Genomic DNA, 57671 nt, shown 5'->3' with positions numbered 1-57671 from the left:
ACCGACGGCTTTAGGCATACGCTTAAATCGGTACAGGTAGAAGTTTTCCACTTTCTCCCGCGCCCACTCAGTCTTTTTGAGGAAAATGACACTGGCCTCAATCGTCGGGTTAGTGTTAAAGCAGCCTAGCTTTAATGCCGCGAATAAAATTTTCCAACCGTAAAAATCGACTAACTCAGTGATCATTGTCTCGAGTTTGAGGCCGTGTAATGGGTTGTTCTGTTGCTCTTCTATCATGGGAATTCCAAATTCAGCCCAATTGGCTGATTTTACTGTATTAGTTTACGGTATTGAGTTATCAAATTAGTTACTGAATTCGCGACTAAACGGGCTATAACAGCTATAACATTAGTTAATTAAGCCATTAAAATCACTTAAGTCATTTAAGCCATCTAGGCGAATGATGGCACTCGCTAAGCTATTTGCTAAGTGACGGCACTAGCATGCAGCGTTATATAGTTGAATCGTTAATCTTATAGACCCAAAACTTGCATATAGAGCTGTTAACTATGTAGCCGCAGAATTAGCCGCAAAATCTGCTTTTTCAGCAAAACTGCGGGAATAATAACGGTAAATAAGCTAAACGCCTCCTTTTATTTGCTCTGGCGGGGTTTAGCATTGGCTTTAGAGCAAAGAATACGCCGCAACTCAAGTCGTCATGAAGGCTTGAATCTACCATCGGCACCTCATAGATAGGCATTTTATATAGAGACTTCATAGGTAGACGCTTAGATAAGGGTTACTTAACAGACCTTCACTCAGTAGCAAGCTCAAACCTGTCCCATTTTTTGCCGATAAACCGCTAATGCCTTCGCTCATCCTCAAAATAAACGCAACTGAAACGGCTCGATTTATAGCTGCGCATCACATACTTGCTCGCATCTTTAGCCCTTAGTCTGTATACTCCGCGACCTTATTATCCCAACTTTAATGTTTTGGCTTAGAGTGGGTGAAGCGCATGTTTCATTTTGAGGCTTGTTTGTCACAATCCCCGTTAGCAAATACCTAGGAAAGCTCCTTTGATCTCTACCGCGAACATCACGATGCAGTTTGGCCCTGAGCCATTGTTTGAAAACATTTCAGCGAAATTTGGCAATGGTCACCGCTATGGTTTGATCGGCGCGAATGGCTGTGGCAAATCGACCTTTATGAAGATCCTCAGCGGAGCGTTAGCGCCAACCTCTGGCAATGTGTCCATCACGCCCGGCTTAAAAGTCGGTACCCTAAGCCAAGATCAGTTCGCGTTTGAACAATACAGTGTGATCGATGCGGTGATCATGGGGGATGTTGCCCTGTGGAAAGTTAAACAGGAACGCGATGCAATTTACGCTAATCCAAATATGACCGAAGAAGATGGTATGCGTGTTGGCGATCTTGAAAGTGAATTTGCCGAAATGGATGGCTACAGCGCCGAAAGCCGCGCCGGTGAAATCCTGCTCGAAGCGGGTATTGAAGAATCTTTCCATTACGGCCTAATGCAGCAAGTGGCACCGGGCTGGAAACTACGAGTCCTGTTGGCACAAGCGCTATTTGCCAATCCAGATATTCTGCTGCTCGACGAACCAACCAACAACTTGGACATCCATACCATTAGCTGGTTAGAAGCCGAGTTGAACAAACGTAAATGCACCATGATCATTATTTCCCATGATAGGCATTTCTTGAATGCCGTCTGTACCCACATGGCCGATATCGATTATGGCGAACTGCGCATTTACCCAGGTAACTACGAATACTTCCTCGCCCAATCCTCTTTGATCCGCGAGCAATTATTGTCGGGCAACGCCAAGAAAAGTGCTGAAATTGAAGAACTGCAAGACTTCGTCAACCGCTTTGGTGCCAACGCTTCTAAAGCGAAGCAAGCTAGCTCGCGTGCTAAGAAGATGGACAAGATTAAACTCGATGATGTGAAATCATCTAGCCGTATCCACCCTTCTATTCGTTTCGATGCCGGCAAGAAAATGCATCGCCAAGCGCTGATCCTCGAAGATCTCGCCCACGGGTTTGATGGCGAACAGTTATTCCAAGGCGGCGACTTGATCCTCGAAGCCGGTGCAAAATTAGCGATTATCGGCGAGAACGGCGTGGGTAAAACTACTTTCCTGCGCTGCTTAGTCAATGATTTAGAACACAATAAAGGCGTGATCAAGTGGTCAGAAAACGCATCAATCGGCTACTGCCCGCAAGACAGCAGTGACGAATTTGATAATGACTACACGCTAATGGATTGGATGTCACAGTGGCGCCAACCCAAGCATAACGATCTGATGGTACGCGCCATGTTAGGCCGTCTGCTGTTCACCGAAGACGATGCCAACAAGAAAGCCCGTAACTGTTCAGGCGGAGAGAAAAACCGCTTGTTATTCGGCAAGTTAATGATGCAAGACATCAACGTGCTGATCATGGACGAACCGACCAACCACATGGACATGGAAGCCATCGAAGCGCTAAACAATGCGTTGAAAGATTTTGAAGGCACCTTGATATTTGTCAGCCATGACCGTGAGTTTGTATCGTCACTCGCTACACGTATCATTGATATTAAAGATAAAAAAATAATTAACTTCCAAGGTACCTTCGATGAGTACCTTTCAAGCCAAGCTGAAATGGAAGCGAGAAAAAGCGCATAGTATTATTCGGCTAACTTACGCCGATTAACCCAGCGTTATCGTATTAGAAAGTCGTCATTGGTTATCCAGTGACGACTTTTTTATTGGGCTAAATAATGATTTAAAAATCTGAAGAGAGTTATGGCTTGCCCTGCAAACAACGTTGCATAATTTGATAAGCAATGGCATTCACTTGCTCTTGAGTGAATATAGCGGCATTCATCTTAGGAAGTGTAATAGCGACTTGCTTATGATTAATGATAGGAAACGGTGGTTTAGTTTGTGACTTCACCATCCACCCGGGAAATACGAGTACAGGCATTACCGGAATAGATTGGCCTACAGCCTTTGTGAGCCATTCACTCACCCACTTAGCTTGACGTTGAGCTTGTTCAATCGGTGCCGTTTCTGTCCAAGATGGAAACACCAATTTCCCATCACGGTAAAACAACTCATGTGCCTTATGTTGCCCACCATTTGACTCATTCTTCTTATCACTGTACCACTTATGCCGCCCCTTAGTTTCAATGGCAAACACACCATTAATCCCCACGACTAAGTGATCAATGTTAAAACCATCGGCTTGAATATCATGGAAAACTTGATAACCCAATCCCTGCAAACGCATTAGTTCGGCTGCGGTCGCTAATTCGGCCGTATGCCCCAAACGTAACTTAGTCAATCGAGTCATACTACGATAGGTTTTGACCACAAAATAAATTGGGCCGAGTACAATGAATCCAATAAATGCCAAAGGAAATGTACCTTTGTCGAGGTATCCCCTTAATCCTTCAAATGCAAACGGAATGGTGACAACGATGACCGACATGAGCATTGCGCTCAAAATATCAAATTGCAGCTCTTGGATCTGTTTTTGAATGCCAAAACCAGGCAATCTGTTCAACTTTTCCCTATCAATAGGAAGCTTTACCGTTCTGTCTCTATGTCGTATAACAAAAAACATAGGGACTAAAATCGCTCCCATACCCAACAAAATAAGTGAAACTGAAAAAATCCCTTTTAGTAACTCTGTCATACCTTTCCTTTAAAAATTAGATAATTAAGATTCTGAGACTGAATAAACGCTACTTACTTCTTTGTTTCTAAATTGCTGTGCTCGATAAATCATTATCTATCGCGTTAAAAGGCACTAAGGTTTTTTTATCGAGCCAGAGTGGTGAGCGATTTTGCCCTGCAAGCTGATAGGCCCAAGTGGTGATGGCTTCGGAACGATCACTTTCACAGACGAAATATCGGCTGAGTTCAGAATGTAACGCTTGGCCATGCTGGATAATGTTTTGCTCATACCAGTTATCTTTGTGACGCTGTGCGGCAAGATGATCGCGTTTATTGTTATTGCAACTGCTATGAGCGAGGACAAAATTATGCCCTAAATCATTAGGATATCGTGCCCAAGGAATAAAGTGATCCACTTCGCCAGTTTCTTTTAATGACTTATGGCAATAAAAGCATTGGCCCTTTTGGATATCAAGCAGCACAGGTCTAGCGTGAGTGATCGTCTGTCGGTCACTGCCAAATAGAAACTCGCTTAAATTGCCTTTATTGCCAATAACGACCTGATTTGCGGGAAACTCGGCGACTTTCTGCACCCATTGTGTGCGAGCTAATGACACCACTAAATCATGAAATCGCCTGAAGCAGAATGCGATACCCGGATTCAACTCGATATAATTTTTAGTTTTATCATGGGGATAAAGAAAACAATCTGCGTTTCGAGACAAAATTTGTAAGCGCCATAACGGGCCCTCTTCAACGGTGCCGCGCGTTTTACTCAATAGAGCAGGATAACTAAGATGCGCTTTTAACTGGGATAAACTGTTAACGCCTTGATTACGTAGCTCAATCAAACTGTTGATTAAGGCTGATTGCTTTCCATTATTTTGGAGTAGAACAAAATGCGCATTAACAGCACCAAAAGGTAAAGAGTGTTGCCAATAGAGTTCAATAAACTTTTCAACCAGTTCATCAATACTGATCGCGGTTTTCTGTTCAGGATCGGCATTGAGTATTAATGGCCGTTCGATGCAAACATCTGCGATCGCATGCAGTAAGGCAAATTTGTATGTTGCAACAAAATCCCCTTCAACCAACAGACGTTGTAAATAGCTAATAAATTCAACTTGTCTTCTCGCATCAATCGGCATGATGACGCCCCTGAATAATGGCGTTTGCTTCGGGAACAGTAGCGTTTGGGACGACTTTGGGGGTAAATACGAGGGTCTGCCAATGCACTTGTGTGCGACCGAGTTTGTCAGTCTCATCTTGGCTCGAATCTTTGAGTGCTAGCTGGCAATCTGCAGCCAGTGCGAGCAATTCATCTGCACTGACTGGGTGCATAACGCGGGCATCGGGGCTTGGACCATGGCGCAAACTGATGACTAAAAGGCCCGTTGAATTGAGTAAACCTGAGAGTGATGCTAGTGCTAGTGGGCGCTCAGAGGGAGATAAATGCATCCACACAGCGCTGAGTAAAATCAGATCGAACTGTTGTGCTAGGCTAACCACTTTTTGTAGCTGAGGTAAAACATCCTCAATCCAACGAACGGGTAGATCCCGCGTTAACACCTGCCCCATTTTCGCTAAAGCAATAGCAGGTTCGATTGCAAAAATTTGCGTCTCTTTGCTCTGTGCTTTTTTGGCTAAATAATGCACATCCCGCCCTGAGCCCGCTCCCACATCCAATATCGATAGTTTGTCTCTCGCAAGGATCGGCAAAAGATGATGTAACCAACTTGAATGCACTTCTTCAAAGGTTTTAGACAAATACTGCGCCGAGAGTGTTACGGCATGGCCATTATAAAACGCTATGCTCACTGACAAAAATCCTTTTGCAACAAGTGATTGTTTTTAATGACGCTAACTTATCACAATCACTTTTGATACAAAATACACATCATCATTATCCTGCTGTTTTGCATAAAATATTTTGCGTTTTGCTGTTTTATATCACAACCCGAGTATTGGCGATTGAAAAAGGAAGTCTATTTAGGCGGGTGGCATCTGTGCATTTCCCCGTCGTTTTTTTCGCAGTGGTTTACACTCTATTAGTCAGTCAAAAGATACATGCAATTGATTGAATCTGTTACATCCTTCTGTTGAGAACAGTGTCAATTTAAGTATCGGTATAAACGGGTTTTATCGTCCCGAGGTAGCGACCACACGGAGAAACCTAGGGCTCAATCATTTAGGATATCTATTGCCTATGAGTTTTGAAGATTCGTTAGAGCAACTTAAACGACAGTTTTTACATGCACTGCCGGATAAAAAGAAACAAATCATTACCCTGTGGATTTCATTGCGTAAAAATTGGAATGCACACATGTTGTCGGCTGTGTATCGTGAGGTGCATAACTTAAAAGGATCGAGCGAGACCTTTGGGTTGTCGGATACCAAACACATAGTCGATAAACTTGAGCTGCAGCTTAAAGGGTTGCTCAATGCGCCAGCTCCCGAACTTCCTACTATCAAAGGCTTAGATACCCTCTTCCACCAGTTGTTGCAAAACAATATGCGCGGTCAACCGTCGCCGCCTGTGGTGGAGGCGCAAATGCAGCAAAGTCCCTATAAACCTGCTAAGGCGCGGCATGATCACCATATTGCCATCATAGAAGACGATGGTAATGTCGGCTCGATGATCACAAAGCAACTGCGAGAGTTCGGTTTTAGTGTGCAGCATTTTTTGAATTTCACGAGTTTTCTGGTAGTGCAAAATGAAACGCCCTTCGATCTGATTTTATTGGATTTAATTCTGCCCGATTGGACTGAAGAGGCCTTGTTCGAAGCCGCCACTGAGTTTGAGAAGAACAATACCCGAGTATTTGTTTTATCCTCGCGCGGGGATTTTGACATGCGGTTGTTGGCCATTCGCGCCAACGTCAGCGAATATTTCGTTAAACCTGCGGAAACCACCTTATTGGTGCGTAAAATCCATCAATCTCTCAAGATGTCAGAGAAGCAGCCCTTGAAGGTGTTACTAGTGGATGATCAACAGTCTATGGTGGATTACTTTTCAAGCCTGTTACGCAGTCACGGTTTAATGGTGAAAGGGTTATCGAGCGCCGAGCAAGTCTTGCCTGCCCTTGAGCAGTTTGAACCCGATTTGTTTATCTTCGATTTATACATGCCTGAGGTAAACGGGCTTGAACTGGCAAAGATGATACGCCAATTGGATAAATACACCTCTAGCCCAATTCTCGTGTTGAGCTCTGACGATACCATGCAGAATAAAGTCAGCATCATACAAGCGGGATCAGATGACTTAATTTCAAAGCAAACCGCGCCGAGCTTATTTGTTGCGCAGGTGATATCTCGCGCCCAACGTGGCCATGATATTCGCAGTTCGGCAAGCCGCGACAGCTTAACGGGATTGTTAAACCATACCCAGATTCTGGTTGCCGCGAGGCGCTGCTATAACGTGGCGAGGCGAATTAACTCTCAGGTTTGTATCGCCATGTTCGATTTAGATCACTTCAAAAAAGTGAACGATACCTATGGCCATGCCGGTGGTGACAAGGTATTGCTGGCCTTTGCCCATCTATTACAACAGTCCTTACGGCAAACTGACTTTACTGGTCGCTACGGCGGCGAGGAATTTATGTTAGTGCTGCCAGATATGCAAAAACCATTGGCAATAGCTAAGTTAAATGCGATCCGCGAGAGCTTTAGCCATATTGTCTTTGTCGAAGATGGCGTCGAGTTTAAGGTGACGCTCAGCGGCGGTTTAGTGTTCTCGGACGAATGTGAGGAGTTTCAAGATTGTCTGTTACTGGCGGATAAGCACTTATACGAGGCGAAACGTTTAGGCCGAAATCAATTAGTGTTTTCACCAAGTGAGCAGGATTGAACGCCATTCACTCATCCTGCGCATGGGTCTGGCCGTAATGTCTTATGGTTTGGCTCACCACCATATTGATGGTTACTTTTTAAGCACGTTAAAAGCAGCAATCACAGTGAGCTTAAGTGATTGATAAGTTTGCTCGGCATCTGCGACAACTCCACCACATAATCCACCGCGCGGCACTTTATCGCTTCCCTTGGCATACCAAATACCACACAACTTTGTTCATCTTGGGCAAAAGTGGTGACGCCTTTTTGATGCAGCGCCACCATACCTTCGGCGCCATCTTTACCCATGCCGGTTAATATCATAGCGCTGATATTAGGCGCGGCGCATTGGGCCAAGGCATTAAACATCACATCAACCGATGGCCTATGGCCGCTGACCTTTTCATCTTGGGTTAGTTTTACTTTGAAACTGCCACCCACTTTAATGATCTCAAGGTGATGATCGCCAGGGGCAACATAGGCATAACTGGGTAAAAGTCGCTCACCGTGCTCGGCTTCTTTGACTGTGATCCGCGACAGTCGATTTAAGCGTTCGGCAAAAGTGCGGGTAAAACCCGCTGGCATGTGTTGGGTGATCACTATCGGTGGCATAGCCGCAGGTAAATGCTGTAATACATACAAAATGGCTTCGGTGCCGCCTGTAGAGGCGCCTATTGCAACTAGATGTTGTGTCAGGGTTGCATTGGCCAATACCGGCCGCTTACTCGACACTGGGCGTACTGGCTCAACAAATTTCTGCGGCTTGATGATTTTGGCTTTCGCGGCGGATTTGATTTTATCTAAAATCAAATCCTGATAATCATGGATACCTTGGGGCGAATCTAATTTCGGTTTAGGGATAAAATCTACCGCGCCTAAGGCCAAGGCATTAAAGGTCGCATCAGCGCCCTGCTCGGTTAATGAGGAAATCATCACTACCGCAGTGGGTCTGGCTTTCATCAAGCGGTCCAGAAAGGTTAAGCCATCCACTTTAGGCATTTCGATGTCTAAGGTGATCACATCGGGGCGAAATTGATTCACCAGATCCTTGGCCTCAAAGGCATCGGCAGCTTGCCCAACCAGAGACAGTTCAGGGTCAGCCTCAATCATTTTACCGAGCAAGCTGCGTATCAGCGCGGAATCGTCAACAACTAGCACTTTGATCGTCATAACTTAGTCACCAAATAGTTCAACGTCGCCGCCCGTGGGGAGATTACGAACCCGTAAGCGATACTCGCTTTCTCGGTCAAGGATCGTGCTGTTGTGCAAACTTTTAATTTTGCGAACTTTCACTTTGCCCGTATGGGGGAAAAAATACACTTTGCGCGGATACACATCGAGTAAATCGGCGGCAATAATCGGGATATTTTCCGTATTAAGATATTCAATTACAAACTCAGCATTACGCTCACCAATGTTATGCAGTGTAAAACCTTGCAACATGTTGCCGCCACCAAATACCTTTGCCTCAATTGCGCTTCGACGTGCACCGAGTTTTAGTAAGTCATTTAATAACAGTTCCATTGCATACACACCGTAGCGTGCAGAGTCGGCGAGCACCCCAGTGCTATTACTGTTATCGCTTGGTAATAGAAAGTGATTCATCCCGCCGATTTTGAGCTTAGGATCATACAAGCACACTGACACGCAGGAGCCAAGCACTGTCACTATCATAGTATTTTCACGGGTGGCAAAATATTCGCCGGGTAAGATCTTCACCGCATCGCAACCAAAGTGACTATCATGGTAGCGATTCGGCTCTGTAACGGCATATTCGATATTAGGTTTTAGCACTCGAACTCCCTTTCGCTGCTCGATAAGTGGTCTGTCCAACCGCCGTTATAATCTGCGGAAACATATTAAAATTTTCCGAATGTCCCGCAATATAAAGTCCATCCTCACTCAGGGAGTTCATCATGTGCTTTAAAATGACTTCCTGAGTTTCTTTATCAAAATAAATCATCACATTTCGGCAAAAAATCACATCGATTGGCGTTTTTAACGGCCAAAATGAGTCGAGTAAATTGATGCGGGTGAACTGGATCATCTGCCTTAGCTCTGGCACAACTCTGGCATTACCAAACTGAGCTCCTTTTCCTCGATGGAAGAATCGTTTTTTACGTATCTCACTGATCGCTTCAATTCTTTCTAGGGGATAAATACCTTGTTCGGCTTTATGCAGTACGCCACTATCGATATCGGAGGCAATGATCTCAATGGGGGGATTAAAGTTACCAAAATGTTCTGCCACTACCATAGCTATCGAATAAGGCTCTTCACCTGTACTACTGGCTGCGCACCAAATTCTTTTCGTACCAGGATGTTCCAATAAGTACTTCCTGAGTATCTCGAAATGATGTGGCTCCCTAAAAAATGCCGTCTGATTGGTGGTTAATGCGTTAATAAATTCTTGGTGTTCACTTTCCTGTGCGAGCAGATAGTCAAAATACGCTGAAAAACCGGACAATTTCAGTGTCCGGATCCGCCGCACTAAACGGCTGTACACCATAGCATCCTTGCTATCGGCAAGTTTAATACCTGAAAACCGATACAGCGTCGTTCGCGCGGTATTAAAATGCGCCGTGGTATAGGCAAACTCCCTCTCCAACGATTTAAGCTCACTCAATTAAAATTCTTCCCATTCATCTTGATCCACTTTTTTCAATTTTGACATGGGCATTTTTGCTTTAACGGGCATACGTGTAACCGTCAGCGAGGTGGTGTTTGCCGTAAGCTTTTTTTTCTTTGTGGGCTGAACAACATGCGGCTGTTCATCGTCATCTACGCGGAAGCTGGCAACACTGTCTGATAATTGTTGCGCTTGAGATTGCATGCTTTCAGCAGCAGCGGCAGCTTCTTCAACCAAGGCAGCATTTTGCTGGGTCATTTCATCCATTTGCACCACAGCTTTGCTGATCTCATCAATGCCAAGTGCTTGTTCATTGGACGCTGAGGCAATCTCCGCCATGATGTCGTTCACCCGTTTAATGGCGATGACGATTTCTTTCATGGTATCGCCCGACTTACCGACAAGGCTGTTGCCGCTTTCGATCTTAGTGACAGAATCCGAGATCAATGCCTTGATATCTTTAGCGGCATTGGCCGAGCGTTGGGCTAAGCTGCGTACTTCTGATGCGACTACTGCAAAGCCGCGTCCTTGCTCACCCGCCCGCGCGGCTTCAACGGCGGCATTAAGCGCTAAGATATTAGTTTGGAATGCAATACCATCAATAACACCAATGATGTCGGCAATCTTACGCGCCGATTCATTAATCGATGCCATGGTCTGTACGACTTGCTGGATAAGCTCACCACCGTCCACCGCCACTTCAGCGGCTTTAGATGCTAAGGCATTGGCTTGACTGGCGTTATCCGCATTGAGTTTCACTGTACCTGTGAGTTCCTCCATGCTGGCGGAGGTTTGCTCTAGGCTCGAAGCTTGCTCTTCGGTGCGGCTGGATAAATCGGCGTTGCCTTGGGCAATTTCTGCTGAAGCGGTATTAATGGTATCCGCCGCACGTTGGATATCTTGGATCATGAAGGATAGCTTTTCAGCGGTTTGATTTGAGTAGTTTTTCAAATCATTGAAGGTGCCTTCATAGTCGTTATAAATGCGGGTAGTCAGATCGCCATCCGCCAGCGCCATCAGCACGCGGGCCACATCTTGCAGTCCACGGTCAGAGGTTTCAATTAACGAATTTAAGTTGTTCGCCAGCATCAGGAAGAAACCTTGCTTGCCTTCGGTGTCCGCCCTTTGGGAGAAATCACCCGCAGCTGCGGCTGTGACAATGCGGGAAATCTCTTGCTCGGTTTGCACTTCAATGGTGCGGTCAAGCCATTCAACCACAGTCCCTAAACGCTCGCCTTCTTTAGACACTATTGGGCTGGCCGTTAAACGGAAATGGCAGCTGGCCACCTTAATCAGCGATTCATATTTGCGGTCTAATTTATCGAGTAGAATCGCTTGGTGGGCAGGATTGCGGTGGAAAATGTCCATCGAGCTGCCGAGGATTTTATCCACGGAAAAATGCGGTAAAGCCTGCCGAATTTCATGCTCAGACTGACGTAACATGGCTTCGACCGAGCGATTCATATAAATAATGGTACGGTTAGCATCGGCGATCATAACGTTGGTACTGGTATTATTGAGCGCTTCCATAATGCGCTGGGTTGCTCGCTCGGCTTCAATACTTTCGGTGCGATCTATCCACTCGACACCTGTGCCTAAATGTTTATTTTCAGCCGTGATAATTGGCGTCAAAATCAACCTAAAGGTACGTTTGCCAATGGTGATTTGTGCAGTATGGGACTGAGTCAAGCGCTCTAACAGATTGCGTTGATGCGCTGGATTTTTATGGAAAATATCGATATTACTGCCGATCAGCTTAGCGACCGAGAATTGAGGTAATTCTTTACGAATATCGTCCTCGGCCTCTTGCAGCAAACAGACGACGGCTTTATTGGCATAGATGATATTGCGCTGGCTGTCAGCAATCATGAAACTGTTGCCGCTGTTATCTAGCAACTGAAAATAGCGCTGACGTTCTTCATCCTTTTCTAGGCTTGCTTCAGTATTTCCAAATATATTAAAGATACCCATTATTATTGCTCCTGATCAGTCAGACTATTTGCATCAATTAGACCCAGCTCATCACTGCTGATCAGAGCCTGAATATTTACCAGAATTACCATCTTATCTTCAACCGTGGCTAAGCCTTTGAGGTAGCGACTATCGAATGCCACCCCAAATTCTGGTGCGGGTAAGATTTCCTCAGTCGACAGCTTAATTACATCGGATACGGCATCGACCACTATGCCAACAATGCGCTCGAACACGTTGAGCATAATAACGATAGTGAACTCGTTATAAGTGGCTGCTCCAACAGCAAACTTCATCCGTAAATCGACTATGGGCACTATGTCACCGCGCAGATTTAACACACCTTTAATAAAGCTGGGGGCGTTGGCGATTTTAGTGACAGGCTCATAACCGCGAATTTCTTTCACGGACATAATATCGAGGGCATAGTGCTCATCACCCAATACAAAGCTCAAAAACTCGACTTCATCTTGGGAACTGTATTCCACTTTGGCGGCCATGGTTGAGCGACTCTCCATTTGCTGTTCCTTAATTTTTGATGTGCAATGCAAGCGATTCGACATCGAGGATCAAAGCAACGCTACCATCACCCATGATGGTGGCGCCGGAAACTCCGGGGATCCTGCGGTAATGTTTTTCAAGACTCTTGATCACGACTTGCTGCTGGCCAACTAAGGCATCAACGCACAGGCCAAAGCGCTTGTGGTTGCTTTCGAGCAATACCACTATGCCCTCTTCTGGCGTGCTAGCCTTGGGCTCAATCTCCATCAGTTGATGAAGATTAAGTAGAGGTAAGTACTCTTCACGCACTTTTAGGAGTCTTTCTTTGGCTAGAAATTTGAGTTGTTCGGTTTGCGGCTGAATGGATTCTATGATGTGTACTAAGGGTAAAATGTAGATCTGATTGCCAACAGACACACTCATACCATCGACAATCGCAAGGGTGAGCGGCAATTGGATCTCAAAGGTCGCGCCTTTGCCCTGCACTGAGTCGATATCGATTCTCCCTCCTAGGGCTTCAATATTTCGGCGCACCACGTCCATACCGACACCTCGACCAGACACGTCTGTCACTTCCTGCGCGGTTGAAAACCCTGCGGCAAAAATCAATTGCCAGACTTGCTTGTCGCTTGCATTCTCCGCGATAGCAATACCATTCTCTTTCGCCTTTTGGAGAATACGCTCACGACATAAACCTGCGCCATCATCGTACACTGCAATGACTATGCTGCCGCCACGTTGACTCGCTCTGAGAGAAAGTTGCCCAATTTCTGCTTTACCTGCTGCCAAACGAATGTCGGGTTTTTCGATGCCATGATCTAAGCTATTGCGCACTAAGTGGGTCAGCGGATCGACAAGCTTTTCAATCATGCCCTTATCAATTTCTGTGTTGCCGCCTTCAATCACGAGATTGACGTTTTTACCCAGCTGCTCAGAAAGATCCCTCACCAATCGATTGAAACGGTTAAACACAAAAGATACCGGCAGCATACGCACCGACATCACGGCCTCTTGCATCTCACGGGTATTACGTTCCAATTCATTGAGTGCAGTCTTAAGGCGCTCGCCTATCTCGCCAGTCAACTCATTCCCAATCAGAGTCAACATAGACTGAGTTATGACCAATTCGCCCGCCAGATTGACCAGAGTATCGATTTTGGAGGTTTCGACCCTTAAAGTGGCATCCGGAGCTGACGCGGCGGTTTTTTTAGTCGCCGTTTTCACCTCAGCTTGAGTATTTTTTGGCGTAACGGCTGGATTGAGTGCTGCAGTTGAGCTTGGAGTTACCTTTGTACTTGCTGACACGCTGGTAGCAAGCGGAGCTTTGGGCTCTGTTTCCTTCTCTTTAAATATGCTACGTTTTGCTTGAGTATTAGCGGTCACCTTAACTTGATTCGCCCGATTAGTGGCAGGTTTAGCTGCCGCAGGTTCCACAGGTTTTGAGCTCAGTAATTCGATTTCATTGGCGAAAGATTCAGGGGTTAATGCCTCAAAAAAACCAAAACCCAATTCATCATCAGAGGCTGTAGCTAACTGCTCTGCGGTACTATTAACACTGACACTAACCTCAGATGTTAAACTCTCAACGCTAATATCCTCAGCTTGATAAGCTTCTTCAAAAAATCCAAAGTCTTCACCTTCGATAACAATATCGCGCTCCATTTCATCTTCGAAAAATCCAAAACCCAGCTCATCCTCGGTTTCCACTAGTGCAGAAGGCTCTGCATTGAGAGTTGGTGTCACAGGGGGGTTAGCGACATCAGTGCCATTTCGTACTGCAACCGATGAGCTAAAGGATTCGCCATTTAACGCTGCGACCAATTGGCTTTTACTGTACTCAACCTCCTGCCAATCAATTTGTTCTTCTTCGCGGTACAGGCTCAATATATGGGATAGCGTATCAACGGTACTCAGCAGTAAATCGATAATCGATGAGGTGAGTTGGAAGTTGCCCTTGCGGGTCATGTCCAGAAGGTTTTCCATCACATGGGTGACACTGGTCAGTGCGGTAAAACCAAAAATACCACTGCCACCTTTAATCGAGTGGGCAGCACGGAAAATCGTGTTCAGTTCTTCAGGATCGGGAGAAGCAAGGTCCAATGCCAATAGCAATTGTTCCATATTTTCAAGATGTTCATGACTTTCTTCAAAAAAGACCTGATGGAACTCGGCCATATTGATGGACATAGCGCACCCCGTTGCAGTTAACCCAGCACTTTAGCCGTAATCGCTAACAGCTTTTGAGGATCAAAGGGTTTTACCATCCATCCCGTCGCACCTGCCGCTTTTCCTTGCGCCTTCATGTCATCGCCCGCTTCGGTCGTAAGCATAATGATCGGAGTGCGCATAAATGCCGACATAGCACGTAAGGATTTAATTAAGGTCAGTCCATCCATTCGCGGCATATTCTGATCCGTCAGGATAAAATCAAATCTTTGCCCATTACAAAGATCGAGGGCTTCTCGACCATCTTTGGCCAGTACCACTTGGTAACTAGCCGATTTAAGGGTCGCTTCGACCATTTGTCGAATCGCAGCGGAATCATCAACCACTAATATTTTTTTACTCATGCGCTATTCCATTATGACTTTCGTTATATTTCCTGGTGATACTAATTCGTAGGTCTTAGATAATGTTTTCACCAGTGAGAGCCCTCGTCCAGAAAGCTGAGGGATATCTACAACAGTATTTTTATATCCCTTAAATCCTTGACCACTATCTGCTACACATATATGCAACTCATTCGTTATGGAACACCAAACCAAGCTCACTTTCACCCAATCATTCATTGTGAGTCGTGCTGAAGAACTGTCCCTAATACTATGGTACAATTCGAAACCATCCGGATCACTTTTTAGCCGAGAATCTAATTTTAGTACACCATGATCGATAGCATTGCTAAATAGTTCGGCAACCACAGTGAAAACCCTTTGGCAAAAACTTGTCGCGAATCCAAACATACCTAAGAATTGATTTAAAGAATTTAAATATTCAGCACTTAACAACATTGGCCCAGCGAGTTTGACCTCCCAATCAAATTCGCCATCCATATTTGACCGAACAAGGCAGATATCATACTGTTGATGCCACTCACTCAATCGTTCAAAGTCTAATGTGCATACTGTAATATCATCCGTTATAGGCTTACCATCGAAAACGTTTTTAAAGTTTTCTGTTAAGTATGGGATAAGCTCACTCGCGTGTTGAATAAATAATGAGTTTAAAGTTTCAATGCCGAATGGTTTGTTTTCATTAGTGTATTGTTCAATTAATCCATCACTAAATAAACAGGCATGACCGACAACGGGTAAATCAACCGTAGCAATATCCGCCACGAAGGTTTGGGGAGGCAAAATGCCAAGTGCCATGTTTGTTGATTTGAATTTTATGACATTTTTTACAGGATAATGGTCTGAGACTGTTTCAGTTTCAAGATGGTTTTTGATATATACGGGTGGCATGCCGCCGTTCCAAATATGTATTTTTTTTCGAAAAAAATCGACTTCTAAAACAATACAAGCAACAAAGCGATCATCAGGGTTTTCTCTATGTACTTTTGAGTTCAGTTCATATATTAGCGTTGCTAATGAAAACCCCTTTGAAACCATGGCTCTAAATGTACTAGCAACACGCATAATTGGCATTGCTGCACTTAATCCGTGACCCGTTGAATCTGCAAGCATAAGGAAAAAATTGCCATTAGGAGCTAACCCTTTAAGGATTATGTCACCACTAAAATTGGCACTTGCCTGGCAGAAAGTACGAACAAACTCGAATTGGGTATTATCAATATTGACTAAGTGCTCGAATAAGTTCCTAGCCATTTTTTCTTCTCTGGCTTTCTCATACAGCATTTTTTCAAGTTCAATTCTTTGTAACTTAACTTCATGCTGTAACTTAACCCGAGTTAATAAGCACTCGACTTTATACCAAAATATCTCAAGGTTAATCGGCTTAACAACAAAATCTAATACGCCCATTCGAAAACATTCTAATACGGACTGATGTTCCTTAGTATTGCTGATCACTATGACTGGAGTCGTTATTTTTTCTTCATTTAAATGTTCAAGTAAAATTAGAGCTGTGCCATCTGGCTGCCAAAAATTAATCAGCACAAGGTCAATTTTATATTGTGACAGCTCTGAGAAAGCTTCCTCAAGATTATTACATACAATGACGTGGTAACCTTTCTCATGAATAAAGTCACTAATTGTCTGGCTCATCATGACATCGTCATCGATGACTAATATATAGTTCTTCTTTGCTATTAATGATTTCATGACTAGCAATTCTCTATAATGTAGAGTTTCTGCATGTTAGCAATGTTGAGTATTTCCTCGGCTTGACCATGTGCACCTTTAATAGAGGTCGAAATATGTAGCTCCTGTGCCTTACGATGTAGTAATACCATCATACCTAAAGCGGAACTATCCAAATAAAGCACTCGGCTAAAATCGAGAATAATATGATTAATCCCTTCCAGTTTAATGATGCTTTGATAGCTGTACGTAAATGTTTTGTGATAATAGAAATCAAAGCGTTCTGGCAATGGAATCGTTTGAATATTTGACATTGTGATATCCCTATTTAAAAGAGTTCAATTTCACCACAGGTAATTTGATCCCTTGATACGGGATTGTGTGTCTCCTGACGCCGGCGACTCATTTGTGTCGTGATATCATCGCCGTCAATACCAAACTCCTGTTGCGACATTTTGGCGACGCGATTGAGTGACTCTTTTAAATGACTTAAGGATTGGTTGGTGTAAATCAGACTTTGGGAAGTGATATCACTGAACTGCAAGCCTCGAATCGTATCTGAAATGGCTTGTTCGAGTTCATGTGCCGATGAATCTATGCGTGCTATCACATGAGAATCCTTCTCTGCTTTGACAATAATATGTTTAAGCGCAGTATCAATATCTTTCTTTGCATCAATGATATAAGTCATATCTTGAGCGGCAACTTTACTCACGTGTACGGTTAATTGTTCAATCTGAGTTTGAATCGATCTAAGCTGTTTTTGTATACCTTCACTAAAGCCTGAGCTCCGAGTAGATAAAGCCCGCACCTCATCGGCCACAACCGCAAATCCCCTGCCTGCATCGCCCGCTCGCGCCGCTTCAATTGCCGCATTTAAGGCGAGTAAATTGGTCTGGGAAGAGATTTGGTCTATATCCTGTAAGGCTTTCATTGCTTGGGGCATGGCCTCGTAGATGAGATTGACTTTTTCCAACAACTCCATGGTCGATGCTGACATATCTACTGTGGTTTGAATAAAGCGCTCTAACGTCATCGAGGTATTATTGGCAAATTGCTTCATTTGATCTGAATGGAATAACTCATCATCGTCAGCACTTTTTACGAGATCTGAAATAAACCCAGTTTGCTCGGTCATCAACCGTCCTAAGCCATCGAACGATTCGCTTAGCAAATTGACCGCATCGCCCTGCACTGTCAGCACGCTATCAATGTTAGATTCACAACTGTTGAGTGTGGTGATCGTTTCTTGATACAGATTGACGTGGGCTTGCCAATCGGCGGCAAGATGGGTGTTTGAGGACTTATCATCATGCTGTTGAACTGATTGCATTTGCTTGTGCTGAAAAGATTGCCACAGCAACATAATCAACACGGAAATAATCGGCCCCATAGCCCAGAATGTCATTAAGCTAAGCAGATATCCAATGCCTGCCGCACTCACTGCAACGACCCCATCCTTGTATGTCATATCTATTTCACAATAATTGTACAGTGATTAAAAAGTAGTTTGGTACTGAGCAATTTTCAAACATGAAAGTGAAATTTTTCACATTGTTACGTGTGGCAATGCGGAAAATGCAGTTATCCCGTTAGAAATCCTCAGTATTGGGCGCAAATCTTCAGTAAATCGCTGTAAATTCATGATTTGCTAATAAACTTACCTTTATAGAACCCTAAACTTAACTGTGCAGTACTCATACCCTAGGTTACACTGGAAGCGTCATTGATTGGGATGGAATCGCTTATGAGTCAACGTACATTACACTCCTTATTTAAACCGACTTCCGTTGCCATTATCGGCGCTTCGAATACTGAGAAACGCGCAGGTAATGTGCTGATGAAAAACCTGCTCTCCAGCGGTTTTTCGGGGCCTATCATGCCAGTCACCCCTAAATATCGGGCTGTGATGGGGGTGCTCGCCTATCCCAATATTGAAGCGTTACCCATCAAACCCGATTTAGCCGTCATCTGTACCCGCGCTTGCCGTGTGCCCGCCATCGTTGAAACCCTGGCGCAATTTGGTTGTAAAGTGGCGATAATTATGGCGTCGGGCATGGCGCAGGAATTTAACGAAGATGGCGTGAGTCTGCTCGACCAGACCATGCAAAATGCCAAGCGTTACGGGATGCGTATTCTGGGGCCAAATAGCTTAGGTATGTTGTTGCCGCCATTGGGATTAAACGCCAGTTTAGCCCATGCCAGCGCCCTACCGGGTAAAATTGCCTTCGTGTCTCAATCGGCCGCCATTTGTACAACGGTACTCGATTGGGCTAATAACAAAGGTATTGGCTTTTCGTCCTTTATCTCTCTGGGCGATGCCACCGACATTAACTTTGACGAATTGCTCGATTACCTTGGCCGCGACAGTCGCACCAGTGCCATCATGCTTTATATCGATTCTGTGAATGAGAAACGCCATTTTCTCTCCGCTGCCCGAGCCGCCTCACGCAATAAACCGATTCTGGTGATTAAATCTGGTCGCAGCGCCGAAGGGGCCCGCGCCGCAAAATTACATACGGGCGGCGTTGGCGGTAACGATGCCGTATATGAAGCCGCATTTCGCCGTGCGGGTATGCTACGGGTTAACGACTTGATTGAACTGTTTGCCGCGGTTGAAAGCCTTGCGCATTCCAATCCGCTGCAAGGTGAACGCTTAGGGATTATCAGTAATGGTGGCGGCCCCGCGGTGTTAGCGGTGGATGAACTTATTATGCGCGGCGGTAAACTGGCAGAATTGTCAGATGACACCATAGCCAAATTAGAGGCCGTGTTACCTAATACTTGGTCAAGGCAAAATCCCATCGATATTATTGGTGATGCGAACGCGTCACGATATGCTAAAGCCTTGACTATCTTGATGGATTCCAATGAGCTGGATGCCATTTTGGTATTACACTCACCTTCGGCGCTCGGTGAAAGCGTTGAAATCGCCGATGCCTTGATTAGCGTGATCCACGCGCACCCGAAAAAGAATCGCCTTAATATTTTGACCAACTGGAGCGGCGAAGACTCAGCCTATCAGGCGCGAAAACGCTTCACTAAGGGCGGCATATCCACCTATCGTACGCCCGAAGGCGCCGTGGGTGCTTTTATGCATATGGTTGAATACCGCCGTAACCAAAAACTGCTGCAAGAAGTACCGCAATCGATCCCCGACAATATTCCTACCGATAGCCACACGGCGCGCAAATTACTGCAAGCGGCTCAAGCGAAAGGTAAATCTGTACTCGAAACCCACGAGGCAAGTCCTATTTTGCGTGCCTATGGGCTTAACACGATAGACACTTGGTTTGTGAAAGATGCCGATGAAGCGGTCGCCATCGCTAATGAAGCGGGCTATCCCTTAGCGTTAAAAGTGCAGTCTCCGAATATCTTGCATAAGTCCGATGTGCACGGAGTGATGCTCAATCTAACCTCGGCCGAAGATATCCGCCACGCCGCGAGTGCCATTACTCAAAGGGTGCATCAAGCCAATCCAGAAGCCATTATCGAAGGCATGATAGTGCAAAAGATGGCGTTGACCGCTGGCGCACAGGAAATCCGTGTTGCAGTAATCAGCGATCCTGTCTTTGGTCCAGCAATTTGTTTGGGTGAAGGCGGTTCTGAATGGGATCCCACCAATGACGCCGCCGTTGCCCTGCCGCCACTGAATATGGCACTGGCGCGTTACATGGTGATCCAAGCGTTAAAGACCCATAAGTTGAAGGACAGGCATTTACCGCTCGGTTTAGACATGAATGCCCTGTGTGTGATGCTAACGCAAATATCCCACATCATTATCGATTGCCCCGAAATCGCCACTTTGGATTTAAACCCAGTATTAGCCGCGGGTGAAAACATCACTCTGCTCGATGTGAATATCCGTTTGCACGATGCCAATGCCGACAGTTCATCGCGCATGGCCATCATGCCGTATCCGAAGGAATTAGAAGAAGTTGCAGAGCTTAAAAACGGTCTTAAGGTGATGCTAAGACCGATTCTTCCCGAAGATGAGCCCAAGCATTTGGCCTTTGATAATTCGTTATCCGATGAAGACAGATACAAACGCTATTTTGGGGTGCGCTCGAAAATGACCCATGAGGAAATGGCAGTATTAACCCAAATCGATTACGCCCGTGAGATGGCTTTTATCGCCACCGCCAAAGGCCCCGATGGTGATGACATCACTTTAGGTGCGGTGCGTGCGTCCATCGACCCCGACAATACCGAGGCCGAGTTTGCCATGGCAGTTCGCGGCGATCATCAAGGTATAGGTTTAGGTAAGTTGTTGCTCGAAAAACTGATTAAGTATTATCAAGCTAACGATACGCCCGTGCTCACCGGCTTTACTATGTTCGAGAATCGCAATATGGCCAGCCTTGCCAAGAGTCTCGGTTTTAAAGTGAGCTTCGACATGGAGGAGCATTTGATCAAAATGCATATGGATTTAAAACCGCCCAGTGACAAATAGCGCCTATCCAAACTTAAAAAAACGCCGCAATGATTTGCGGCGTTTTGTTATCACATCTGCTGAAATCCATAGTACAACCACAAAGTTTAATTTTTATGCAACTTACTCTTATCTATTAATCACTTAAAATGTCAGGATGCTTGAGAAGAGTATCGGTAATAAGCCTAGGCCGTGCACCATTGGCTGAATAAATGCAGCAAAATTAACCTGTTTATGGTAACTGAACCAGCAAAAACTCAATCACGATTCAACCTATCTGATTAACCTCTCACGCAGTTACGGCCTTCGGCCTTAGCTTGATACAGCGCTTTGTCGGCGCGACTGAATAGGGTTTCTGCATCGTCGCCTTGCTGTAATGAAGCGAGACCAATCGAAACAGTAATTGCGCCAAGGGAAAGCTTTTTGTCTTTTCCTATGGTTAAGCGGCGCTCAGAGATACGTTCCCGAAGATTTTCAGCCACTTGTAATGCATCGTGAAAATGAGTGTTCGGTAACACCACCACAAATTCTTCGCCGCCATAGCGCGCCACAAAGTCATCCCCTCGCACACATTGTTTTAAGGCTAATGCGACATAGGCCAACACTTTATCGCCGGTCAAATGGCCATAGGTGTCGTTAAAGGCTTTAAAATTATCAATATCGATCAGTAAAAGACTGCAACGGGTTTGGTGATCTTGGGAGAGGTAGATTTGATCTTGAATACTTAACTCGTAGGCACGGCGATTGTGCAGCGAGGTTAATTGGTCAGTCATCGCTGCTAGGCTCAGGTTTTCCATTTCCGATTTAAGATTTTGCACTTCTTGGCCCATGGTGCACAGGCTTTGCTCCATCTCACGGTTGTTGATTAGCAGCATCTGCATTTCATCGACTACACCATCAACCAGCTCGTTTAAGGTATTAATGTCGGGATTTGTCTGTAGACGTAGACCAAACTCGGCTAATGAACCTGAAAACGCCGCGGTGCCTTGACTCAACTGGCTGATTTTACTTAACAAACTATTGATCAGGATTTGCGTTTCAATCTGCACATTTTCAATCACTTCGGGTGACTGTTCTTGAATGAAGTTCTTATACAGGCTGGTGTTGACCTCTTTAGTAAAAGAGACCGAATTAGCCAGAAAGCCATCAATCGCACGATTTAAATCGAGATTTGTCCCTGCAAAATATTCATACCAAACAGTGTAGTTTTCAGGTGTAACGGGGATATCGAGGGCAGACATTTGCGGTACGGCCAAACGCAAAATTTGCGCGGCAGAATCAAGCTCTTTATTTTCTGCAGTAGAAGACATAAATCGCGAACCATAGACTTGTTATGTTTTTGTATGCATTAAGTTAACTCAAGTGCTTCAGTTTGGATATGGGAGAAATCAATTATTATGATAGGGAGCAAAAGAAAAGAGGATGTTGCCATCCTCTTTGAAGTTCATACTTGGATCGACTAAGACAAACTAACGAGGTATCACTCAATAACTTTTGGTCAGTAGATCGCTCTTAGTCACAAGATAACATTGAGTCACAAGATAACATTGAGTCGCACGATAATGTTAGCGACTCAATATTGATGAGTTAATGGGTTGATTAACCTCGACAACTGGCAAAGATATCTAACTTAGGCTGATATACCTCGGTCTTGACATTCATTAGGCCTAAAAGACTGTCGAATAAATTGTCATGGGAGAAACCGCCCTTCGCCGCGTGCTCTGCTAAACAAGCCATATCTAAGTGGTTATCTTTACTGAAATCTTCAGATACCCAAGCAAGCATAGGAATACTCGTCTGTTCAATTGGCGCAATGCTGTAAGGTGCGCCATGTAAATACATGCCCTTCTCACCTAAAGACTCGCCGTGGTCGCTGAGATACAACATGGCGGGATCAAATTTATCTTGCTGATTTTGTAACTTTTTCACTACTTCGCTGATGATGTAGTCAGTATACAAAATGGTGTTGTCGTAGGTGTTCATCAGCTCATCTGGGCTACAGTTTTGGATATCGCTGCGCTGACAATCCGGTGTAAACTTACGGTGCTCCGGTGGATAACGTAAGAAATACGTCGGTCCATGGCTACCAATCACATGCAACACAATCACAGTATCTTTGCGTTCTGCAGTGGCCAAGGTTTCATCTAATTTGTTGAGTAACACTTGGTCGAAACAATATTGGCCAGTACACAACTCAGGATCGCTGTTCAAATCAATCGAAATGTTTTCAACTTGATCGCACACCCCTTTACAGCCAGAGTCGTTATCAAACCATTGCACTTTAATCCCGCCATGGTTCAACACATCTACCGCAGTATCTTGGGCATAGGCACGGCGAGAATCGTAATCTTCCCGTCCCATGCGCGAGAACATGCAAGGAAGAGAAACAGCCGTTGCCGTGCCACATGAACTGGTATCTTTAAAGACAATTAAGCCTTGATCTTGGGTATGGGCGTTGGTTGGCTTGTCGTAACCATAATACTGATAACTCATCGAACGCGCGGTTTCACCGACCACAAGCACTAATAAGTTAGGTTTACCATTAAGGTTGGCACTGACATTTTTAGCATCGAGACCCAGCGGCTGATATTCAATCGGCGTTTGTAAGTAGTGCACATTAATGTACTTAGACGCAGCGCCAATAAAATACGTCGGTACGATATAACGTTTTAGCTCGTCGTTGTTGCGGCCAAAGGCGGCGTAATCTTGGAAATAAAAGAAAGCAATAATGCCGAGCCCCGCCAACATCGCCAGCATAAACAGCACTTTATGCAGTAACTCTTTGAAGAAAGGCTGGTACTGAATATCGGCCTTATAGATAAGGTACGCAGGTAAAATCCCTGTCAGTAACATATTCATTATCGAAGCATAATTCACATACATCAGCGCTTCGGCATGATTGGTTTGAAAGGTGTTTTCTATCATGCCGTAATCAAACACGACATTGTATTGATAGGCGGCGAAGAACACACTCGATGACAACAAGGTGAGTATGATGAAAAACGGCTTAACGAGGTACTTCACCGTAAATAAGGAAAACACAAAACTGAGGGCAAAGGCTAAAAACAACGGCATAGTGGCGATGAAAATAGGATCGACATCCGGTTGTTTTTCGATGCCTTTTTTAATGATGCCGAATAGTGGGATATTGAAAATACAAACGTAAAATAACGCTGTGATAAAAGTGAATCGATTCACCGATAGAGTCTTAAATCTTGCTAGCACTGATAGCTCTCACTCAAATTAGTTGTTTGTCGAGACTAACTTAATATTCTTAAGGTAATCTTAGGCTGTAACAGTCAAATTTTTTGCCATAGTAGCAAGCTCTTGGTAATGGCTCAAATTATCTGTGGTTAATGCTTACATTTTAAAAACAAACTTAAAAAAACGGCCGAACCTCAATGAGTTCGACCGTTTTTTGCTCCCCAACCTATTAGGGCCTTGCTCGGTTTTTATCACCAACGAATTAACAATTCATGTTAACCCTGCGGTGATTATCGTAACTGCTGTAATAAGTAGGCAAACGCCATTGAATTAAGTTCCGCAGCTTGATTATTATCTGCAGCGCCGGCGTGGCCACCTTCGATATTTTCGTAGTACAACACATCAATCCCCATGTCTTTCATCTTAGCGACCATCTTACGGGCGTGACCTGGGTGAACCCTGTCGTCACGGGTAGATGTGGTGAAAAAGACCTTTGGATAATGCACGTCTTTATGCAGGTTATGATAAGGCGAGTAGGTTTTAATGTACGCCCATTCTTCTGGAATATCAGGGTTACCGTATTCGCCCATCCAGCTGGCACCCGCTAGCAACTTATTGAATCTAAACATATCAAGTAAAGGTACTTGGCACACGACAGCATTATAAAGATCTGGTCTGCGGGTAAATGCCGCGCCCATTAACAGGCCGCCATTGCTGCCGCCTTGGATGCCTAAATGTTTGCTTGAGGTGATTTTACGGGCAATCAAATCCTCAGCGATTGCCTCAAAATCCTCATAGGCTTTATGTCGATTTTGCTTTAACGCCGCTTGATGCCAAGCAGGACCGTACTCGCCACCGCCACGAATGTTGGATAACACATAAACGCCGCCCTGCTCTAACCAATTCTTACCAATGGTGGCCGAATAAGAAGGACGCAGCGACACTTCAAACCCGCCGTAACCGTAAAGTAGCGTGGGATGAGTGCCATCTAACTTAAGATCCTTAGCCATCACCACAAAGTACGGTACTTTAGTGCCATCTTTAGACGTCGCAAAATATTGCTCAGTTTTAAACTTGTCCGCAGCAAACTGTTGCGGCATACCTTTAATTTTCTTTGGATTTAAGGTTTTGGCATTCACAGTGTAGAGACTTGAAGGCTCAAGAAAACTAGTGTAATTCACGAAGAAATCATCACTGTCTTGCTCAACGTCCATTACAGTCAAGGCGCCATTCGCTTCAAACGGTACGTGAGTGCTCTGCCAAGCGCCCTTTTCGTCTTGCTCATAACGCACTAATTTACTTTTCACGTTATCGAGCCAATTAACAAAAATTGCACTCTTGCTAAAACTGAGCTGCGCAATCGATGCGGTTTGAGTCGGGCTCACAAATAAACTGAACTTGGCTTTTTGGGCGATAAGATCCGCCACATCGGCATACACGACCGCGCCTTGCTTAAAGTTACCGTCTTTATTGGTTAAATCACTCTTTAACTCAATGAATAACTTACCTTTGAAATAACCTTTAATCTCAGCATCTTGCGGTAAAGGCAATCCAATGAGTTTACCGTCTTGGTACACATATTGGCTGGCGGTATAGAAGGTATGCGCCTCGGTCACTAAACTCAGCGGGGTTTTATCATCGAATAACACCCAGCCAGAGACTGCAACTGAAGCCTTGTCGCCGGTGAAAACAGGCTTAGCTTGCTCGAGTGGCGTGCCGCGTTGCCACAGTTTAACGCCCCTTGGATATCCCGAATCCGTCATGCTTTGACCATCACCAAAATCCGTACCGACAAAGGCGTGATCTTTATCTATCCAGCTCAGGCTCGATTTGGCTTCTTTTAAAAAGAATGGCTTATCTTTGGCAGCAACAAAAGATTTAGTGTTGAGATTAAATTCTCGCACTTCCACCGCATCGGCTCCGCCGCGTGACAAGGATACAAAACAGCGCTCATTTTCAGGATATTGACAGCTAATATCCTTAAATACCCAATTGACGGCTTCGGCTTTACCTAAGGCATCGATATCGAGCACGGTTTCCCATTTAGGATCGGCCTTGGCATATTCTTCCATTGTGGTGCGACGGTAAATGCCGCGCACATGGGTGTCATCCTTCCAAAAGTTGTATAACTTGTCGCCAATATGGGTGGCGTAAGGAATACGTTCTTTATCGTTCAGGATGGCGAGGCTGTTCGCCACTAAGGTATCAAAACCTTTGAACGCTTTAATTTCGGCGGCCGATGCTGCATTTTGGGTTTTCACCCATTCCATAGGCTTAGCGCCTTCAACATCTTCCAACCAAATATATTTATCTTCTTCTGCGTGAAGTTGACCGCTCATTCCGAGCACTCCTGCAATGCACCAAGGCAGTAATTTATTATTCATTCTATTCCTTTTATACAAAGTCCATCTTGAGATCTGCACTTACATTACCTTAATTAATATCCAGTTCAACTATTAATCCAACAAGAATGTAACAAAAGGTAAGATACTGTAATAGCAGATGATTAATCTAGAATGAATCGCGTTTTTAAAGATGTCGTGCTATAAAAAAAGCGTCAACGAGGGACGCTTTTTAGTCGATGACGTAAGGTAAATTAAAACTCGTTATTCATGCGTGACAGCAAATTAAGCAGCACGATTCGTTCCTCACTGCTCATTTTTGCGGTGAGATCTGTGGTGAGTTGTAGATGCAAAGCATCATGTTCAAGGAACAAGGCTTGGCCCTTCTCAGTTAACTCCACCAGAATCGAACGGCGATCGGTTTCATGGGGGCGTCGCACGACCCACTGTGCCTCTACCATTTTATCGATTTGAACAGTTAATGTGCCGGTCGTGACACCAATCTTGTCCGCCAGTTCCTTCATTCGCATAGCGCCGTGCACGCCAAGTAACTCAATGGTGTGCACCTGCGACAGACTAAAACCTTTGTCACGTACAATGGCGTGCTCCCAAGATGACAGCTTTTCGTAAAATTCAATAATCACATGATTTAATGCATGATCTGTTGAATGTACAGCCATTGAATGTGGCTCACTTGAATGCAGGTTTGATGAATGATGATGTTCAACAGTCATTAGGCTTCCTTAGCCATACACTCGCGCTGACGGCAAGTATGGAGTTCGATGGTGATATGGGCCAACTCAGGAAATTGTGACAGTAACTGATTAAAATAACTGATATCTTTCGGTGAATGGGACACGATGGACACCATAATAGCATGGTGATCGGCGCTCACTCGCCAAAGATGTAAATCGGCCACTTGATGATCTGTTACAGCTTCAATGGTTTGCGTGACTTTACGTTGTAATGATGCTTTAACGCCGCCGTCCAGCAAAATAGGACTGGTTTGCTGAATGAGTCCCCAAGACCAACGGCTGATAATCACAGCGCCGACAATCCCCATAATCGGGTCGAGCCAAGTTAGTCCCATGTATTTACCAAACAACAAGGCAGCGATGGCGAGCACTGACGTTAATGCATCGGCTAGTACGTGAAAATAGGCCGCGCGTAGGTTGTGATCATGGCCACCGTGGGCCTTCTGGCTCTTGTGCTCATGCTCATGCTCATGCTCATGCTCAGCAGCATGTTGGTGATCCTGTTTATGTTGGCAATGGCTATGATCATGATGACTTTCATCGTGTGAATGTGCTGTATGGGCATGATCGTCATGGGGGTTTGCTTGGCTGTTATGATGCGCGTGAGCATGTTCGTCTTCATGATCATGGTAGTGACTATGATCATGTCCATGACCGTGACTATGACCATGAGCGTGCCCATGGTCGTGGGTATGATGATCTTTTAGTAAAAATACACTCAGTATATTGACGCTTAAACCAATAACGGCCACAAAAATAGCTTCGTTGAAATGAATTTGCTCAGGACTGATCAGCCGCATTCCCGATTCAATCAACATCACCAATGCCACTAAACCTAAGGCTATTGCACTGGTGTAACCGCCAAGCACACTCACCTTACCTGTGCCAAAGGCAAAAGCAGGATCGTTAGCGTGTTTACGGGCATAGGAATAGGCAAACAGGGTGATCATAAAGGCCGCGGCATGGGTGCCCATGTGCCAACCGTCGGCGAGCAATGCCATAGAACCGTAAATGGTTCCGGCAGCAATTTCTGCCACCATAGTGATCACTGTTAAATACAGTACATAGCGCGTGTTCTTTTCGCCATCGCGGTTCTGACTCGAAAACTCATGTGAGTGTTGCCATTGGGCGAGTGAGTGCCCTTGGCGTTGGGCTGAAGCTTGATGCCCTGTCGCTTGCTCGGCTGCTGTTGATTTCATTGTGTAATTCCTACTCCATGTCCATCGCTATCAATGATAAAAAACGTGTTGCCAGAATTATAGTTTGAAAATCAAAATATATGAAGATCAAATCAACCATTTATCAAGATATACCGTTTTCAAACTTTTAAACATACATGCGGATCCCCATAATGCACCAGTACTCCTCTCACGAGTCGAGACGCAGATATGTGAATTAAGATCGGCAGCTAGACTAGGCAAAGGATATCAGGCAAGGTTTAATGGATTAGCGTTTGATTTATGTGTGAAAACAGCTGAGTCAGCAGAGTAAGATTGGCTTTATTGCAGCCTTATTATTCAGATGGATAAAAATTATTTGGGTAAAAATCGATTTTTTATTGAATAATTTAACCCTTTTTTACCTCTGCTGCGTTTATAGGGAGCAGAACAACGACAAACTTGTCGACATCCACTCAGTTCGATTAGGAGAAACAAGATGAAATTGAAGACCTTATTTAGCGTTAGCGCTGTTCCCCTTGCATTTGCATTATTGTCATTCAATGCTGCGGCAGTCAGCCCGCCACACTCAACAGGATTAGATGCGCCTATGATCAGCATTCAACGTTTTGACCCAAAAGATTACAGCGCACAGGAAGCGACTAAGATGTTCCCTGCTCCGGCGGCCGGTATGGTGCAGCACATCCTGAGTTTGCCTAAGTTAGAAAACGAAGATGACTACATGATCGAAATCCAAATTGGCCAGACTCAAATGGTCGATTGCAATAAGCATGGATTAAACGGGGAATTGAAGGAACTGACAGTAAAAGGTTGGGGTTATAACTACTATCAAGTGGATGAAATCGCTGAAGGGCCGAGCACTATGATGGCCTGTTTCGAACTGGCGAAGAAAGAAGCTTTTGTACGTATTCCGGGTGAACTGAAAATGCGCTACGACAGTCGCTTACCTAAGGTATTTTATCTACCAGAAGGCGCTGAACTGCGTTTCAGAACGTGGAAAGTAGATTCAACTTATCAATATTCCAAGTAAGTAGCACGATTTTTATGCTCGAGTCACCAATCGAATGCGCTTCGAGTCTTTGCTGATTGATAAAAGCAAAGACTCGAAGAACATTAACTAGAATCGTTTAATTCTAACGACTTGCATGATTTCTATCTCAAAACCCGCCACAGTTTCTGTCTCTGGGTAATAGATGACATTGATCTTTTGCCCTTGCAGATTACGATATTTTTTCACCCGTCTGAATTTAAACGGCACATCACAATCTTCAATCATAACAGTATGTTGTACCCACTCTGCCTTTTCCCTTTGCATATGGGAAACCACAGTCACACCTTCAGAGTGAACTAAATGTTCATGGGTGGCTAACATCTTTTTTACGGCCTTATTCATGTTCAACTCTTTTATCATCTAGTTGCGACAACAGTGACTCAACTTTCTGTTTAATTTCAGCATATCTCAATTTTTCACAGCGGCCGAAGCCACTTAACTTACGCACTTGAAAACGACTCACTAAAGGAACCGACATGCCTGCGAGGCAACGACAATAGGTATCGAGTGACAAAGCATCAATGCCTTTAGCCGTTAAATGATGTTTCAACTCACGCAAATCAGCCAATATCTGCTTATCTGTCGGCCAAGTTGGTTCCCTCGAATAGCGCAACTTAGCAATATTGCCACGGCAAACACTGCAATGACCGCAGACCGCTGGCGTCTCATTATCATCAAAATAACGGGATAAATTGTGGCTTAAGCACGTCTCAAGTTCAAAAAAGCGGACTAACTGCGCGATTCGCGCAATTTCTTTCTGCTCTTTATCGATAAAATAATGGTACAGCTCATCGATGAGTTCGGGACGCGCTAATGCGGCAACATCCACCCGATACACATCGGTAATTCGTTTAGTTTCTAATTCAATGAACTGATGTTCAGCTAAATATTCCAGCGCGGCTAACACGCGGCTGCGCTCATGACCCGTTGCACTGTACAAGGCATCAAAATCTAACGCGCCCCATATTTTCTTCATCTGCGTATGATTAAAAATCTGCGTCAAAAACGCCTGCCGCTCGGGATTAAATCGGCTCAGAATGGCGTGTTTGTCGACCAAAAACTTGTAATTAACGTCAGCGTAGTAAGCGAATAACGGCTTAACTACACCTAAAATTTCCAATTGAACGAGTAACGTTTTTAACGGTAACTGGCGAATATTACTTGCCGTCGACACGCCATTGAGCTGACATTCCCACTGACCGGAATCTTGTTCAAGTCGAATAGCCTCAATGACTTGTGCTATACCTTCTCGCTCTGGCGTATCGCCATACACAAAATTCTCAACGGTATTGAGCCCGTCAAGATTGGCCAAGGTGACACAATGGGATAACGCACCATCACGCCCAGCTCTGCCGATTTCTTGGCTGTAGTTTTCAATAGATTTAGGCAAATCGTAGTGGATCACAAAACGAATATTGCTCTTATCGATTCCCATGCCAAAAGCGATGGTTGCCACCACCACTTGCAGCTTATCCTGCATAAAATCATTTTGAATTTGTTGACGCTTTTCATCTTCAAATCCAGCATGATAGGCACTGGCGACTATCCCTTGTTGGCTCAAGAGTCGTGCGACCGTTTCGGCGGTTTGCTGCAAAGTCACATACACAATGCCGGCACCTGAGAATGATGCTATCAGCTTAACCAGTAAGGCATTCTTCTCTTGCGTTGATACAGGCAGAACAGTCAAATCTAAATTGGGTCGATAAAATCCCGTTTGCACTATGTGTTCAGCCGCAATATCAAAGCGCTTGGCCATATCCAGTTTCACTTTACGTGTTGCTGTGGCCGTCAATAACAGTACCAATGGGATCTCAAGCTCACGCCGATAGTCGGGCAATTTAAGATAATCGGGCCGAAAATTATGGCCCCACTCTGAAATACAATGCGCCTCATCGACGACCAGCATGGACAGCGGAACCGATTGAATAAATTGCCGAAAACGTTCATTTTTGAAACGTTCCACCGACACCATCAAGATTTTCAGCTTGCCAGAGCGCGCATCTGCCATCACTTGCTGACTCTGCTCGGCGCTTAAGGTTGAATCTATGCTGGCCGCATGAATTCCCTTAGATTGTAAAAATTCCAGCTGATCTTTCATCAAGGCGAGTAAAGGCGAAATCACTAAACTCAAATGGGGTAACTGCAATGCTGTAAATTGATAACAAAGGGATTTACCAGAACCCGTCGGAAAAATCGCTAAACTCGACTTCCCCGCCAACAGTTGTGTTATCGTTTGCGCTTGGCCTGGGCGAAATTCAGAAAACCCGAAATCCTGCTGCAACAAACTAATGTATGGATTGGTTTCTGGAATGGGATTGAACATCAACCGTCCTTTACACTCATCCTTACCACCCAAAAAATTCGGGTATACCGCAAGAAAAAGATTCAGCATTAAGTGAGTCGACTAGTCTAGCAAATTTTGAGGTACTTTACGGAGTTAATTACCGACAACTGAGTTTTGGAGCTGAATTTATCGGTTGAAAACCATGATGCCGCAGATAAAGTGCGACGGTTAATCTATTGATTTTATAAGAAGTAATTGGCTATTCTTATAAAAAATTAAATGCAAAAATAAAAACGGCTTTAAAAAATGAGCGATGGACAATGTAAGCGCCGAGGCTAGAGCTTAGGTTCATCTCGGCAATATGCAGTCTTCAGTTTAAGGTTTTCTCGCAAGGTATAAATTAATCAGCGAGGTGAGTTTATCCTGAAATCTTTCTTCAAAACTATCAATATCACGTCCGATAGAGACAAGATATTTAGTCGCTTGTTCGCGGGAAAGTAATTTATTGGCAACACTGTATTGCATCTCTTCCAAGGTTTTATCGTATCTTGGGATCAGCAACCAAGTGCCAACATCGACGTCGAAATGTTGCATCGCTTTCTGGGCCAAAGCACAAAAAGCCTCAATATGATCCACACCATCTGGTCCGAGACAGCCAGGCTCAATTCGGCACAGGACAGCAATTTTCCTATCATTTTCAATGCTTACACTCATTTCTGATGCCCCATGTTACCAAGTCTTAAACTTAAAAAATCCCTTTAAACTTAACAGCAATTTTACGTGTCTGCACAGATAAGTCACGGCTTACTTGCTCATTTAAGCGATTATTAACAAATCCATTTTAGGCGATATTGCGACGTCATAATAAAGATCAACAGAACTTAACTCTGCCCATTTTATTTCAGGACGAGACAAGCCAGAGATTATTCATCAAGCATATCGTCGACACTCATATTGTCATCTAGGTCATCTGGATGCAGCAAATGGTTTTGTGAGTTATCGGCATCATGTTCTGACAATAAGTTATCAATCGCCTGATCAAAACTGTCTAACTTTTGTGTCTCCATATAACGCTTTAATCTCTGAATAATATCCCTACTTACCTCGATATGGGATTTTTTCTGACGCTTTTTTATTTGAGATAACTCTTTACGAACCATGCGCCAACCAAAATCAGTAAAATACTGATTGAGCATTTTGTTTACGTTCATGAGCTCGTTGTCGAGCCGCTGTGTCTTTTTACGTAATCGGACCAATTCATTTAATTGTGTCACCAACTCAGTATAGGAAATCCTTTGTAACTCAGCGTCACAAAACCAATCTGGCTTAGATGCCACAGCTTCAGGATTGATAAGGCGATAAATTAAGGGTAAGGCAAAAATTAATTCTGCTTCCTCAAGCAATAATAATTTTCTTCCTGCTGTCGGTTTGTCTTGTTGATATATCCAAGCTTGCGGTTCCATAAATACGTTTCTTTAGTTAAGCATGCGTTTAATGCGGATGAAATAAATGGGACCTCATGCTAGTACAAATCGATAAGTATTAATATATGGTTCAACCATTTTATTGACTGAGAATCGATCCCTTACGCTTCTCTTTTACCTTTGGCAGAAATAGCTGAACGCATATCACGTCAAGTACCAGATAAGCGGTTGTCGTTATTAGCTTAAATTTCACCCGACACACAAGCCTAGTTTAGCGGCATGCCATTTATGTAGATCAATATAATGGTTAAACCATTCTTTAAAATTATGCGTCTGTGGCTAACCAAGTTCGAAACCAATGCATAGAGAAAGTACGAATTTCATACTATCATTGCCTTTAATTTCATATCCGCTTAATTAATCGCCATTGTTAGAATAGGTTTACCTTGGCTGTTTTTTAAACTAAATAATCCAGCTAAATGTTATTTAATGCCCCCTCCTCTGATAAAAGATGATTATTTAAACAAATAAGCACTCTACCAGTGATAATGACGATTATCACTGGTAAATATAGCCATGATTTGCGTATAATTACGCCTTATTAATTCGATATCAGGTAACTTCAACGGCATGTCTAAAATGATCCGGACAAATAGTAATGCTCAAAATAACGCCAATATATCGAATGAAAGAGTGAAAGAATCAGATCATCACCATAATAACCGTGCTGAACAGCCACGTTTTTTTGAAGAGTCCTTCCTACCACAATCTGTTCGAAGTGATTATTTAAGCGCCGCCGAAGAAACTGAATACGAAATTTCAGTGAACACTCGCCGTGTTTATAATACGAGCTTTAGTGTATTTAGCCGTTATTGTGCCGAGCACCAACTTCAGGCCCTGCCCGCAGATCCACGAAGCGTAATTTCATTTATTGGTCATCAAAAAGAGTTGATCCAAGAAAGCACTGGCGTTCAACTTTCAAAGCAAACATTAACCACAAGGTTGGCAGCAATTCGCTACCATCATATTCAAGCGGGATTCCACTCGCCTACCGAACATCCTCTGGTGATCAGAGTAATGCGCGGTTTGAGCAGAAATCAATCTCGCCATGTGAGTGACTATGATCAACAACCCATTATGTATGATGAAGTGGAAATGTTGATCCAAGCTATCGATGAGCAAGTACAGCCATTAACCCGAGCGCGGGACAAAGCGATTATTCAATTAGGATTACAAGGTGGGTTTCGTCGTTCTGAACTGGCAGATATAAAAGTTCAGTATGTCAGTTTTCTGCGTAACAAATTAAAAGTGCGCCTGCCCTATTCGAAGAGTAATCAGCAAGGCCAACGGGAATGGAAAGACCTGCCAGACCATGAACCCTTTGCAGCACTCGACGCCGTGAAAAATTGGTTATCGTTGGCCAATATTGAAGACGGACATTTATTTAGATCGCTTTCCCGTGATGGAAAAAATTTACGTCCGTATCAAATGAAAGACCGACATTGCGGATCTAGTTCATTACTGAATAAAAATAGTGGTTTCCTTACCGGCGATGATATTTATCGCATCATTAAGAAATATTGTACTAAAGCAGGACTGCCCGCCAAATTTTATGGCGCTCACAGTTTGCGCAGTGGTTGCGTAACACAACTGCATGAAAATAATAAAGATCACTTGTACATCATGGCCAGAACCGGACATACAGATCCGCGCTCACTTCGTCACTATTTAAAACCAAAAGACTGAAACTTAACGATCACAGGTCAAGCATTAACTTCTCGTTTTAGCCTGAATTTTAAACTGAGAAATAAACTTCACTTGATTATTCTAAGAAGGAAAAGGATTTCACTCAAAGGACATTAATGTACAGAACTAATAAGTATTAATGGAAACACATTAGATAATTATATAAACTAACAATTTAAGTTATATTAAAAACATCTAATTAGAGCAATAAATCTAATTAATGTTATTTTAAGATTGATATCTTTCCAACCTAAAATACTTATCACATCCAATTTAAAATTCTTAAAATATATAAGCTTGGTTAGTATGTAAATTATTCCTGTAATATAAAATCAGCTTTATTGTCATATTGGTACTTTAGCCTTAGGCACGAAATTTAATTCATCGTACTAGCCGGAGTAAAATATGAGTAAGGCCACCTTTGATCCTACACTTTATAATAAAAGTAATAATGAACCCTTTAATCAAGTGTTGGATAAGCATTTATCTCGCCGTAATTTCGTAAAAAGTGGCTTAGGCCTCAGCGCTATGACTGCTTTTGCCAGTGTTGGCTTAACCGCTTGTGGTTCAGACAATGAAACTGTTCCTAAACCTGTCGATCCAGTCACGCCAGTGCCACCGACTAAAAGTAGCGCTAAGCTTAACTTTACATCGGTTGCGGGTTCTCGCTTAGATGCGGTTGTCGTGCCAGAAGGTTACACAGCGCAGGTGTTAGCACCTTGGGGCACGCCATTAAACGCAAAAGCGGCGCCATGGAAAAACGATGGTAGTAACACGGCCGATGACCAAGCCAACTCAGTGGGCATGCACCACGATGGCATGCATTTCTTCCCATTAAATGATGCGGGTGATGACGGTCTACTCTGCATTAACCACGAATACATTGACGAAGATGCTTTGCATCCTACGGGCCAGACATTTGACCCCACTTCTGGTCTTCGCACTGTGATCGATGAAGTGCGCAAAGAAATTAACGCCCATGGCGTGTCGGTTGTACGTATAAAACTGATGAATAATCAATGGGAAGTCGTCAGTAATGATGGTCATAACCGTCGATTCACTGGCGCGACTGTGATGGATATCAGCGGTCCTCTGGCCTACTCTTCGCTACTCGAAACCCGCTATTCTCCCGATGGCAGCCAAGCACGCGGCACCTTAAATAACTGTGGTAATGGCTACACGCCTTGGGGCACTTACCTGACCTGTGAAGAAAATTGGCCAGGCTATTTTGCCAATCGTGGCAGCTTAACGCCCGATCAGAGTCGCATCGGGATCAGTAAAACCAGTACACGTTATGGCTGGGACGATCTTGCCGGTCATGATGAAGAACGTCTCGATGAATTTGCCCGTTTCGATGTCACGCCATCGGGCGCAAGTGCTCAGGATGACTACCGTAACGAAGCAAACGGCCACGGTTATATTGTGGAAATCGACCCGTACAACGCCACCTCTCGCGCGGTAAAACGTACAGCACTTGGTCGTTTCCGCCATGAAGGTTGTACCTTTGGCAAATTGACCGAAGGCAAACCCGTGGTGTTCTATTCTGGCCACGATTCTCAATTCGAATACCTCTATAAATTTGTCTCGGCTGCGGCCTGGGATGCAAAGGATGCTGACCGCAGCAACCGCCTGCAAACAGGCGATAAGTACATGAATGAAGGAACTTTATACGCGGCTAGATTCAATGAAAATGGTGGCGGTATTTGGTTGCCTTTGACGTTAGATAGCCAAACCTCAGACGGCAAAACCTTAAGCGATAGCTTCGAAACTTTGGCCGATATTATTTTAAACACAGCGGGCGCAGCGGACCTAGTCGGCGCGACACCTATGGACCGACCTGAATGGTGCGCGGTCGATCCGTTCACGGGTTCAGCTTATTTGACCCTGACCAACAACTCGAAACGTACCGAAGCCAATCCTGCTAACCCAAGATTGAAAAACTACTTCGGCCATATTATTCGTTGGGATGAAGGCGACAAAGCGACTGAATTTACATGGGATATTTTTGTTTTTGGATCACCCAGCGATGGCAATGCTGAGACCAACTTGTCAGGCTTAACCGATCTCAATCAATTTGCTAGCCCTGATGGGTTAGCCTTTGATAAACGCGGTATCTTGTGGGTTCAAACCGACAATGGCGCAAAGGAAGTTACCGAAGAAACCAACGATCAAATGCTCGCGATAGTGCCTTCAACACTGGTGGATGGCCAAGAGAAACAAGTAGGCGTAACGGCCGATAATCAAATGGAATTAAAGCGTTTCTTCGTCGGTCCCAACGACTGTGAAGTGACAGGTTTTGCCATTAGCCCTGATTACACTTCGGTATTTGCTAACATTCAGCACCCAGGTAACTGGCCTTATTCGTCTAATGCCGCTGAACAAACACCAGCAGAAGTCACATTACGGCCTCGCGCCGCCACTGTGGTTATTCGAAAATCAGATGGTAAAGAAGTTGCAGTTTAGTTTAAGACGTTATTTAAGGAATATATTTGCTTTAGTTAAAGCGCAAATAATGCTTTCTTGCCAGAGCAAACTTTAGCCTATATAAAACGCCCCTCAAGTGAGGGGAGTTTTTATTTAAGTTAGTCGCTGACTTAAATTTTTATATTACCCATTCATTTCGAAGATTAATTAACGCTTGCCGTTATTAGCCTGTTCAAAAGCTAGTTCAAAGGCATCGGTAAAATCTGTGATTGGCAGAAGATCTTCACGACAACGACGATTACGGCCCAGTAATGATGATTCAACAAATAAATCAAACCACGTACTTAAGGCTTTGCCATTAGCCGCTTCGCCTATCGCCCCTAATGCTAAGGATGCCACCTCGGCGGTGCCAAGTTGAAAGTCATGGCTGCCTTTACGCAATGCATAGGTCGCCAGCGTGTCGGGATCGAAGGAAAGCAGTGGCAAGGAATGCAAGTAAGGACTCTTACGAAACATTTTAATCGCTTCACGCCAACTGCCATCGAGCATGATCAGTAGCGGCCGTTTACCTTCGGCTAATGTCGACATCTGCACTTGGTTCAGTATTGTTTGTCCTTGCTCCGCATATTGGGCTGGAAACACTAAATAAGGCTGATATTGCGGCGAATCGAGCAAGGCAAGCAATGCCGCTTCAGGTTCTGTGCGCGACCAAATATAGGCGTGTGTATCTGGGATAAGATCCGCAATCAAGCGCCCACTGTTAGTTGGTTTTAGCACTTCGTCGTTGTACATGATCAGCAGGAAACTGGCTTGAGTTTGTAACTGACGACGCAGCGCACAGGTACAGAACTGCTCACCTAATAGGCATAATGGACAGCGGATCAGTTTTTTACCACGGGCACCAAAGGGCTTAGTCGAAATAGACTTACGGTACTGATATAAATGGTGCACTGCATGTGGGGCTAAAGCCATAAAAACCAATTCTCTTTCAAACTTATTAGGGGTTGCGGCTAAGTTATTCAGCACTTTCCTCTCGCGGTGGCGCAGTTTATCCCTTGGCCGTAAATGGCGCAATCTGCGCAATGCATTATCGGGATAAAAGGCATAAGTGTAGGTGCTTGATGGTATAAGCTGCTGACTCACCTTTGCATTATGATTAAGGAAACCTCTTAGAATAGCGCAACAACTGTAATACTAAAGTCCATGTCATCACGCAGTATTTAACGCTCGATTAGCGAGGTTAACCTTTCAGTTACTTACAGAGGGGATATTGACGCTAAATATCGGTAAGGACTTAACTTAATGGGGAATTACCGTAATATCGTGTGCAATCTCTACTCTATAAATGCAATTTCGATAAAAGGTCAATTATGCAACGACATACCCTGCTCGCTACCATGCCGTTATTAAGCGGTGTACTGCTCACTGCAACGCTTTTTTCTAATGTCACGACGGCCCAAACGCTTAATACCAAAGACATCCAGTCACTTGTTGATTCTGCAGTCAAACCACTGATGGCCGAGTACGGTATTCCCGGTGCGGTGATTGGCATCACCATTGAGGGTAAACAGTATTTTTACCAATATGGGGTCAGTTCTAAAACCACAGGGCAAAGTGTGACAGAACATACCCTGTTCGAGATTGGCTCTATCAGTAAAACCTTTACCGCGACACTGGCTAACTACGCACAGGGCGAAGGTAAATTAACACTCACGGATATGGCCAGCGATTATGTTCCAGCATTAAAAGGCAGCCATTTTGATAAGATTAGTCTCATCAATCTAGCGACGCACACTGCGGGAGATCTGCCGATGCAAGTTCCTGATAAGGTAACTAATAACGCAGAGTTAATGGATTACCTTAAGCATTGGCAACCGTCATTTGCCCCAGGGACTCACAGGAATTACGCGAACCCAACCATTGGCCTGCTCGGCATGATTGCCGCACAGAGTTTAAATAAAACGTTTCAGCAAGCACTTGAGCAAACACTATTTCCACAATTGGGTATGACAAGCAGCTATATCCAGGTTCCGAGCAGCAAAATGGCTGATTATGCCCAAGGCTACAATAAGCAAGACATGCCAGTGCGGGTCAATCCCGGCGTATTAGCCGATGAAGCCTATGGCGTTAAAACCACAGCCACAGATCTGCTGCATTTTGTGGAGGCCAATATGCAAATACACCCGCTAGCTAAGCCACTGCAAACGGCACTCGATGAGACCCACACGGGATACTTTGATGTGGGCATGATGACCCAAGATATGATTTGGGAGCATTACTCCTATCCTATTGATCTTGATAAAATACTTGAGGGTCATACTCAGGAAGTGGTGTTTGGCAGTACGCCAGTTAAACCTATAGTGCCGCCCCTCGCGCCGCAGCAAAATGTGTGGATTAATAAAACCGGCTCAACCGGCGGTTTTGCCGCTTATGCAGCATTTATTCCTGCGCAAAAGCTTGGCATAGTATTGTTAAGCAATAAAAATTATCCCGTTCCGCCACGGGTGACTGTGGGGTATCAGATTTTAACGGGCATAGAAAAACTACAAAAATAGTATCTTGCTAATCGCGACTATTAAAGGAGATAAGAAGATAGGCCGATTTGCTATCTCCTTTCTTATTTCTTCCTTATGCATATTTTTAGCGTGATTTTTTAGGGTGGCTTGTATTAGGCACCTTATCCACTTGTTTACCTCCAATCTCTTAATGGCCACTATTTTTAAGCAAACTCCCATGTAAGAAAATAGGCAGTGCAGGGTTAATCTGAGTGTTAATTCATTTTCAATTATTCGACCTAGTTAACAGACAAATAACCCCACGTAAGTTTAGCTTTACAGCTAAAAATGAAGAGAAAAACTTATGCGTCGCATTAAAAATTATTTCATCAAATCAATATGATTGACACTTGAAGTTACGCTTTTAGGGAGTAAGATGCGCGCAAATACCTTAAGTGACATTTTCGGAAATATCATGTCAGGCACGCCTCACTCTCCTATTCATCACGATGTCGCTCCAGCGGCGAGTCAGTCTAGTTTACTGTTAATGATTGTCTTTATGGTCGCCTGTGGCCAAATGGCGCAGACGATTTTTGTGCCTGCCCTTCCGCAAATTGCACTCGGGCTCCATGTGGACGCCAGTCAGCTACAAGCAGTGATGGCCTGTTACTTACTCTCCTATGGGATGTTTCAATTTGTGTATGGCCCAGTGTCAGATCGCGTTGGTCGTAAAATGCCACTCGTCGTGGGTATCGCTATTTTCATCATAGGAGCAGTGTTTGCGGCTCAGGCCACAAGCTTTAACCAACTGATTATGGCGAGCCTTATCCAAGGATTAGGCACAGCTAGCGCGGGCGCATTATGCCGGAGCATTCCCCGCGATCATTACTTTGGCGACCGACTGGTTAAATTTAATAGTTATGTTTCTATGGCCGTAGTGTTTTTACCTTTACTGGCACCATTTATCGGTAGCGCCAGTGCGGCCTACTTCGGCTGGCAAGCCGTGTACTGGGTGTTAGCAGGATTCGGTGCCGTGGTCTGGCTGTTATTGATATTCGCCTTTAAAGAGTCATTACCTAAGGCGCAGCGGGAACATCAAGCCGTTATCGCATCCTATCGGCATGTCCTGCGCCATAAAGCGTTTCGAGCTTACTTATTTTCTTTGATCGCGACCTTTGCGGGTATTGCGGCGTTTGAAGCTATTGCCGGCGTTCTCTATGGCCAATATCTTGGACTGACGCCCTTCATGGTCAGTTGTTATTTTGTGGCGCCGATTCCAGGCTATTTATTGGGCGCGCTGATCGCAGGTCGACAAAATAAGCCGCAAAGAGTTATCTATCAAGGTGTTGCGCTGCTTGGCGCTGGCGCCTTATTCATGTTGATCCCGGGACTTTTCAATTTAGTCGTCGGCTGGAGTCTACTGGTTGGATCGATTTTATTCTTCAGTGGCGCCGGCATGCTGTTCCCTACCCTGACCTCGGCGGCATTAGAGCCATTTCCACGTCAAGCAGGAATTGCGGGGGCATTACTGGGAGGATTACAAAATTTTGGTGCCGGACTTGCCGCATTGACTATGTCTTTAGTGCCTATGGGCGGCCAGTTGAGCATAGGTTTATTAAGCGCTGTCATGGTGGTGTTAGTGATTTTGTCTTTGTATTACGCCAGAGATCAAAATGACACTCACCACAATTTGATGCCACAGATTTAATCAAATGCTATTGTCGTAATTAAAAAAAGCCCACGACTAGGTGGGCTTTGTAATTGCTAACTGTCCCGTCCTGAAATACGTTGACATAAAGAGGACTTCTTTATGACAACATCAATTAACTCAAGCCGTAAGCGCACACAACGAGATTACACCTTAGCCTTTAAATTAGGCGTTGTAGAGCGTGTTGAAAAAGGCGAAATGACGTACAAACAAGCCCAAGCCCGTTTTGGTATTCAAGGCCGTTCAACCGTACTCGTTTGGCTTAGAAAACATGGTAGACTCTATTGGTCGAAACCTTTTCAGCATCCCCTTATGCCTAAGTCAAAAGAAACCCCTGCCGAAACGATCAAGCGCCTTGAACGTGAGTTAGCAGAAGAGAAACTGCGTAACCAAATCCTCAATGGCATGGTTGATATCATGGACAATGAATATGGAGCAGGCCTCAGAAAAAAGTACTTATCCGGTACGTCTGGCAAGCAAAAGCTAAAAGCGAAATAAACCTCGCAGCCGCATGTCGTGCTGCGGGTATGTCGAGGCAAGGTATTTATCAGGCAGTTGCTCGAATGGAAAGTCGTAGAGCTGAGCTATCGGTCATCAAAGACTGGGTCCAGTACTGGCGTAAATATATGCCAAGGTTAGGGGCCCGTAAGCTCTACACGTTGATAAAATCCAAGCTGGTTGAGCACGATATTAAACTTGGGCGAGATGGGTTCTTTACCTATTTGAGAAGTGAAGGTTTGCTAGTTAAACCGAAGAAAAGCTACACAAAAACCACGTTCAGCAAACACTGGATGAAGAAGCATCCTAATCTGCTGAAAGAGGAAGGACTGCATGATGCAGGGCATGTACTGGTCAGCGATATCACCTATCTTGAGTCAGACCAAGGTGTGCACTACCTGTCACTGGTCACCGATGCCAGCGTAAGATAGTCGGTCATCACGTGAGTAAAGACATGAAGCCGAGAGTGTGGTGAAAGCGTTAAAAATGGCCATAAAAGATAAACGCTATATCGGCAACGCAGTGCATCACTCAGACAGAGGCTTACAATACTGCTCAGCCGTTTATCAGAATGCGCTTCAGGCGAGCCAAATCCAGCCGTCAATGACGGATTGGTTATGATTGCTACCAAAATGCATTAGCAGAAAGAGTGAATGGCATACTGAAGCAGGAGTTTTTACTGCACCGATGTAGGACATTTGCGGAGCTGAAGATACTTGTTAGAGAATCGATAGCAATATACAACGATATGAGACCACATCTGAGTTTGAATATGGCAACCCCTAATCAGGTGCACAATAGAAAAGGCCAGCTACAGGAGCTGGCCTAAAAACTGTCAACCTATCTTAGGACGGGACAAACAAACTGTACTTAAATCGAAATAATGGCAAGTTCGTTGCGTTACAAACCAGCGTTACAGAATACGGCGCAGTAAGAAATCGGCTTTAAGGCGACGAATTCGGGTCATGATCTTCTTCACTGGCGCAGGATAACTCTGCAAGGTATCCACTTGGCTGTAGTGATATAACCGCTGCGTGTGCTCAAGAATATGCGCCTGCTCGGCTTCAAACTGGGCTTTCCAGCAGCCAATTTCATCTTGGATCAACAAACCATTCTCAAGATCCAGCGCCCAAGCTCTTGGATTCAGGTTAGAGCCAGTGATCAAATGCTTATTACCGTCGGCACTGATACCCTTAAGATGATAACTGTTGATGCCGTGTTTCCACAGATGGATATTCAGCTGACCATTATCAATCGCCCACTGTTGGCGTTTAGCAAACTTACGCAATGATTGCTCATACATATAGGGCAAAGCACCAATGGTGGAGAAATCCTGCTCAGGCGGAATATAAAAATCGTTAGCCGTCTTATCGCCCACCACGATGTCGATGCGTTTGCCATTGCGTAAATGCTTAGCTAAAGCACGCACCAAAATATAAGGCGGATTAAAATAGGGCGTGCAGATAAACAGCGAGTCCTTTGACTCTTCCACCAAGGCGACAACCACTTTATTGAGTAAGTTTTTCTTGCGCCCTAGCCCAAGTAACGGCGTGATGCGGTTGCCATCACGGGTTTCCTTAAACTGGTACTCAGCGTCAGACAATCTCAGCTTAAAGCTGCGCATGTCCGTCTTAGGCGGTAGTACTTCTTGCTCTGCGTCTTGGGTTAACGAACACACAGCAGGATCGGCAATGATATTTTTCTGGATCATCGCACGCATACTGCGGGCTAACTCGGCCGACTCAATCAAGTGATAACGGTCGAAACGATACTTATCATTTTGTTGTAAATAGATATTATTGAGACTGGCACCGCTATAGATCACCGCATCATCGATAATAAAGCCCTTTAGATGCAGTACGCCCATAAATTCACGGGACTTAACGGGGACACCTAAGATATCGATAGGATGTTCGGCTTCAGCCATCACTTTGCGGTACATTAAATAGTTACCGCTATCGCCTTTATGGCCAATCAAACCGCGTCTTGCGCGGTGAAAGTCCACTAAAACTTTGACATCAAGCGCTGGATTTGCCGCTTTGGCATCCATCAACGCTTGTAATACTTCACGGCCAGCTTCGTCATCTTCTAAATACAGCGCCGCAATATAAATACTGTGCTTGGCGCTCGCGATACGAGCGAGTAATTCTGCCTTGAAACGGCATGGCGTGAGCAACCACGTTAAAGCCTCGGGTTGAACGGCTATTCCACCAAGCTTATCTAGCAAGGCATCCTCCTTTAATCATGCTGACCACCCCGATAGGAAGCACTGGGGTTCAATGATAAAAACATCACAGCAATATGTGTTAACTCTGGATAGGCATCTGTCACTGCCTGCCTGATCGTTTGTTCTACTTTAAGATGGATATCAGGGTCCTTAGGGAACCAGAGTAACTCAACTTGGACGAAGCGTTGATCAATTTTTCCATTTCGAAAACTGATGCTTGGGATCCAATCTAACGTGAAACTCTCTGCATTACCTTTACATATATCCGCCAATGACTGCAGTAATGTTTGGCTGAACGCTGCAACGACCGCTTGTGGTAAGCCGCGCATACTAATATGTGGCATGGTTTAGTTGTTACCTAAGAACCTAAAATCGTAAGGGGTAGAAATTACCGACTTCACCTCGTCTCGGCAAGACTTTTCTCCCAAAAGCCTCCTGAAACCTCGCGGTTTTGCTGGTAATTTGACCTCACGCGATGTAATCCTGCCGTAGCGCCACTATTTAGCTAAAAATCACATCTTTTAGGCTAGGATTACAACCACATTTAAGGGCTGTTTTTTCGGCACACATATCATGTTAAGGGCAATGTAAAAGTGTGAATATTAACGGTTCTATATTAATCGGACTGTCCGTGGATTAAGTGATGTTTAACGTGACAAGCCCATACAAACCATCGCAGGTTTTACTGAAGATCCGCTAAAATGTCGGCCAAATCACAAAATAATCTTCAAACCTATTTCGTTTACCCCGAACCCAGTGATTTAGCGTAAACTAAAACGCCTATTTGCTATTAAACCAACACGATAAAAGACGAAGACCATGAACAAAAAAATTCTGCTGACGTTAGCACTGACTCTGCTGTTTGCCTGGGGTATTTTCCATTTTAAAGCCCAGTTGGGATTACTGATCCTGCCACTGTTTATCGGACTGGTATTGTTTGTTACCCTACGTTTATATCGCTTGATGGAAAAGGATGACGGCAGCAGTGAGGATTAGCCCCACATTGCATCGAACTTAACCAGAAGGCCCATGGTGTTCTTAATAAAAATGGCCAATCGCTAACATGGAAACGTTACTGAAAACCACTCTGTATGCCAGCCTACTTCTAGCGACGAGCCACAATATCGCCCGCGCTGAGCAAATCGACGCAGGAGCGATAGAGACTCGAACCACTTCGCTTAGCCAAGCGGTCAGCAAAATCAGCCCTCGGCACTCGCAAATTGCACTGCTGGCAATGGACATGTCTACCAATCAAGTGATCTTTAGCCAACAGGCCGAGACGCTGTTTATTCCCGCCAGCACGCAAAAGCTACTCACTGCTGTGAGCGCCATGGCTCAGCTTGGGCCTGATTTTCGTTATGTCACTGAATTATGGACGGACGCACCAATACGCAAGGGCCATATCGCCGGTAGCGCTTATCTGCGTTTTAGTGGCGATCCGACGCTCACTCAAGCCGATCTCAAGGCCATTTTTGCCAGTCTCGTGAAACAAGGCATTAATCGTATTGATGGACATCTGTATTTGCTCGGCGATAAACAAGAGCAAATGCAAGCCCCTGGTTGGGTGTGGGATGACTTAGGCATTTGTTTTGCCGCGCCTGTGTCGAGTTACATTATCAATCAGAACTGCGTTTATGGTCAGTTCAACCCCAGCACGGCCAATAAGCCTTCACAGGTGAGCCTGCGCACGGGGAGTTATGGGGTAAAAGTCAGCAGCGATGCGGTATTTGATCCCAAGGCGAGTCGCGAATTTTGCCAGCTTGATTTGGTGCGACTAGGCCAAAACAACTATCATCTGCGTGGCTGTTATCCGGGCGGTGAAGCGATTGGACTGGCGATTGCGGTCAGCGATCCGTTCAAATTTGCCCAAGATAACCTCACCTCGCTGCTCAAAGGTGAGATGTCACTGGCGAGTAAAGTTAAGCTCGGCACTAGCTTGCCCAAAAAGGCGAAACTGATTGCCAGCCATAGCTCGGCGCCACTGCCTGAACTGCTCGATACTATGCTGCTCAAGTCGGATAATTTGATTGCTGATAGCCTGTTTAAACAGCTTGGCAAAAGTTATTTCAATGCCCAAGGTAGCTTTACTAATGGCGCGGCAGCCATGCAGCGGATTTTAACGGAGTTAGGCATCGATCTGAGTAACGCTAACATTGTCGATGGTTCAGGGCTGTCACGCTATAACTTGCTCAATGCCCAGCAGTTAGCGGCGGTATTGGCACTCATCCATAAGGACAGCCGCTTTAGCCCGTTAATAACCAGTCTGCCGCAAGCAGGAATAAGCGGCACCTTAAGGTATCGCATAGGTTACAACAAGCCGCCGCTGAAACAGCAAATTTTTGCTAAAACAGGCTCGATGCAAGGCGTGTCTAACTTAGCGGGGTTTATCCGTTTGCCTGAGCACAGTGACACCCTGTTTGTGGTGCTTGAGAATGGCATGAGTCCCGAGCTTAAACATCAGCATAAACCATCGTTTAATGCCGAGTTTCTCAAGCAATTGATTTCAGTGCTGCAAGTGCCATCATCCCCCACCACAGCAGCGCTTAGTAACGCAGCTCACTCGGTCCAAGATTAAATACTGCCAAGTAGAAACAGCATGATATAAAACAAAAAAGCACTGAGTCATCAGTGCTTTTTTAGTTTTTATTTCGTTTTTATTTAAACGAATCCATCACAGCCTTGTTAAAACAACTCTGCAGGCATCGCCATAGTGGTCGCATCACCTGCTCTGACTTGAGCGATATGGTAATCCGCTTTAGGCAGTAACTTATCAAAATAGAACTTAGCTAAATAGGCTTTCTGCTCGGCGAACGCTTTATCTTCATGATCAGCTACTTTATCGACCATAGCCAACCAGTAGAAACCATACAGGGTGTAACCAAAGGCATCTAAGAAGTCGACCGCGCAAGCATTAATAAGCGCAGGTTGAGCGACTTTGTGCTCATTGATCGACTCAGCGACTATGACTAATGCATCTAAACGTGCGCATACTGCGGCCACTTTCACCGAATCAACGTGAGTAAATGCGCGCATTTGTGCTTTCAAGTCAGCGACAAATTCGTTTAATGCGGCAAGATTATCGCCCGTGACTTTACGGCCGAGGAAATCGATGGCTTGAATGCCATTAGTGCCTTCATAAATCTGTGCGATACGGGTATCACGGACTAATTGCTCAATACCCGTTTCACGAATATAACCATGTCCACCAAAAACTTGCTGCGCCATGATCGTCGCATCAAGACCGCGATCGGTTAAAAAGGCTTTAGCGACTGGTGTTAATAAACCCACATAACGCGCTGCTTTGGCTTTAACTTCATCTTGGGCATATTTTGCTAGATCCAGCTGTTGTCCAGTAAACACAGACAAAGCACGGCCCGCTTCTGTCATCGCTCGAATGGTCAACAACATACGGCGCACATCGCCGTGGACGATAATAGGATCTGATTCACTGCCCGTCGGCGAGCCGCCAGCGGCAACGCCTTGATTACGCTCTTTAGCATAATCGGCTGCCATCTGATACGCCGCTTGAGCACTGCCTAGCCCTTGAATACCAATCGCTAAGCGCTCGTAGTTCATCATAGTGAACATGCACACGAGACCGCGATTGGGTTCACCAATCAAGAAACCTTGGGCATTATCAAAGTTCATCACACACGTTGCTGAACCTTTAAGGCCCATCTTGTGCTCGATAGAACCCACAGATACACCATTCGCATTCGCTAAGCTGCCATCGGTATTTACCGATATTTTAGGTACTAGGAAGAGTGAAATCCCTTTGCTATCCGGTAGCTTGGCAAGCACTAAGTGGATGACGTTTTCAGTTAAATCGTGATCGCCACCCGTAATAAAAATCTTGCTGCCCGTGATGGCATAACTACCATCATCCTGCGGTAAAGCTCGAGTGCGAATATTACGCAGATCAGAACCCGCTTGCGGCTCTGTCATATCCATAGCACCCGCCCATTCGCCGGAATATAACTTAGGCAAATAAGCTTGTTTTAATGCTTCGCTGCCGTGGGCATTGATACATAAAGCCGCCCCCGCAGTTAACGAGCCATAAAGCGTAAACGCATTACAGGCACTGTAAGCCATTTCGTCAACTAAGATCCCCAGCATCTTTGGCATGCCCATGCCACCAAACTCAGGATCGCCACACAAGCCAATCCAACCGCCCTGCGAATACTGTTCATAAACGGCTTTGTAGCCATCAGGGGTAATCACTTGATTGTCTTGATGCAACACGCCCTGCTCATCGCCAGTCCGGTTCAGCGGATGGATCAACTCACTGCTGATCTTGGCTGCTTCTTCAAGAATGGCATTGGCCGTGTCGATATCGACCATTTCAGCAATCTCAGGCAATTGTGCCCAAGTGTTTGGGGCATCAAATACCTGTTCCAGTAGGAAACGCATATCCGTTAACGGGGCTTGATAAGGGTTCATTGGTAGACTCTTAAACGTAGAATTAAAACAGTTGTTTTAATTTATACCAGTTCACTGTAGAAAACAATCTCATTACAAATACAGCCGCGAATAATATGGAGGTACGTGAGCAAAGTATAAATTCAACCCATAAAAAAACCCTTAAGCTTGAACTTAAGGGTCTCTATTTTAGAAGCTTTACCACAGGATTGTCGCAGCGTTAGTTCACAAGCTTGTGCTTATTACCACATTAAATCATCTGGGATCGCATAATCAGCATAGGGATCATCTTCAACCACCACAGCTTTAGATTCATCCTGCTGCCACAGATAACCACACCACTGCGGCACCAGCAGTTTCACTCGCTCGGCTAACTTATGTGGTACTAAGTAACTCTTATCTTCGTAACGTACTATGCCTAACTGCCCTTTGAGCAATTCTGCCTGCAGTTTTTCATCTATGTATAAAGAATAGATTTTATTATCAAGGGTATAGTTAAATTTCACTTCAGCATAAGCTGGGATCTTAATCGCAGACTTAGTGAACTCAGTGATTAAACCGCGCACCTGCCCACGCTCTGATGCCTCTGCAAAACGTTGCTCGTTCAGCGCTTTATCTTTTAGCGCCTGCAGACGTTTTTGCTCGGCCACTTCTTGCTTAAAAGCACTGGAGCCATCATCTATTCTTGATTTTTTATCACGGCGTTTTTGGGTCTTAACGTCGCGAACCTTTTGTTTACTGGCAAGCCCTGCTTTGAGTAGCTGCTCTTGTAATGCATTAGCCATGGATCATTACCTACTTAATCTATATAAAATCAAAGTTCTCGATTTTGAATATCAAACATCTAAAACCAAACTACATTTTCGCGGCCAGTTCGCCAAGCTCTGTCATCGCAATACTGGCGCCGCCAAGTGACCAACCGCCATCAACCGGCAGCACAACTCCCGTAATATAGGACGCCAATTCAGAGCCTAAGAATAACGCAGCATTAGCAATATCCTGACCTGCGCCGTTGCGTTTTAATGGAACGGATTGGGCAACCTTCTGCTGTAATGCGGCGCTGGGTGCAAGGCGATTAAAGCCTTCAGTATTTGCTATGGGGCCTGGCATAATCGAATTAATTCTCAGCCCCTCACAGCCCCACTCTAACGCTAAGGTTCGCGTCAGCATATCCACGCCCGCTTTCGCGGCACACACATGTACTTGCATGGGCATAGCAATCGAAGCCTGCGGCGCCGAAATCTGGATAATATTGCCATTGGGGCGACGCAGCAAAGGATAAGCCTGCTTTAGCACTTGAAAACTGCCGAGCAAATCAATGTCCATCACCGACTTAAAACCATTGGCCGAAAGCTTTGCGGCGCTGGCGGGGAAATTACCCGCCGCGCCGCTAACCAGCACATCGATAAAACCAAACTCAGAAGCGACTTTATCAAAACCGACTTCAAGGGCGCTAAGATCGCGCACATCAAAACTCACACCTAAATGAATACCGTCAGGATTGGCCTGTTGCAGCTGCAATACCGCGGCATCAACTTTATCTTGGCTGCGACTCGCGACTGCGACATTGCCGCCAGCCTGCGCGAACGCAATTGCAATGGCGAGATTTATCCCACAGGTGCCACCGACAACGACAACATTCTTACCTTGATAGTTAAACATCGTAGCATTAAACATGGGCGTTCTCCGTGAACTGTGAGATATGCACTCAGGGTGTGATTAATTATTTTATGCCAATGATTGGTGAATCGCTTGCAATGCCGCTAATGGATCGGCGGCTTTGGTGATTGGACGGCCAATCACTAGGTAATCTGAACCCGCTGCAATCGCTTGAGGCGGCGTCATCACCCGGTGTTGATCGCCAGCATCGCTACCTACTGGGCGGATCCCCGGCGTAACGAGTTTGAAATCCTGACCTAACAGCGATTTCAACGCTGTCGCTTCTTGGGCGGAACACACCACACCATCAAGTCCCGCTTGCTGCGTGAGCTTCGCCAAACGCTGAACATGTTCAAATGCAGGCACATTGATGCCGAGTAATTTAAGATCATCATCACTCATGGAGGTTAATACCGTCACAGCGATCAGCATAGGCGCTTTGTCGCCATATGGCAGCAAGGCCTTTTTAGCCGCTTCCATCATGGCTAAACCACCACTGGCATGCACGTTCGTCATCCATACACCCAACTCTGCGGCAGCGGCCACGGCTTTGGCGACAGTATTGGGAATATCGTGAAATTTCAAATCGAGGAATAAATCAAAGCCACGATCATGGATATCTTTCACCAGTTGCGGGCCAAACAAGGTAAACATTTCTTTGCCGACTTTAAGGCGGCACATGTTGGGATCGAGTTTTTCTATCAGTTGTAAAGCGTGGTTTTTGTTATCGTAATCAAGCGCTACGAGGATAGGTTTAGTCGTCATCATCTCTCCAACAGAGTTACACTAACTATAGATATTATCTTATTTACTCGCCGTCTAAGCCTCTGATCCGCTTGATACTGCCCCAATTTTTACAGGAAGGACAATGCCAATAAAGTGCATGGGAAGGGAAACCACACTCTTTACAACGGTAGCTTGGACGGAATTTAATTTGTTGCTCAACGAGCTGCTCTAGCATAGTTAAACTTTGCTTGGCTTGCCCTTCCTCTGCTTGACGCAAATGCATTTGCATCAAGTGCTGAAAACCTTTCATGGTCGGATGGCGATATAGGGCATCGAGCACCATGGTCTCTGCCGCTTTAATCTCATCCAGACTTATCATGTGCTGCGCTAAGGCAACAACCACAGATGCACCGGCACCGTCGGCCATGGCGCCCGCCAGTAACTCTTGGAAGCCTTCTTTGTCTTGCGTGTCGCGATAAACTTGTTTGGCCGTGGGGATTGCATCGGCAAAAAGCTCGATATCGGCTTTTTTCAGTTGCAGCAGCATTTGCTTGCACTGGGCATAATCTTGAATATCGAGGAATTTTTTCGCCAAGGTCAATAACGCACGTCCGCATTGCGGATCTTGCTTTAGCGCTTGTTGCAGCAGTTTAATCTTCTGTGCATCGTCGCTGGCTTCATCGGCTAACTGGCAATAGAAATGCGCCGTTAACGGCTTTAAGACTTGCTGACGTTTACGACTCAAACGCTTAGTGATATCAATGGCTTTTTGCCACTCTTTAATCACTTGATAGATAGCAATCAGCTGAGTTTCAGATTCTTCGCTGTGATCATCTTGGCTCACCAAGTTGATAAAAATTTCTTCGGCCCTGTCGTAAAAACCCGCGGCCAGATAATCTTTACCCAGCTCCATCATAGCGATGTCGCGCTGCTCATTGGCTAGGTTTGGACGGGCAATTAAATTCTGATGGATACGAATGGAGCGGTCGACCTCGCCTCGCTTGCGGAACAGCGAACCAAGTGACAGATGGGTATCTATGGTTTCATCGTCAACATCTAGCATACTGATAAACAAATCAACCGCTTTATCCGATTCGTTCGACAGTAAGAAATTGAGGCCAGTAAAATAGTCCCGGCTCAATTGTTTACGTTGATTGCTTTGATTCTGCCTTATGCTCCGTCGCCCCATATACCAACCGTAGGCGGCAGCAATGGGAAGCAACAGAAAGAGTATCTCAAGCATATTAGGCGTCTACATCCTGAGGGGCTTTAGCCATCACTTGGTTTAGTTTCTTTCTCGTTGTCGCTAAGCTCAATTTCAAGCGCACGATATAGTAGCTTGCAACTAACCAGCTCAAGATGAAACCAGCAAAAAAGACGATCGCTAGCACAACAGGTAAACGATATTCACCCTGTGCGACAAAGTAGCTGATGGTCACCACTTGTTCGTTACGCGCGCCAAAGATCAACGCCAGAATAAATAACAGTGCCACAAGCACAGTTGCTACAAATGATTTCACGCTGCACTCCCTAAACGCGTTTCAATTTAATGATTATCCAAGAAATTCACTGAGCTGACCAGCATTGCCTTGCAATAGATACAAAAAAGCCTCCTAACGGAGGCTTTTTACTATGCGGTCAATCACACATTAACGGCGTCAACACGCTCGCGCAGTTCTTTGCCTGGCTTAAAGTGCGGGACGTATTTACCTTCCAAATCAACTGATGAACCAGTCTTTGGATTACGGCCAGTCCGCGGTGCACGATAGTGAAGCGAGAAACTACCAAAGCCACGGATCTCAATACGATCACCGCTTTCTAATGTTGTTGCCATTTGCTCCAACATTTCTTTGATTGCGCCTTCAACCTCTTTCGCCGACAGCTGCGACTGCCTGGTGGCGAGTTTTTCGATAAGTTCAGATTTCGTCATCCTAGCTATCCCCTATTATCAAGCCAAACACAGTCGCCTAATGGGGAGAGAAGTCTCCCCAAACAACAGGCGATTATTTACGAGCTGCTTTAAACGCTTCAGCCATTGCATTGCTAATAACAGCGTCATCTTGTTTGTTCAGAGTCGCCATTACTTCTTTCTCTTCAGCTTCGTCTTTCGCTTTGATTGACAGGCTGATAGAGCGGTTCTTACGGTCAACACCCATGAACTTAGCTTCGATTGCATCACCTACATTATAGACAGTAGATGCATCTTCGATACGCTCACGTGAAATGTCAGCTACACGGATGTAACCTTCAACAGTGTCAGCCAGTTCAACAGTTACACCTTTAGCATCAACAGCAGAAACAGTACCGTTTACGATAGTACCTTTCTTCTTGTCAGCCAAGTATGCGTTGAATGGATCATCTTCAGTTTGCTTAACACCTAAGCTGATGCGCTCACGCTCTGGATCTACAGACAGAACCACTGCATGGATTTCATCGCCTTTCTTGTATTCAGAAACTGCGTCTTCGCCAGTACCGTTCCAAGAAATGTCAGACAGGTGAACTAGACCATCGATACCGCCGTCAAGACCGATAAAGATACCGAAGTCAGTGATTGACTTGATCTTACCAGAAACCTTGTCGCCTTTGTTGTAACGAGTTGCGAAGTCATCCCATGGATTGGTCTTACATTGTTTCAGACCAAGAGAAATACGACGACGCTCTTCATCGATGTCCAGAACCAGAACTTCAACTTCATCACCTAAGTTAACAACTTTAGATGGGTGAATGTTCTTGTTAGTCCAATCCATTTCAGAAACGTGAACCAGACCTTCAACGCCTTCTTCGATTTCTACGAAGCAACCGTAGTCAGTTAGGTTAGTAACGCGACCAGTTAAACGTGTGTTTTCTGGGTAGCGTTTGCTGATTTCTAACCATGGATCTTCGCCAAGTTGTTTCAGACCTAGAGACACACGAGTGCGCTCACGATCGTACTTCAGTACTTTAACGTTGATTTCATCGCCAACATTGACGATTTCTGATGGATGTTTAACACGTTTCCACGCCATATCTGTGATATGTAGCAGACCGTCAACACCACCTAAATCTACGAATGCACCGTAGTCAGTCAGGTTCTTAACGATACCCTTAACTGCTTGACCTTCTTGCAGGTTTTCTAACAGTGCATCACGCTCAGCGCTGCTTTCTGATTCGATAACTGCACGACGAGAAACAACAACGTTGTTACGCTTCTGGTCTAGCTTGATAACTTTGAATTCTAATTCTTTGTACTCTAAGTGAGCGGTGTCGCGAACTGGGCGCACGTCAACTAGAGAACCTGGTAAGAAGGCACGGATACCGTTTAATTCAACAGTGAAACCGCCTTTAACTTTACCATTGATGATACCGATTACAGTTTCAGCATCTTCATAAGCTTTTTCCAGAACGATCCAAGCTTCATGACGTTTCGCTTTTTCGCGAGACAGTTGAGTCTCACCGAAGCCGTCTTCAACAGAGTCAAGAGCTACGTCAACTTCATCACCAACAGCGATTTCTAAAACACCTTGAGCGTTTTTGAATTGTTCAGCTGGGATTGGGCTTTCAGACTTCAGACCCGCGTCAACCAGTACCATACCGTTTTTGATTGATACAACAGTACCACGAACGATAGAACCTGGACGGAATTCCAGAGTTTGAAGGGATTGTTCAAATAGATCAGCAAAAGATTCAGTCATGTTTAGGTTACTTTCTTTATTAAACCACTGTCCGTCCTAGACGTGGAGTCAGTCAAATTATCCGTATCATCCATAATACGAATACCTATCCGGTGGGCTAACTTAGTTAGTGTCGGATAATTTTTGGTTGATAAAGTTAAGCGCAAGCGCTAACACTTCATCAATACCCTTTCCGCTTGTATCGATAATGAGCGCGTCCTCGGCGGGGACTAAAGGAGCCACCGGACGATTCATATCGCGGTCATCACGTTCGATAATTTCACTTAAAAGGCGCTCGATATTAACATCGAAGCCCTTGTCCTGCAACTGATTATAGCGTCTTTGGGCACGCTCTTCAGCTGAGGCGGTTAAATATAATTTTGCCGGCGCACTTGGGAAAACCACAGTTCCCATGTCGCGACCATCGGCAATTAATCCTGGCGCCGTTTTAAAGGCCCGTTGACGACGTAATAACGCTTCTCTCACCCGTGGAAACGCAGCGACTTTTGAAGCGGCATTCGAGCACTCTTGAGTGCGAATGTCGGTGGTGACGTCTTCACCTTCCAATATCACTTGAACCGGATCGGTATCATTGCCTGTTAAAAACTTCACATCGAGATGTGCCGCTAACAGCGTGATCGATTCTTCATTTTCCAGTTCAACGTTATGATGAATTGCTGCGAGCGCAAGAACTCGGTAAATAGCACCACTATCAAGTAGTTGCCAACCTAGATGCTGAGCCAATAATTGACTAATTGTACCTTTGCCAGCACCACTTGGGCCGTCGATTGTGACTACAGGAGCCCGTTCAGACATACATTCCTCCGCAAAAAATAACCATCATCCGTGAGTTCATCAAGTGAGCCCCCGAAAATGAGCGCGCAGCATTGTACAACAAAAGACAAACAAAATCCGTGGATTTTTTATGAAGATTAGCAGCCGCGCAAATACGGCTGACTATTCTTGACATCGATAGTTGTAACAATGACGAAGCAGATTGGCTTAGCCTTGCAGACTCGCAAACTGCTTAAAGTAGTCGGGGAATGTTTTAGAAGTGCAATCAGGATCATTGATGGTAATACCGCAATCGGCAAATGCCAGCATAGAAAAACACATGGCCATACGGTGATCATTGTAGGTATCGATTTCTGCGGTATTAATTACCACAGGCGGGGTGATTTTAATGTAATCGTTGCCCTCTTCAACCTCGGCGCCGACTTTACGTAATTCCGTCGCCATGGCCGCTAAGCGGTCGGTCTCTTTAATGCGCCAGTTGTAGATATTGCGGATAACCGTCGTGCCTTTTGCAAATAAGGCAGCGGTTGCAATGGTCATAGCCGCATCGGGAATGTGGTTCATGTCTAAATCAACGGCCGTTAACTGAGAGCCACGGGCAATAATATAGTCATCGCCCCACTCAATATCAGCGCCCATTTTTTCAAGCACATCGGCAAATTTCACATCGCCTTGAATACTTAAACGGCCCACACCCGTGACTTTGACTTCACCGCCCTTAATCGCCCCTGCGGCGAGGAAATACGATGCCGATGACGCATCACCTTCGACCAGCACTTTACCTGGTGATACATAACGCTGGCCTGCAACAATCTCAAAACGGGCATAGTCATGGTTGATGACAGTTACGCCAAAGTGAGCCATCAGGGCCAGTGTAATATCAATATACGGCTTAGAAACTAACTCGCCTTTGACATGGATATTCACACTGCCCTTTGCAAGCGGCGCCACCATCAATAGGGCGGTTAAAAATTGGCTTGATAAGTCACCCGCAATCTCAACATCGCCGCCATTAAGACCCGTCGCATTAATCGTCAGCGGGGGGAAACCGTCATTTTTAAGGTAAACGACATTGGCACCGAGTTGCCTTAAGGCATCGACTAAGTCGCCAATCGGGCGCTCTTCCATACGCGGTTCGCCCGTGAGGGTAAACTCGCCTTGGCCTAAGGTTAAGGCGGCGCACAAGGGGCGCATTGCTGTGCCCGCATTGCCTAAAAACAATTCCTGCGCGGATTCTGAGGAAATCACACCGCCTAAGCCATCAAGTTCACACACAGTATTGTTTTGCGATAAACGGTAGTTCACCCCTAGCTGCTCAAGGGAGGCCAGCATGTGGCGGATATCATCTGAGTCGAGCAGATTGGTGAGCGTAGTCGTGCCTTGAGCTAAGGTGGCCAATAATAAGGCACGATTAGAAATACTTTTTGAGCCCGGAATATTGATCTCACCGCGGACTTGCACAACAGGTTCAAGACGTAATTGCTTCATGAATAAATCTTCTTTCTCTATAGGGCGTCATCATCACGATCACGCGGACTGAATACGCAAAATGGCAACTTCACGCTACACAGCGTCAAGTTAAGATTACAAATAAAAGGAGATTGGGGCCTTGTTGGTGCTTCGTCGTTATAAAATTACCGATTGTCGCTAAGGATTCAACCGTTTTTTCGAGAAAAATGGCATTTTGGTCAGATTATTTACTGAGTTCAGTGTAAAAATAACAAAAACGCAAAATTTAAGCGGTTAATTTAGGATTTAACCGTATTTTTGGCAGGCTTTTTTGCCAAGATAACTGGTGTGTAATCACAGTTTTCACTTTAAATACTTTACCTTTCCGCGC

The 57671-nt window shown here is 44.9% G+C and carries 45 protein-coding genes and 2 pseudogenes (1 of these 47 only partly in view); 11 read left to right on the top strand and 36 right to left on the bottom strand.

What is annotated here, in order from left to right; all coding sequences use genetic code 11:
• Positions 1 to 237, bottom strand: partial view of a VF530 family protein gene (locus AC5YB3_RS22705; protein WP_494526246.1) — the start only. The gene continues 357 nt to the left of window position 1, outside the view; the window shows 237 of its 594 coding nt (coding positions 1-237); its start codon is at positions 235 to 237; its stop codon lies off the left edge, out of view.
• Between the two features lie 782 nt (positions 238 to 1019).
• Here AC5YB3_RS22705 and AC5YB3_RS22700 point away from each other — a divergent pair.
• Entirely contained in the window at positions 1020 to 2630 is a 1611-nt protein-coding gene (locus AC5YB3_RS22700) for an ABC-F family ATPase (protein ID WP_006081677.1), read from the top strand.
• Between the two features lie 118 nt (positions 2631 to 2748).
• Here the strand turns inward: AC5YB3_RS22700 and AC5YB3_RS22695 are convergent, their stop codons facing one another.
• From AC5YB3_RS22695 to AC5YB3_RS22685, 3 genes are all read right to left on the bottom strand, one after another.
• Positions 2749 to 3645 (bottom strand): nuclease-related domain-containing protein, encoded by an 897-nt coding sequence (locus AC5YB3_RS22695; RefSeq protein ID WP_011846814.1) that lies wholly within the window; start codon positions 3643 to 3645, stop codon positions 2749 to 2751.
• Between the two features lie 67 nt (positions 3646 to 3712).
• Positions 3713 to 4774: an HNH endonuclease gene (locus AC5YB3_RS22690; protein ID WP_494526245.1), complete on the bottom strand. Its 1062-nt coding sequence runs from the start codon at positions 4772 to 4774 to the stop codon at positions 3713 to 3715.
• Entirely contained in the window at positions 4764 to 5444 is a 681-nt protein-coding gene (locus AC5YB3_RS22685; RefSeq protein WP_494526244.1) for a class I SAM-dependent methyltransferase, read from the bottom strand. The genes AC5YB3_RS22690 and AC5YB3_RS22685 overlap by 11 nt, the downstream gene beginning before the upstream one ends.
• Positions 5445 to 5832: 388 nt before the next feature.
• Between AC5YB3_RS22685 and AC5YB3_RS22680 the strand changes: the two genes are divergently transcribed.
• Positions 5833 to 7473, top strand: coding sequence for a diguanylate cyclase (locus AC5YB3_RS22680; protein WP_494526243.1), 1641 nt, complete (start codon positions 5833 to 5835; stop codon positions 7471 to 7473).
• Between the two features lie 101 nt (positions 7474 to 7574).
• On the opposite strand, the gene AC5YB3_RS22675 is transcribed toward AC5YB3_RS22680, so the two are convergent.
• From AC5YB3_RS22675 to AC5YB3_RS22630, 10 genes are read right to left on the bottom strand one after another with little or no spacing between them, the layout of a single operon-like run.
• A complete protein-coding gene (locus tag AC5YB3_RS22675) occupies positions 7575 to 8624 on the bottom strand; it encodes a protein-glutamate methylesterase/protein-glutamine glutaminase (RefSeq protein ID WP_494526242.1) in 1050 nt (349 codons plus the stop codon).
• 3 nt (positions 8625 to 8627) lie between these two features.
• Positions 8628 to 9248, bottom strand: coding sequence for a chemoreceptor glutamine deamidase CheD (gene cheD, locus AC5YB3_RS22670; protein ID WP_011846809.1), 621 nt, complete (start codon positions 9246 to 9248; stop codon positions 8628 to 8630).
• A complete protein-coding gene (locus AC5YB3_RS22665; protein WP_494526241.1) occupies positions 9235 to 10080 on the bottom strand; it encodes a CheR family methyltransferase in 846 nt (281 codons plus the stop codon). The genes cheD and AC5YB3_RS22665 overlap by 14 nt, the downstream gene beginning before the upstream one ends.
• A complete protein-coding gene (locus tag AC5YB3_RS22660; RefSeq protein ID WP_494526240.1) occupies positions 10081 to 12054 on the bottom strand; it encodes a methyl-accepting chemotaxis protein in 1974 nt (657 codons plus the stop codon).
• Positions 12055 to 12056: 2 nt separating this feature from the next.
• On the bottom strand, positions 12057 to 12572 hold the full coding sequence (locus tag AC5YB3_RS22655; protein WP_259509783.1) for a chemotaxis protein CheW: 516 nt from the start codon (positions 12570 to 12572) through the stop codon (positions 12057 to 12059).
• A 10-nt stretch (positions 12573 to 12582) separates the two neighbouring features.
• A complete protein-coding gene (locus tag AC5YB3_RS22650; RefSeq protein WP_494526239.1) occupies positions 12583 to 14742 on the bottom strand; it encodes a chemotaxis protein CheA in 2160 nt (719 codons plus the stop codon).
• 17 nt (positions 14743 to 14759) lie between these two features.
• On the bottom strand, positions 14760 to 15125 hold the full coding sequence (locus AC5YB3_RS22645; protein WP_063882919.1) for a response regulator: 366 nt from the start codon (positions 15123 to 15125) through the stop codon (positions 14760 to 14762).
• Between the two features lie 3 nt (positions 15126 to 15128).
• Positions 15129 to 16835 carry an ATP-binding SpoIIE family protein phosphatase gene (locus AC5YB3_RS22640; RefSeq protein WP_494526238.1) on the bottom strand — a complete coding sequence of 569 codons (1707 nt, stop codon included), beginning with the start codon at positions 16833 to 16835 and terminating at the stop codon, positions 15129 to 15131.
• 2 nt (positions 16836 to 16837) lie between these two features.
• The gene (locus AC5YB3_RS22635; RefSeq protein ID WP_011846801.1) at positions 16838 to 17128 is read right to left on the bottom strand and encodes an STAS domain-containing protein; all 291 of its coding nucleotides are present in this window, start codon (positions 17126 to 17128) and stop codon (positions 16838 to 16840) included.
• 14 nt (positions 17129 to 17142) lie between these two features.
• Positions 17143 to 18285, bottom strand: coding sequence for a methyl-accepting chemotaxis protein (locus AC5YB3_RS22630; protein ID WP_494526237.1), 1143 nt, complete (start codon positions 18283 to 18285; stop codon positions 17143 to 17145).
• A 276-nt stretch (positions 18286 to 18561) separates the two neighbouring features.
• Here AC5YB3_RS22630 and AC5YB3_RS22625 point away from each other — a divergent pair, with 276 nt between their 5' ends.
• Positions 18562 to 21267, top strand: a complete 2706-nt coding sequence (locus tag AC5YB3_RS22625) for an acetate--CoA ligase family protein (protein ID WP_494526236.1) — start codon at positions 18562 to 18564, stop codon at positions 21265 to 21267.
• Between the two features lie 260 nt (positions 21268 to 21527).
• On the opposite strand, the gene AC5YB3_RS22620 is transcribed toward AC5YB3_RS22625, so the two are convergent.
• The 5 genes from AC5YB3_RS22620 to dmeF form a co-directional block, all read right to left on the bottom strand.
• A complete protein-coding gene (locus AC5YB3_RS22620) occupies positions 21528 to 22556 on the bottom strand; it encodes a GGDEF domain-containing protein (protein WP_259528897.1) in 1029 nt (342 codons plus the stop codon).
• Positions 22557 to 22845: 289 nt separating this feature from the next.
• A complete protein-coding gene (locus AC5YB3_RS22615) occupies positions 22846 to 24471 on the bottom strand; it encodes a phosphoethanolamine transferase (RefSeq protein ID WP_494526235.1) in 1626 nt (541 codons plus the stop codon).
• A gap of 269 nt (positions 24472 to 24740) precedes the next feature.
• Positions 24741 to 26834 (bottom strand): prolyl oligopeptidase family serine peptidase, encoded by a 2094-nt coding sequence (locus AC5YB3_RS22610; RefSeq protein WP_494526234.1) that lies wholly within the window; start codon positions 26832 to 26834, stop codon positions 24741 to 24743.
• Between the two features lie 212 nt (positions 26835 to 27046).
• Entirely contained in the window at positions 27047 to 27526 is a 480-nt protein-coding gene (locus tag AC5YB3_RS22605) for a MarR family winged helix-turn-helix transcriptional regulator (protein ID WP_494526233.1), read from the bottom strand.
• A complete protein-coding gene (gene dmeF / locus AC5YB3_RS22600; RefSeq protein ID WP_494526232.1) occupies positions 27526 to 28746 on the bottom strand; it encodes a CDF family Co(II)/Ni(II) efflux transporter DmeF in 1221 nt (406 codons plus the stop codon). The genes AC5YB3_RS22605 and dmeF overlap by 1 nt, the downstream gene beginning before the upstream one ends.
• A gap of 457 nt (positions 28747 to 29203) precedes the next feature.
• Between dmeF and eco the strand changes: the two genes are divergently transcribed.
• Positions 29204 to 29755: a serine protease inhibitor ecotin gene (eco, locus tag AC5YB3_RS22595; RefSeq protein ID WP_494526231.1), complete on the top strand. Its 552-nt coding sequence runs from the start codon at positions 29204 to 29206 to the stop codon at positions 29753 to 29755.
• An 87-nt stretch (positions 29756 to 29842) separates the two neighbouring features.
• On the opposite strand, the gene AC5YB3_RS22590 is transcribed toward eco, so the two are convergent.
• From AC5YB3_RS22590 to AC5YB3_RS22575, 4 genes are all read right to left on the bottom strand, one after another.
• Complete coding sequence (locus AC5YB3_RS22590; RefSeq protein ID WP_006081699.1) at positions 29843 to 30118, bottom strand: hypothetical protein; 276 nt, start codon at positions 30116 to 30118, stop codon at positions 29843 to 29845.
• The gene (locus AC5YB3_RS22585) at positions 30111 to 32099 is read right to left on the bottom strand and encodes a RecQ family ATP-dependent DNA helicase (RefSeq protein ID WP_494526230.1); all 1989 of its coding nucleotides are present in this window, start codon (positions 32097 to 32099) and stop codon (positions 30111 to 30113) included. Before AC5YB3_RS22585 ends, AC5YB3_RS22590 begins: the two co-directional genes overlap by 8 nt.
• Positions 32100 to 32435: 336 nt before the next feature.
• Positions 32436 to 32774 carry a hypothetical protein gene (locus tag AC5YB3_RS22580; RefSeq protein WP_006081701.1) on the bottom strand — a complete coding sequence of 113 codons (339 nt, stop codon included), beginning with the start codon at positions 32772 to 32774 and terminating at the stop codon, positions 32436 to 32438.
• Positions 32775 to 32983: 209 nt separating this feature from the next.
• Positions 32984 to 33523 (bottom strand): hypothetical protein, encoded by a 540-nt coding sequence (locus AC5YB3_RS22575; protein WP_494526229.1) that lies wholly within the window; start codon positions 33521 to 33523, stop codon positions 32984 to 32986.
• A gap of 591 nt (positions 33524 to 34114) precedes the next feature.
• Here AC5YB3_RS22575 and AC5YB3_RS22570 point away from each other — a divergent pair.
• Together AC5YB3_RS22570 and AC5YB3_RS22565 are read left to right on the top strand one after the other, a co-directional pair.
• On the top strand, positions 34115 to 35230 hold the full coding sequence (locus tag AC5YB3_RS22570; RefSeq protein ID WP_494526228.1) for a tyrosine-type recombinase/integrase: 1116 nt from the start codon (positions 34115 to 34117) through the stop codon (positions 35228 to 35230).
• Positions 35231 to 35635: 405 nt separating this feature from the next.
• A complete protein-coding gene (locus AC5YB3_RS22565; protein ID WP_494526227.1) occupies positions 35636 to 37693 on the top strand; it encodes a PhoX family protein in 2058 nt (685 codons plus the stop codon).
• 168 nt (positions 37694 to 37861) lie between these two features.
• On the opposite strand, the gene AC5YB3_RS22560 is transcribed toward AC5YB3_RS22565, so the two are convergent.
• A complete protein-coding gene (locus AC5YB3_RS22560) occupies positions 37862 to 38626 on the bottom strand; it encodes a tRNA-uridine aminocarboxypropyltransferase (protein ID WP_494526226.1) in 765 nt (254 codons plus the stop codon).
• A gap of 398 nt (positions 38627 to 39024) precedes the next feature.
• Between AC5YB3_RS22560 and ampC the strand changes: the two genes are divergently transcribed.
• The 3 genes and pseudogenes from ampC (at position 39025) to AC5YB3_RS22545 (ending at position 43184) form a co-directional block, all read left to right on the top strand.
• On the top strand, positions 39025 to 40209 hold the full coding sequence (ampC, locus tag AC5YB3_RS22555; protein ID WP_494526225.1) for a class C beta-lactamase: 1185 nt from the start codon (positions 39025 to 39027) through the stop codon (positions 40207 to 40209).
• A gap of 415 nt (positions 40210 to 40624) precedes the next feature.
• Positions 40625 to 41857 (top strand): multidrug efflux MFS transporter EmrD, encoded by a 1233-nt coding sequence (gene emrD, locus AC5YB3_RS22550; RefSeq protein WP_259587629.1) that lies wholly within the window; start codon positions 40625 to 40627, stop codon positions 41855 to 41857.
• Between the two features lie 102 nt (positions 41858 to 41959).
• Positions 41960 to 43184 (top strand): annotated as a pseudogene (locus AC5YB3_RS22545) (IS3 family transposase).
• An 84-nt stretch (positions 43185 to 43268) separates the two neighbouring features.
• Here AC5YB3_RS22545 and pssA read toward each other — a convergent pair.
• Positions 43269 to 44582 carry a CDP-diacylglycerol--serine O-phosphatidyltransferase gene (gene pssA, locus AC5YB3_RS22540; protein ID WP_220590300.1) on the bottom strand — a complete coding sequence of 438 codons (1314 nt, stop codon included), beginning with the start codon at positions 44580 to 44582 and terminating at the stop codon, positions 43269 to 43271.
• Between the two features lie 11 nt (positions 44583 to 44593).
• Positions 44594 to 44926 carry a DUF1904 domain-containing protein gene (locus AC5YB3_RS22535; RefSeq protein WP_494526224.1) on the bottom strand — a complete coding sequence of 111 codons (333 nt, stop codon included), beginning with the start codon at positions 44924 to 44926 and terminating at the stop codon, positions 44594 to 44596.
• A gap of 475 nt (positions 44927 to 45401) precedes the next feature.
• On the opposite strand from AC5YB3_RS22535, the gene AC5YB3_RS22530 reads away from it, so the two are divergent.
• Together AC5YB3_RS22530 and dacB are read left to right on the top strand one after the other, a co-directional pair.
• The gene (locus AC5YB3_RS22530) at positions 45402 to 45578 is read left to right on the top strand and encodes a hypothetical protein (RefSeq protein ID WP_006086754.1); all 177 of its coding nucleotides are present in this window, start codon (positions 45402 to 45404) and stop codon (positions 45576 to 45578) included.
• A 67-nt stretch (positions 45579 to 45645) separates the two neighbouring features.
• Positions 45646 to 47157: a D-alanyl-D-alanine carboxypeptidase/D-alanyl-D-alanine endopeptidase gene (gene dacB, locus AC5YB3_RS22525; RefSeq protein ID WP_494526223.1), complete on the top strand. Its 1512-nt coding sequence runs from the start codon at positions 45646 to 45648 to the stop codon at positions 47155 to 47157.
• Positions 47158 to 47264: 107 nt separating this feature from the next.
• Here the strand turns inward: dacB and AC5YB3_RS22520 are convergent, their stop codons facing one another.
• The 10 genes and pseudogenes from AC5YB3_RS22520 to aroA all read right to left on the bottom strand — a co-directional run bounded on the left by AC5YB3_RS22520 (position 47265) and on the right by aroA (position 57319).
• Entirely contained in the window at positions 47265 to 49022 is a 1758-nt protein-coding gene (locus AC5YB3_RS22520; protein ID WP_413495282.1) for an acyl-CoA dehydrogenase family protein, read from the bottom strand.
• 221 nt (positions 49023 to 49243) lie between these two features.
• The gene (locus AC5YB3_RS22515; RefSeq protein WP_006081713.1) at positions 49244 to 49786 is read right to left on the bottom strand and encodes a DUF2058 domain-containing protein; all 543 of its coding nucleotides are present in this window, start codon (positions 49784 to 49786) and stop codon (positions 49244 to 49246) included.
• Between the two features lie 70 nt (positions 49787 to 49856).
• A complete protein-coding gene (locus AC5YB3_RS22510; RefSeq protein ID WP_494526222.1) occupies positions 49857 to 50678 on the bottom strand; it encodes an SDR family oxidoreductase in 822 nt (273 codons plus the stop codon).
• A 51-nt stretch (positions 50679 to 50729) separates the two neighbouring features.
• The gene (pyrF, locus tag AC5YB3_RS22505) at positions 50730 to 51425 is read right to left on the bottom strand and encodes an orotidine-5'-phosphate decarboxylase (RefSeq protein ID WP_011846776.1); all 696 of its coding nucleotides are present in this window, start codon (positions 51423 to 51425) and stop codon (positions 50730 to 50732) included.
• Between the two features lie 43 nt (positions 51426 to 51468).
• The gene (lapB, locus tag AC5YB3_RS22500) at positions 51469 to 52629 is read right to left on the bottom strand and encodes a lipopolysaccharide assembly protein LapB (protein WP_006081716.1); all 1161 of its coding nucleotides are present in this window, start codon (positions 52627 to 52629) and stop codon (positions 51469 to 51471) included.
• A gap of 1 nt (position 52630) precedes the next feature.
• Entirely contained in the window at positions 52631 to 52906 is a 276-nt protein-coding gene (locus tag AC5YB3_RS22495; RefSeq protein WP_006081717.1) for a LapA family protein, read from the bottom strand.
• A 122-nt stretch (positions 52907 to 53028) separates the two neighbouring features.
• A complete protein-coding gene (gene ihfB, locus AC5YB3_RS22490; protein WP_006081718.1) occupies positions 53029 to 53316 on the bottom strand; it encodes an integration host factor subunit beta in 288 nt (95 codons plus the stop codon).
• A 73-nt stretch (positions 53317 to 53389) separates the two neighbouring features.
• Positions 53390 to 55060, bottom strand: a pseudogene (rpsA, locus tag AC5YB3_RS22485) (30S ribosomal protein S1); the annotation flags it as partial.
• 99 nt (positions 55061 to 55159) lie between these two features.
• Complete coding sequence (cmk, locus tag AC5YB3_RS22480; protein ID WP_006081720.1) at positions 55160 to 55852, bottom strand: (d)CMP kinase; 693 nt, start codon at positions 55850 to 55852, stop codon at positions 55160 to 55162.
• Between the two features lie 186 nt (positions 55853 to 56038).
• Positions 56039 to 57319, bottom strand: a complete 1281-nt coding sequence (gene aroA / locus AC5YB3_RS22475; protein ID WP_494526221.1) for a 3-phosphoshikimate 1-carboxyvinyltransferase — start codon at positions 57317 to 57319, stop codon at positions 56039 to 56041.
• Between the last annotated feature and the right edge of the window lie 352 nt (positions 57320 to 57671).

This window comes from Shewanella sp. 1311 (genome assembly GCF_059338235.1).
This window is presented reverse-complemented; position numbering and strand designations above follow the sequence as displayed.

What these genes read in the sequence shown, in the direction of transcription:
- AC5YB3_RS22570 (WP_494526228.1), top strand. Translation starts at nt 34,115, where the DNA reads ATGTCTAAAATGATCCGGACAAATAGTAATGCTCAAAATAACGCCAAT.
- AC5YB3_RS22690 (WP_494526245.1), bottom strand. Translation starts at nt 4,774, where the DNA reads ATGCCGATTGATGCGAGAAGACAAGTTGAATTTATTAGCTATTTACAA.
- eco (WP_494526231.1), top strand. Translation starts at nt 29,204, where the DNA reads ATGAAATTGAAGACCTTATTTAGCGTTAGCGCTGTTCCCCTTGCATTT.
- AC5YB3_RS22640 (WP_494526238.1), bottom strand. Translation starts at nt 16,835, where the DNA reads ATGAAATCATTAATAGCAAAGAAGAACTATATATTAGTCATCGATGAC.
- AC5YB3_RS22650 (WP_494526239.1), bottom strand. Translation starts at nt 14,742, where the DNA reads ATGTCCATCAATATGGCCGAGTTCCATCAGGTCTTTTTTGAAGAAAGT.
- cmk (WP_006081720.1), bottom strand. Translation starts at nt 55,852, where the DNA reads ATGTCTGAACGGGCTCCTGTAGTCACAATCGACGGCCCAAGTGGTGCT.
- AC5YB3_RS22535 (WP_494526224.1), bottom strand. Translation starts at nt 44,926, where the DNA reads ATGCCACATATTAGTATGCGCGGCTTACCACAAGCGGTCGTTGCAGCG.
- AC5YB3_RS22610 (WP_494526234.1), bottom strand. Translation starts at nt 26,834, where the DNA reads ATGAATAATAAATTACTGCCTTGGTGCATTGCAGGAGTGCTCGGAATG.
- AC5YB3_RS22620 (WP_259528897.1), bottom strand. Translation starts at nt 22,556, where the DNA reads ATGTCTTCTACTGCAGAAAATAAAGAGCTTGATTCTGCCGCGCAAATT.
- AC5YB3_RS22630 (WP_494526237.1), bottom strand. Translation starts at nt 18,285, where the DNA reads ATGACATACAAGGATGGGGTCGTTGCAGTGAGTGCGGCAGGCATTGGA.
- AC5YB3_RS22560 (WP_494526226.1), bottom strand. Translation starts at nt 38,626, where the DNA reads ATGGCTTTAGCCCCACATGCAGTGCACCATTTATATCAGTACCGTAAG.
- AC5YB3_RS22660 (WP_494526240.1), bottom strand. Translation starts at nt 12,054, where the DNA reads ATGGGTATCTTTAATATATTTGGAAATACTGAAGCAAGCCTAGAAAAG.
- AC5YB3_RS22655 (WP_259509783.1), bottom strand. Translation starts at nt 12,572, where the DNA reads ATGGAGAGTCGCTCAACCATGGCCGCCAAAGTGGAATACAGTTCCCAA.
- lapB (WP_006081716.1), bottom strand. Translation starts at nt 52,629, where the DNA reads ATGCTTGAGATACTCTTTCTGTTGCTTCCCATTGCTGCCGCCTACGGT.
- dmeF (WP_494526232.1), bottom strand. Translation starts at nt 28,746, where the DNA reads ATGAAATCAACAGCAGCCGAGCAAGCGACAGGGCATCAAGCTTCAGCC.
- AC5YB3_RS22635 (WP_011846801.1), bottom strand. Translation starts at nt 17,128, where the DNA reads ATGTCAAATATTCAAACGATTCCATTGCCAGAACGCTTTGATTTCTAT.
- AC5YB3_RS22515 (WP_006081713.1), bottom strand. Translation starts at nt 49,786, where the DNA reads ATGGCTAATGCATTACAAGAGCAGCTACTCAAAGCAGGGCTTGCCAGT.
- emrD (WP_259587629.1), top strand. Translation starts at nt 40,625, where the DNA reads ATGTCAGGCACGCCTCACTCTCCTATTCATCACGATGTCGCTCCAGCG.
- pyrF (WP_011846776.1), bottom strand. Translation starts at nt 51,425, where the DNA reads ATGACGACTAAACCTATCCTCGTAGCGCTTGATTACGATAACAAAAAC.
- AC5YB3_RS22605 (WP_494526233.1), bottom strand. Translation starts at nt 27,526, where the DNA reads ATGACTGTTGAACATCATCATTCATCAAACCTGCATTCAAGTGAGCCA.
- AC5YB3_RS22680 (WP_494526243.1), top strand. Translation starts at nt 5,833, where the DNA reads ATGAGTTTTGAAGATTCGTTAGAGCAACTTAAACGACAGTTTTTACAT.
- ampC (WP_494526225.1), top strand. Translation starts at nt 39,025, where the DNA reads ATGCAACGACATACCCTGCTCGCTACCATGCCGTTATTAAGCGGTGTA.
- AC5YB3_RS22565 (WP_494526227.1), top strand. Translation starts at nt 35,636, where the DNA reads ATGAGTAAGGCCACCTTTGATCCTACACTTTATAATAAAAGTAATAAT.
- AC5YB3_RS22530 (WP_006086754.1), top strand. Translation starts at nt 45,402, where the DNA reads ATGAACAAAAAAATTCTGCTGACGTTAGCACTGACTCTGCTGTTTGCC.
- AC5YB3_RS22580 (WP_006081701.1), bottom strand. Translation starts at nt 32,774, where the DNA reads ATGAGTGTAAGCATTGAAAATGATAGGAAAATTGCTGTCCTGTGCCGA.
- AC5YB3_RS22645 (WP_063882919.1), bottom strand. Translation starts at nt 15,125, where the DNA reads ATGAGTAAAAAAATATTAGTGGTTGATGATTCCGCTGCGATTCGACAA.
- AC5YB3_RS22575 (WP_494526229.1), bottom strand. Translation starts at nt 33,523, where the DNA reads ATGGAACCGCAAGCTTGGATATATCAACAAGACAAACCGACAGCAGGA.
- AC5YB3_RS22625 (WP_494526236.1), top strand. Translation starts at nt 18,562, where the DNA reads ATGAGTCAACGTACATTACACTCCTTATTTAAACCGACTTCCGTTGCC.
- AC5YB3_RS22520 (WP_413495282.1), bottom strand. Translation starts at nt 49,022, where the DNA reads ATGAACCCTTATCAAGCCCCGTTAACGGATATGCGTTTCCTACTGGAA.
- aroA (WP_494526221.1), bottom strand. Translation starts at nt 57,319, where the DNA reads ATGAAGCAATTACGTCTTGAACCTGTTGTGCAAGTCCGCGGTGAGATC.
- AC5YB3_RS22695 (WP_011846814.1), bottom strand. Translation starts at nt 3,645, where the DNA reads ATGACAGAGTTACTAAAAGGGATTTTTTCAGTTTCACTTATTTTGTTG.
- ihfB (WP_006081718.1), bottom strand. Translation starts at nt 53,316, where the DNA reads ATGACGAAATCTGAACTTATCGAAAAACTCGCCACCAGGCAGTCGCAG.
- AC5YB3_RS22510 (WP_494526222.1), bottom strand. Translation starts at nt 50,678, where the DNA reads ATGTTTAATGCTACGATGTTTAACTATCAAGGTAAGAATGTTGTCGTT.
- AC5YB3_RS22585 (WP_494526230.1), bottom strand. Translation starts at nt 32,099, where the DNA reads ATGTTCAATCCCATTCCAGAAACCAATCCATACATTAGTTTGTTGCAG.
- AC5YB3_RS22675 (WP_494526242.1), bottom strand. Translation starts at nt 8,624, where the DNA reads ATGACGATCAAAGTGCTAGTTGTTGACGATTCCGCGCTGATACGCAGC.
- AC5YB3_RS22590 (WP_006081699.1), bottom strand. Translation starts at nt 30,118, where the DNA reads ATGAATAAGGCCGTAAAAAAGATGTTAGCCACCCATGAACATTTAGTT.
- dacB (WP_494526223.1), top strand. Translation starts at nt 45,646, where the DNA reads ATGGAAACGTTACTGAAAACCACTCTGTATGCCAGCCTACTTCTAGCG.